A 57,671-nucleotide genomic window follows, 5' to 3' on the forward strand; every position below is an offset into this window, starting at 1 on the left:
ACAACCAGCTGCTGTTCGACGATACCGACCAGCAAGGCCGGATCCAGTTGAAAAGCAGCCAGGCGGCCAGCGAATTGAATTTGGGCCATTTGATACACAGCGCCGACAATTACCGCGGCAGCCTGCGCGGCAGCGGCGCCGAATTGCGTACCGACGCGTATGGCGCGGTGCGTGCCGGCGCCGGTTTATTAGTGTCGAGTTATGCGGTCACGCATGGCGCGGCCCGGCGCGATCCGGCCGGCGACAATACCCCCGGCATCGCGCTGCTGAAACAGGCGGTGGTGCTGGCAGAGACCTTCGGCAAGGCCGCAAAAATCCATCAGACGGTGGCCTGCAGCGAGAATGTGGCGCCGTTAAAAGCGTTGCTGGCAAGCGTATCCGGCATGCATGACATGGACGGCAGCGAAGTCCCGCACGTCAAGGACCCGATCATCGCGCTGTCGGCCAAGGCGGGATTGGGTGTGGTGGCCGGGCAAAACATCCAGATGAGCAATGGCGAGACGGTGGCCCTGATGAGCGGCTTGGACAGTCAGTTCATCGGCGGCGGCCAATGGCGGGTGCACACCGGCCAGGCGATCGGTGTGCTGGGCGGCGCGGTCCAGGCCGGCGACGACAATGTGGGCCTGCAATTGATCGCGGCCAGGAACCCGATCGAATTGCAGGCGCAAAGCGATGTGATGAATATCCAGGCGCGGAACGAAATCGATGTGATCAGCGCCAATGCCCACATCGACTGGGCGGCGGCGAAAAGCATCAGCCTGTCGACGGCGGGCGGCGCGAATATCACGATTGCAGGCGGCAATATCACGGTGCAATGTCCGGGCAAGATTACCATCCATGCTGGCAAGAAGGCTTTTACCGGACCGACGCGTGTGAATTATCCACTACCGGCACTGCCGACCAGCGTATGCAAAGCTTGCCTATTGGCCGCCTTGCGCAGTGGCAGTCCATTTGTCGCCCCAAGCGCCGCCTGAGGAAATCCCATGTACTTTGCCATTGATACTCCCGATGCAAACTGTCCGGTACTGATTGCGCAGCAATTGCAGGAAGTGCGCACCACCGATGAGACTGCTCCCCTGCACTTGTTGGCGCTGGTCGATGGCGCCTTTGATGAAGCATTTTTTACCGAGCGTTATCGGAACCGCCTGCCGCGCCAATCGCTGTATGCACAAACGTCGCTCCAAAGTTTCGGCAATGCATCACCGCATGTGCTGGCCTCACCTGTAGGTGACGAGGAACAGGCGGCCTGGCTGCAACGTTTGTTTGAGATATGCGCAGGCAAGCCGATGCTCAGCATTATCGCCAGCAGACTCGATGTCGCCGCATTGGCGCAACACCTGCGCCCCTACCTGATCGCCATCACGCCGGACACCGTCGAATGGCCGGTGCGTTGGGGCGATACGCGCATCTTGCCGGCGCTGCTGGCGGCATTGACGCAAGCCCAGCACAGCCATTTGCTTAGTCCGGTACATCGCTGGTGGTCGGTATGCCGCAAGGGCGGTTTGATCAGTTGGCAAGGAGCGGGAGACATCCAGCCGACCGATGCCGGTTTTGACAAGCTGCCGTTGAGCGACTCGGCTTTTGCAGCCTTGGTCGACGCAGCGGAAGCCGATGCCGTACTCGCCAATCTACACGACACGCAACCGGATTTGTTTCATTCCAGCAGCCCTGCCGAATGCCATGCCCGGGTAGCGCGTCACCTGACCCTGGCCAGCGCCAGCGGCATCGAAGCGGCCGGACCACGCCAGCATTTCAGCGCACTCGCCTTGATGCTGGCCGATGATTTTAGCGCTCATCCAGCGATGGCGAACCTGCTGCGGCGTACCCGCCAAGGCGCAAATTATCTGACGGAGATCGACACACTGCCAAAAGATTTTTGGCAAGCCAGGATAGTTACATGAATTCCCCCCTGTCGCGCCAGCGAATTGAGCACCCTGCGTATTGCATTCTTTGATAACTCTCCTTCATGAAAGAGAAAAATATGAAATGGCTGACTTACTTGCCCCCCCTATTACTCCTTGCCAGTTGCGCGGCTCACGGCCGGCATGAAGAAGAGAAACCAAGCGCTACCGCAACGGCACAGGTAGGCATCGTCAACCATACCGGCAATTTTATTTATTCTGCATCAGTCGATGGAGCAGGAGGGGGCAATATGGCCAGATGGGGAGCGGGCGGTGCGAATGTTTGCTGCACATCCATTCCACGAGTATGGCAGTCCGGAATGAAAGTACTAGTTCGATGGGATATGCCCGAAGGGCATACGCATAACGTTAAAGAAAAAATCATCGAAGTGGAAAAATACGATCGACCTGGAGATATTTATATGCATTTCTTTCCAAATGACGAAGTGAGAGTAGTTGTTTCTAACGCTTCCGGATATAGCAAAAAGCATCCCATCCCTCCTTCTGATCCCCCGACAAACAGTCAACCTAAAAATTGATACAACATGATTATTCCATCTCCCGAAAAGGCCCCCTTTCCTGTCGACGTTTTTTTAAAACCGTCAGTACGCGATCAATCTAAAATCGCTGAATCTGTATCAGAGTCTACGGCTACCGCGCCATGCAGCATTCCAGTGCACATAGGATTATTCTTTGATGGAACAAACAACAACTTGGACAGGGACCAAGGAGGGCAACGTACAGGAGTGATTGATCCTAAAACCAAATTACCGGGACCGATAACAAAGATCAAACTCGCACCTGAGAATGCCAGCCACAGCAACGTGGCACGCCTCTACCTGGCATTCCCCAGGACAAAGGAAAGAAGTGGTTATTTTGGCAATTACATTCCGGGTGTAGGAACCCCCTTTAAAGAAATTGGGGAAATGACCGAGTCCGATGAAGGTAAAGCTTTTGCAAAAGGTGGGCAAGCCCGCATTATATGGGGGATATTACAGGTCATTAATGCAATTCATCGGACCATTTCTGGTGGTGATGATCCACTTTATGAGCCAGATGAAGCCGGCCGCCTGGCCCGCATCTACGACAATGCCGTCGGCCGCGAACAGGTACAAGATACGCCAAGCCAGCGGCAACGTTTCATGACCCACCAGGACTGGTTTGCCCCGCATATTGAAAAACTGCGGGCCGCGATGGTCAGGCAGCCGAAGCCGCATATCCCTTCGCTGACCTTGTCGGTGTTCGGCTTTTCGCGCGGCGCAGCCGAGGCCGTGGCCTTTTGCCAGTTGTTTGCCGACTTGCTCAAACCGGCAACAGGGCAAGACCAGACATTTGCGGGTATTCCTGCAAGTATCAATTTCTTGGGCGTCTTCGATACGGTCGCGACGGTAGGCAGTTCGGCATCGGTGGCGCAGACGACCGTCATGCCAGGCGCATTCTTCGACGGCCACTGGAGTTGGGCGGGAGAATTACTGAAACCACTGGCGCCTTGCGTCAAGGCCGGCTTGCATTGCATTGCAACACATGAACAGCGCATGAATTTCCCCGTTACCCGGCTGGAAGGCAACATTACCGAGATGTATTTCCCCGGCGTCCATTCCGACGTGGGCGGAGGTTACGGCCCCGGAGAACAAGGCAAGGGACGCGGATCGCAAGCGGCGCTGCTCTCGCAAATTCCGCTGGCACACATGTTCAAAACGGCGCGCCTGCACGGCGTGCCGTTGATACCGTTCAGCGAATTGGAATCAACGATACAGGACGACTTCCAGGTCAATCAGCAACTCGCCAGTGCATGGGAGGCGTATACAGCGCAACTCGGTACGGAAGGCGGTTTGCTGAAGAAACACATGCAACTGTATTACCGCTGGCGCGCCGCCCGCCTGACGTCACTGAACACGACAGCCAGCTTCAGGGCGTCCAGCGCCCAGGAGCAGCAAGACCTGGGCGACTCCAACCGCATGCTGGCGGGCGACCTGGATGCGCTGAGGACTCGCCAGGCACGCGACAGCGGCGACGATGGACAAGCATTCCGAACCCAGGATTTGCAGCGCATCAACCACTGGCAATTTTACCGGGCCCAAAACCGCACGCCCCTGGATAGCTGGGAAAACTGGGCGCTCGTCATTTTCGACCGGCCCAGGCCGCTGCCGCCGGAAGTGATGCGTTTTTTCGACGATTATGTGCACGATTCCATCGCCGGCTTTTACATGGCCGGCGAAGTGACCGAATACGACAAGCGCGCCAGGATTGCCGCGCTCAGGCAGGAAAAACCAGAAAAGCTCAACCGGTTTTACAAGCGTGTGTATGACCTCAACCGCCAGACCGAGGCGGCACAAGCCAAACAAAACAACGGCGAGCCATTGACGCCTGAAGAAGATGCCCTGGTCAAGGAAGCCGAATCGGGTACCCCCTATCCTATCCGCACCGATGCCGACAGCGCCGACATGCGCAGCCCGATGATCACCACGCAAACAGCGACACGCCGTGAAGGCGGCGGGTATATCTTGCGCCGTGGCTATTACCCGCAAAGCGGCTTCTTTCGCAAAAGCGTGCATGAAAACGATCTGGAACGCCAGCCGCTCAGCAGGAATACCAAAAAGCAGGCCCCCGAAGAAGCGCCCTGCGAACTGGTCTGGAGCGACAATTTACGGGAAGACATTGCGCAAGCGCGGCGGGAAGAAAACATCTATCTTGTCCAGCAAGCTATAAGGGCCGACAAATCCCGGGCGGTGGCATAAGTAAAACGGTCATGAGCAATAAGAAACGCCGGCGCCGCCCACTGGGCCGCGCCGGCGTTGTCACCAGCAAGTTCGTACTGTAGTCTATCAGGCGTCCAGCAAAATCCGCAGCATGCGGCGCAGCGGTTCGGCCGCGCCCCACAGCAATTGGTCGCCGACGGTGAAGGCCGACAGGTATTCGCCGCCCATGCTCATCTTGCGCACCCGGCCGACCGGGATCGTCAGGCTGCCGGTGACGGCGGCCGGCGACAGGTCGCGCACCGACGCTTCGCGGGTGTTCGGCACCAGTTTGACCCACTGGTTGTTGCTGGCGATGATGTCGTTGATTTCATCGAGCGGCACGTCTTTTTTCAGCTTGATGGTCAGCGCCTGCGAGTGGCAGCGCATCGCGCCGATGCGCACGCACAAGCCGTCGACCGGGATGGCCTGGCTGCCGAAATCGGCGCCGCGGCCGAGAATCTTGTTGGTTTCCGCGCCGGCTTTCCATTCTTCCTTGGATTGGCCGTTGCCCAGGTCCTTGTCGATCCACGGGATCAGGTTGCCGGCCAACGGCGCACCGAATTGCTTGATTTCGTCCGGCGCGTAGCCGTGCTGGGTGGCCAGCACCTGGCGGTCGATTTCAAGAATTGCCGAAGCCGGGTTGTCGAGCAAGGCCTTGACGGAACCGTTGATGGTGCCGAACTGGGTCAGCAATTCGCGCATGTGCTGCGCGCCCCCGCCGGAGGCCGCCTGGTACGTCATCGACGTCATCCAGTCGATCAAGTCGTGCTGGAACAAGCCGCCCAGGCCCATCATCATGCACGATACGGTGCAATTGCCGCCGATGTAGTTCTTGACGCCCTTGCCCAGCGCATCCTTGATGACGTGCAGGTTGACCGGATCGAGCACGATCACGGCGTCTTTTTCCATGCGCAAGGTCGATGCCGCATCGATCCAGTAGCCGTCCCAGCCAGCCGCGCGCAATTGCGGGAAAACTTCACTGGTGTAGTCGCCGCCCTGGCAAGAAATAATGATCTCGCACTTCTTCAGCTCGGCAATATCGGTGGCGCTCTTCAAAATGGTTTCATTCTTCGCCATCGACGGTGCGGAACCGCCGGTGTTCGACGTAGTGAAAAATACCGGTTCAATGTGAGCAAAATCGCCCTCTTCCTGCATGCGTTGCATCAGGACCGAACCGACCATACCGCGCCAACCTACCAAGCCTACTAATTTCATCACTTTTCCTCAACAGAGCATTAGGCGGATACCGCCGCCATTTTCGGTCTTACAATTTATCCCAGCGCTTTCACCACGGCATCGCCCATTTCCCCGGTGCTGACGCGGGTAGTGCCGGCTTCGTAAATATCGGCCGTGCGATAGCCTTGCGACAAGACTTTCTTGACCGCCGTTTCGACCCGGTCGGCTTGCTCGGCCCGGTTCAGCGAGTAGCGCAACATCATCGCCGCCGACAAGATCGTCGCCAGCGGATTGGCGATGCCCTTGCCCGCGATATCCGGCGCCGAACCGTGCGACGGTTCGTACAAGCCCTTGTTGTTGGCGTCCAGCGACGCCGATGGCAGCATGCCGATCGAACCGGTCAGCATGGCCGCCGCATCGGACAGGATATCGCCAAACATATTGCCTGTCACCATGACATCGAATTTCTTTGGCGCCCGTACCAGTTGCATCGCGGCATTGTCGACATACATATGGTCCAGCGCCACGTCCGGATATTCCTTGTGCACGTCGATGACGATGTCTTTCCAGAACTGGAAGGTTTCCAGCACATTCGCCTTGTCGACGCTGGTCAGGCGCTTGTCGCGCTTTTGCGCGGCCTGGAACGCCACATGGGCGATGCGGCGGATTTCACCTTCCGCGTAGCGCATGGTGTCGTAACCTTCGCGCTGGCCCTTGAACGGACCGTCCGGGCACTCGCGCACGCCGCGCGGCTGGCCGAAATAAATGTCGCCGGTCAATTCACGGATGATCAGGATATCCAGACCGGAGACGACTTCCGGTTTCAGCGTCGAGGCGCCCGCCAGTTCCGGATACAGGATCGCCGGACGCAGGTTGGCGAACAGGCCCAGGTTCTTGCGCAAGCCGAGGATCGCCTGTTCCGGGCGCAAGGAGCGCTCCAGATTGTCGTACTGATAATCGCCGACGGCGCCGAACAGCACCGCGTCGGCCGCCTTGGCCAGCGCCAAGGTAGCTTCCGGCAATGGATGGCCGTGGGCCGCATAACCGGCGCCGCCGACGGGAGCGGTTTCCAGTTCAAACTGTTCGCCCAGTACATTCAATACTTTGACGGCTTGGGTGACGATTTCCGGGCCGATGCCATCACCCGGCAAGATTGCAATTTTCATGTTCTTCGATCTGGTAAATTAAATGACGTTGGCCAACCACGGTTGCGTGGCCAGATGGCGCTCTTCGAAAGCGTGGATCGCGTCGGCGTGGCGCAGCGTCAGGCCGATATCGTCCAGGCCATTCATCAGGCAATATTTGCGGAAGGCGTCAATCTCGAACGGATATGCCACTGAGCCATTGCTGGTCGCCACACGCTGTTGCTCAAGATCGACCACCAGCTTGTAACCGGGGAAGGCCTTGACTTCATTAAACAGGTGATCGATCTGGGATTCCGACAAGACGATCGGCAACAAGCCGTTTTTGTAGCAATTATTGAAGAAGATATCGGCGAAGCTCGGCGCGATGATCGCGCGGAAGCCATACTGATCCAGCGCCCACGGCGCATGTTCGCGCGACGAGCCGCAGCCGAAGTTTTTACGGGTCAGCAAGATCGACGCGCCCTGGTAACGCGCCTCGTTCAGCACGAAGTCCGGGTTCAGCGGACGGCGGCTATTGTCCTGGCCCGGTTCGCCGTGATCCAGGTAACGCCATTCGTCGAACAGGTTCGGACCGAAGCCGCTGCGGTGGATCGATTTCAGGAATTGCTTCGGGATGATGGCGTCGGTATCGACGTTGGCCCGGTCGAGCGGGGCTACCAGCCCTTCGTAAATGATAAATTTGTCCACGATAACTCTGCAATGTCGATGCGCGAACCTCAGGCTCGCCGCATCATGGGTTTATTTGCCGCCGGCGCTTTGCACCACCTGGCCGACCTTTTGAACGTCCTTGCCGATGCCGGAGACGGTGTTGCATCCGCTCAGGATCAGGGCTGCGATGCTTAGGGCTAGTATTTTTTTCATATTGTATTCTCGTTGTGTCGTATGCTTGAGGTCCGGCGTTTTCATTTGGACAAGTAACGCGCAACAATGTTGCGCCCTTGCTTTATTTTACGCCAGCAACACTCATCGCAAGCCGCGCACATCCACAAAGTGGCCGGCGATGCCCGCCGCCGCCGCCATTGCCGGCGACACCAGATGGGTGCGGCCGCCCTGCCCCTGGCGTCCTTCGAAGTTGCGGTTCGAGGTGGACGCACAGCGCTCGCCCGGTTCCAGCCGGTCGGCGTTCATCGCCAGGCACATCGAGCAGCCAGGTTCGCGCCACTCGAAACCGGCGGCCTTGAAAATCTGGTCCAGGCCTTCGCGCTCGGCCTGGTCCTTGACGAGACCGGAACCCGGCACCACCATCGCCAGCGTCACGTTGGATGCGCGGTACTTGCCGCGCACCACCGCCGCCGCCGCGCGCAAGTCTTCGATGCGCGAGTTGGTGCAGGAACCGATGAACACCTTGTCGATGCGGATGTCCTCGATCGGCGTATTCGGCTTCAAGGCCATGTAGACCAGCGCCTTTTCCATCGCATCGCGGCGCACGGCGTCCTTTTCATGGTCCGGATCGGGCACCCGGCCATTGATGCCGACCACCATTTCAGGCGACGTGCCCCACGTCACTTGCGGCTGGATCTCGGCCGCGTTCAAGGTCACCACCAGGTCGAACCGCGCGCCCGGATCGGAATGCAGCGTGCGCCAGTACGACACGGCGCGCTCCCAGTGCGGGCCGGCCGGCGAAAACGGACGACCCTTGACATAATTGATGGTGGTGTCGTCGACGGCGATCATGCCGGCGCGCGCGCCGGCCTCGATCGCCATGTTACAGACCGTCATGCGGCCTTCCATCGACAATGCGCGTATCGTCGAACCGCCGAATTCGATCGCGTAACCGGTGCCGCCGGCGGTGCCGATCTTGCCGATCACGGCCAGCACGATATCCTTGGCGGTGACGCCGGCCGGCATGGCGCCGTCGACCTGCACCAGCATCGATTTCGATTTTTTCGCCAGCAAGGTCTGGGTAGCCAGCACATGTTCCACTTCGGAGGTGCCGATGCCGTGCGCCAGGCAGCCGAACGCGCCGTGGGTCGAAGTATGCGAATCGCCGCACACCACCGTCATGCCCGGCAGCGTCGCGCCCTGCTCCGGCCCGATCACGTGCACGATGCCCTGGCGCTTGTCGTTCATGTTGAAATACGTCAAGCCGTAGTTCTTGGCGTTCTTGTCCAGCGTCTCGACCTGCAAGCGCGATACCGGATCGGCGATGCCGTCGGCGCGGCTGGTGGTCGGCACATTGTGGTCGGCCACCGCCAGGTTGGCGGAAATGCGCCACGGTTGGCGTCCCGCTTCGCGCAAGCCGTCGAACGCCTGCGGGCTGGTCACTTCATGCACCAGGTGCCGGTCGATATACAAAATTGTCGTGCCATCATCTTCGGCCCGAACAACGTGGGATTCCCAAAGTTTGTCGTAAAGCGTCTTCATCATGATTTCCGTTGCCAAAGCTTGTAATGAGTAGTCCGCAATGATTATGCCATATTTGTGCAAGGCAGAACCAAACATAGCCCCAAGTCGATGAAACAAGAGGAAATTCGGTTTTACTGCGCCATCCGGGTAAAACATTGCTAACCAGGTGATTCCGGCCGCCAACACATCGCTGGCGGCCGGGCCGAAAAAAAAGCCTGCATATACGCAGGCTTTTGGTGTGATGCCAGTGTTTCAACACTAGGCAGCCATGCGTACACTTCCCCTGCAACCATCCATCAGGAACGATAGGCCGACCACCAGCACCAGTTCGCCTTCCGCCGAACGGGCGGTACCGGTAATGCCATCGACCGCGATCGCCGTCATCGGCTTGATGACCAGGTCGGCGGTGCCGTCGACCGCTTCCACGGCGAGGATGTACGGCTGTGGCGCCGCCACGACAATACCGACCCGCTCGCTGCATGCCTCGTAGCCCAGCGCGCCGGCCAGCGACCGCACCGGCAATGGACGGCCCTGATCCTTCAAGACCGGCGCGCCGCCCACTTCCATGAAGGTTTCCGGCAATTCGACGACGCGCTGCACCACCGCCATCGGCAAGGCCAGCGCGGCGCCGGAGGTCGATACCAGCATGGTCGGCACGATCGACAATTCGATCGGCAAGCGGATCGCGAACCTGGTGCCGGAACCGAGCGCCGAATCGATGTGGATCGCGCCGCGGTTTTTCTCGACCGCGGTCTTGACCACGTCCATGCCGACTCCGCGGCCGGAGACGCTGGAGGCGACATCCTTGGTCGAAAAGCCCGGCAAGAACACCAGCTGGAAACATTCGTCGTTGCTCAATTGCGCGTTTTCGCTGATCAAGCCCTTTTCAAACGCCTTTTTGCGCAACTTGGCCGGGTCCATGCCCTTGCCATCGTCTTGCAGCACGATCATCACGCTATTGGCTTCCTGCCACGCCTTCAGCGAAATATAGGATTTGGTCGACTTGCCGGCCGCCAAACGCTCTTCCGGCGATTCGACGCCGTGATCGAGCGCGTTGCGCAACATGTGCACCAGCGGATCGTACAAGCTGTCCACCACCACGCGGTCGACTTCGGTTTCCGCGCCTTCGATGGTCAGCTCGACATCCTTGCCCAGGTCTTTCGCCAGTTCGCGCACCAGGCGCGGGAATTTCTGGAACAGGCGGCCGACCGGCTGCATCCGCGTCGCCAGCGTGGCGCGCTGCAATTCGGTCGAGTAACGCGAGGCCCGTTCCAGCGTTTCCGCCAGCGTCGCCATCAGCGTCGCGGCCTGGCCTTCGAATTTGAATTGCAGCAAGCGCTCCAGCAGCACGGCGGCCTGGTTGGCGGCCTGCACCGATTCACCGGCCACTTCCAGCAAGGCGTCCAGTTTCACCGCGTCGACGCGGATGCTGTCTTCCTTGACCGGCGCGCTGTTCGGCCGTTCTTCGCGGCGGTCGACGCCATCCCAGTTTTTGGCGGCAGGCTTGGCGGCGGCTGGCGCCGGCGCGGCGGCAACCGCAACGGCTGCAGGCGCAACTGGCGCGGCCGTTGGCGCGGCCGCCACGGCGGCCACGTGGGTGCCCGGCGGGGTCACCGCGACATACATCGCTTCCCAGTCCAGGCCATCGTCGCTGGCCAGCGGCTGGGCCGCTGCGGCGGCAACCGGCTGCGCCACCGGCGCAGCCACGGCAGGCGCGGCGGCTTCACCGGTCTTGCCTTCGATGGCGTCGGTCAGGATCACTTCGAGCTCTTCCGGCATGGCCGGCAAGCTTTCCGGCGCGGCGCCATTGGCCAGTTCGGTCAGTTGGTCGGCCACGAAGCCGGACGCCTGCAACGCCGCCTCGATCGCGATCGGCGTCACCGGCGCGGCGCCGGTACGCAAGGCGTCGAACAGGTTTTCGGTCAGATGGCAGGCCGCCACCAGGGCCGGCAAGTTCATGAAACCGGCGCCGCCCTTGATGGTGTGGAAGGAGCGGAAGACCGCGTTCAGTGTTTCTTTATTGTCCGGATCGCGCTCCAGACGTAATAAGTGTTCTTCAACATTAACCGCAAGATCCATCGCCTCGACGACAAAATCCTTGAGCATATCGTCCATTAGAATCCCAGATCGGCAAGAAGGTCGTCAACATTATCCTGGTCCAGCGCCACGGATGGCACGGATGGGCCCTGCATCAGCGGCGCCGGTTTTTGCGCCAGTTTTTCGCGTACTTCGGCCGGAGCATTGTCGCGCAGCAACTGAGCCAGCTCATTTTCAACGGTCTTGGTGATGTTCACCACCTTTTTGATCAATTGACCGGTGATGTCCTGGAAGTCTTGCGCCATCATGATTTCCAGCAAGCGGGCTTTTTCCGCTTCGGTCGCTTCGGAGACGGTTTGCGCGAACTGGCGCGAATCGCCGGCCAGCGCCTTGAATTCCTCCAGGCTCAGCTTGCCGTCGAACAGTGCGGCCCAGCGCTGATCCATGTCCTTGGCTTTTTTCGACAGCACATCTTGCGCCGGCATGCCTTCGTCCAGCGTGTTGAGCACCTTGTTGGCGGCTTGTTCGGTCAGCGAAGCGACATATTCCAGGCGGTCCTGGGCGTCGACGATTTGCGACGACGCTTCGGTCAGCGCCTTGTCGTAGCCCAGTTCGCGCAGCGAATCGTGCAGCAGGCGCACGATGCCGCCCAGGCGTTCAAACATCGGCTTGTCGGCGGGATCGATGTCGCCTTCCAGAAAGGCGGCGGTGGCTTGGTCGGCAGACTCGGCAGGCGCGGACGCGGGCGCGGATCCAGCAGCCACGGCGCCAGCCGGCGCGGCGGCGGCGGACACGGACTCGAACAAGGCGTCGAAATCATCTTCATCGGCGGCAGCCGCGGCCGCTGGCGGGGCCTTCACCGGTGCCGCCTCTGGTGCAGCGGTACGTTGCGCGGATACTTCATCGAATAATGCATCGAAATCATCAGCGGCGTTGGTCATAGTCCCTGCTTCTCCATAATTGGTCAAATTCTCGCCTCAGAATGCCGCACCCGACGTCGCTGGCGCGCTGACGCCTCGCCCACATATTGCCCGGCATTCTCAACTGTGCATGTTACAGACTGGTACCTGAAATTCTCGAATCAGAGTGATTACCAAAACGTCCACGGCATACTGGCGCCGCATTGTCTGGAACATATTGTTATAGACTCTAGTAAGATGATTTAAAGCAATACCGCTGCGATTATGCGAGTGTAGCAGGGCGTTGGCAGGTTGGTAAATCTGAAAACGCTTTTCTCCGGGCTAAGCTTGACGGTAATTTGTTTTTCCGCACAGAAATGATCTACTTTTCTGTTGTATTTCAAAATAGTAGCACCCGGCGCGCGGCCGGGATGCGGACTGGGCCGCAAATCCGGCTGCGATTTGCAACAGCGGCGGCGGCTGGCAACGGGACATGCATTTTTTCCCAACTTGTCTATACTTAAATTACGATCCTATTGATCAACATCAAGTCTTTACATCTAAACAATAGTCGTAATCACGCCTACAATGAACAGGAGACAGCGGCGACCCGCGGAGAGACGAGACGCCAAGGCGAGACGTCGAGACGGCATGCCGAGACGCAATAGCCGGCGACACTGTTCCACTGGTCACCTTGAAAAAGGAAATGCCATGTATAAGAAAATTCTGATCACCACCGATGGTTCGGCCGTTTCCAGCAAAACCGCGTGCGCCGGCGTGGCGTTCGCCGAACAGATGCACGCCGAAGTACTGGCCCTGTATGTGGCGCAGGAATATCAATATCCTGTCTACATAGAAATTATTCCCCCCAGCTATCCCAGCGAAGAGGAATACCGTATCGCCATGACCAAGGCTGGTGGCGAACACTTGCAGGCGGTACTCGACGCCTGTGCCAAACGCGGCATCAGTTGCCACGGCATCACGGCATTTTCCGACACCACCGCCTTGAAAATCGTCGACATCGCCGAACAGCAAGGCTGCGACCTGATTTTCATGGGCTCGCACGGACGCAGCGGATGGGGCCAGTTATTGCTGGGCAGCGTCACCAACAAGGTCTTGTCCCATTCGAAGATACCGGTACTGGTGCACCGCCTGATCAAGGAACCGGCTGCCTGAGCGCCGCTAGCGGCCGATGCCCCGGTCCGGCTGGCCGGGAGGGGCTCGCCTTGCCGTTAAAACGATCTCATCCATGGACAAAATGTTAAGAAAAAAGCAAAAACATGTAAAATCTATAGTAGTATGGCCGAAGCATGGCCCCAAGATTCAACTTTTCCGATAACACACCAGTACCCATTGAATACCTATGATTAGAATTGTGATTGCCGACGACCACACCATCATGCGCGAAGGCTTGAAGCGCATACTCGACGGCGCGCCGGATATCGACATCGTGGGCGAAGCGATCGACGGCTTCGAAGTGCTGACCCAGGTGCGCCAGGGCGGTTTCGACCTGCTGCTGCTCGACCTGTCGATGCCCGGCCGCAGCGGCGTCGACCTGATCCGCCAGATCAAGATCGAAGCGCCCAAACTGGCGATCCTGATCCTGACCATGCATGAAGAAGAACAATACGCGGTGCGCGCGATCCGCGCCGGCGCCCAGGGCTATCTGACCAAGGAAAGCGCCGGCACCCAGCTGGTCGGCGCGATCCGCAAAGTGGCCTCGGGCCGGCCCTACATCAGCGCCGAAGTGGCCGAGCAATTGGTGCTCAACATCATGATGCCGAATGAAAGCCTGCTCCACAAACAACTGTCCGACCGCGAATTCGAAGTATTTTCATTGCTAGTGGCCGGCAAGTCGATTACCGAAATCGCCAACAACCTGCATCTGAGCGTCAAGACCGTCAGCACGCATAAAACCCGCATCATGCAAAAGATGGGCATGAGCTCGCTATCCGAAATGGTGCAGTACGCCGTCGCGCACCGCCTGCTATCCCCCTTCAAGACTTGAAACAAGCGCCGTCCAGCGCTGCCAGTGTAGGAACAATCCTAACGTCAGCGCGCCATCTCCTACTGCCATATTCAGCGCCCGCTGATATCAATCATGCACTTCTGTTGGCATACTGAAACCAGCTAATCAAGTTGCTGGCAAGTTATATCAACCCACAGCAAGTCATCAGCGAATCGGGCCAACCCCGTAGGCAAGCCAGTGATCCGATACCCGGACGCAGGCTTGCCGGAATCAAGCCCGATCCTTTTCCAATTATCCGAACTTTGATGTACCTGTCACCAGGAGATGAGCATGCTGTCAACGCAAACGCCTGAAATCCGTCCCACATCGTCGCCAGCGGTGCCAACTTCTTCCATGGAAGCCGGCCGCCAGCGACAAGGGCGGCTCTGGTCCAACTTGAAGGAAGTCTGCGATTTGCTGCACATATCGGCCGCATGCACCATCGCCGCCGATGAATTATTGTTCCAGCATGTGCAGTTCAAGACCGGGCAGCGTGTGCACACCATCGGCCAGCCTTTCGACACCCTGTATATCGTCAACTCCGGTTTCCTGAAAACCGTGCTGATCGACGAATTCGGCAACGAACAAGTACTGAGCTTCCCGATGAAGGGCGACATGCTCGGCGTCGACGGCATCCACTCGCGCCACTACTCGTCGGAAGCGGTGGCCTTGTCCGACTGCGACCTGATCTTGCTGCCGTTCAAAAAACTGACGGCGCTGGGCCGCATCCACCTGGAACTCGAAAACATGATGTATGGCGTCATGAGCCGCGAACTGGTGCGCGAACAGGCGATGATCGGCATGCTGGGCGCGCTCAGCGCCGAAGCCCGCGTGGCGCGTTTCCTGGTGTCGCTGGCCGAGCGTTTTGCGCAAATGGGTTATTCCAGCAAATTGTTCAACCTGCGCATGACGCGCCACGAAATCGGCAGCTACCTGGGCCTGACGCTGGAAACCGTCAGCCGCACGCTGTCCGCCTTCAATGAAATTGGCCTGATCAGCGTCGACCAGCGCACCATCGGCATCAAGGATCCGGAAGCGCTGAAAACCCTGCGCCGCCTGCCGCCATCGCGTTCGCGTGCCAAGCAACTGGCCGCCGCCAAATTGAAAACCGGCGCCGAACCAGCCGTGCCGGCGCAATTGCTCGCCACCATCTAAGCCGCGTCCCCTGCATCAACCGAGTTAGTCCCAGCTTCGGCCCGGCCAGTTTTTCTGGTACGGGCCTTTTTTGTCGTTGCCGTTCTTGTCGTTCCCCTCCACGCCGCCTGGCCGCCTGGCCGCCAGCCACGCTGGCGCCTGCTTCGCTTTGCTGCATCGCGCGGGCCTGCCGCCACCACATTCCCGCACCGATAAAAAAGCATGGTTTTCATGCAAATAGGGCTTGCATTCAGCGCCGCATTCAACAATAATGCAAATACGAATCATTCTCAACTAAGACAAAAAGAAAGCGGAAATGCAAACCTCCAAGCCAACCCCGGCCAGCGACACCCTTCCCGTCCATGCGCACGCTATTGCTGCCGCGCCACAACAACCGCACCGCATCACCAGCGCGGCGCTGTTGCAGGAACGCCGTGAAGTGGAAATCGAGCATGGCGGAAAAATCTACCGTTTGCGCGTGACCCAGTTGAACAAGCTGATCTTGACCGCCTGAGAACGTCTCAGGACCACACCCGCAAGCCATCCGTCGTCTCCAGTGCACGGTAGCCAGCAACTCACCGACAGGAGCGTTTGATGGCAACCGACCGTATCGACCCGATATTTCTTTCCTCGAACCATGCCGGCAACCAGCCCGAGCTGATGCTGTCCGCCGTGTTGCACCTGATGTCGCATTACACCGCACGCAACGCCGACAGCGGCGCCTGCCTGAAACTTGCCTCGGTCATCGAGCGCCACTTGAAGGCGCTGGCCGGCCTGCCCGACCTGGGACCGGTACTGCAAGCCACTTGCCAGCAACTGTCGGAACAATGGGCCGGCATCGTCGAACGCGACATGCCGCAAGCGCCCAAAAGCTCTTTCCTCAGCCGCATCATGTCCGCCGCCAAAGCGGACAAGACCAGCGCTATCCCGGCGGCATTGTTGTAACCCTTGCTTTCATTTTCCCCAGCCCAGCCAGCGTAACTCGAACAGGAACCACGACCATGTGTGACAAAGACAAGCTTCCCGTCATCAGTAATTGCACCACCGACACCGAACCCGCCGCGCTGACCTCGCGCCGACGGCGCTTGTGGGAACTGTCGCATACCTGCCATTGCCCGCTGGTCGGTGTCGGCTTGCCGCTGGGCTACTTGCGCAAACTGGTCGGCAAGATGACCGGTGGCCGCGTGCTGGCCGACGATTACGAAGTCCACGTCGGCGCCGTCACCGAATGCGGCGTGCGCAACCGCCTGTCCGAAGCGTTGCAAAAAGAATTGGAGCGCCGTTACGCGCCGGTCATCCTGCGTTTCCGCGCAGCTAAAACCACCGCCCAGGTGGCCGAACTGTGGCACGGCGCGGTCTCCAACGGCGATGTCGCCGGCGCCTTCTGGGCCGGCTTGACCCACCCGCGCTGCGACCCCGACCTGGAAGAACAAATGTGCCGCGACCTGCACATGATCCAGCACCAGGCCGGTGCCTGCGTACGCGCCGACATGGGCAAATTTAATGCGCTGGTCGAAGAAAACGCCCATCTGAACCGCGAACTGGCCAAGCTGCAACAACGCAACAACGCGCTGCAGCTGGAAAAGGCCGCCGACACCGAACGCCAGGAAGTGTTGCTGATGCAAGCACGGTCACTGTCGATCGGCAAGGATAGCGTGATCGACGGCTTGCGCGCCGAACTGGCGCAATTGCAAGCCTCGGTGCCCGACCTGGAATCGCGCAGCCGGCTGGTCGAACGGCTGGCCCAGATGGATGAGCGCGAGCGCGAATTGCGCGCCCAGATTAGCGAATTGAAGCAGGCCCAACATCGCGCGCCGGAAACCCTGGCGCCAGTCGCGCCCGCCCCGATGGAACCGGTGCGCAGCATGAAAATGCCGATCCGCCTGGTCGACCAGAGCGTCTTGTGCGTCGGCGGACGCAGCGGCAACGTCGCCACCTACCGCGCGCTGATCGAACGGGTCGGCGCCCAGTTCGCCCATCACGACGGCGGCCTGGAAGACAATGCCAACAAGCTCGATTCCAGCCTGGCGGCAGCCGACCTGGTGATTTGCCAGACCGGCTGCATCAGCCACAGCGCGTATTGGCGGGTCAAGGATTATTGCAAGCGCACCGGCAAGCGTTGCGTGTTCATTGACAACCCGAGCATTTCCAGCCTGGAGCGCGGCTTGCAGGAAGTGACTGGCGAGCTGGAAACAGGCGTCGAAAGTTTGCCATAAAGTCAAGCTGTCGCTGATATCGCGACAGTGGCCTGCGCCGACAAAAAGATGTTGACATTCACCATGCACGCCATATAATTGATTAATTACTCAATTATATGGCGTGCATCACGTATGGCACTGCCTTTGGAGTTCGTCATCCTGCCGTGCATCTGTCGATCTACGGCACTTTTTTTAAATCATTAAATGCGTGATTACTCACGCAATTGGAAACTCATGAAAAAAGGTATTGCTTTAGTCACTGGCGCCTCCGCAGGTATCGGTGCGGAAACGGCGCGTCGTCTGGCGGCGGCAGGTTTTACGACGTATGCGGCGGCGCGCAGGGTCGACAAAATGGACAACTTGACAGCGCTTGGTATCAAGGTGCTGCCGCTCGACATCACCGATACCGGCTCGATTGCCGCCTGCCTGGCCGCCATCCGCTCCGAGAGCGGCGACATCGACGTGCTGGTCAACAACGCCGGCTACGGCTCCTACGGCGCGGTCGAGGAAGTGCCGATGGCGGAAGCGCGGCGCCAGTTCGAGGTCAACCTGTTCGGCCTGGCGGCGCTGACGCAGCAAGTGATCGCGCCGATGCGCCGCAAGCGCTGGGGCCGCATCATCAATATCTCGTCCACCGGCGGCGTCGCCGCGACGCCGTACGGCGCCTGGTATTACTCAAGCAAGTTTGCGCTGGAAGGCTATTCCGCCGCGCTGCGCCAGGAATTGGCGCCGTTCGGCGTCGATGTCAGCGTCATCCGTCCCAGCGGCACCAAGAGCGAATGGGGCGCCATCGCGACGCAAAGCCTGCTGGCCAACTCGGCGCATGGCCCGTATGCCGAGGCGGTCAAACCGATGGTGGCACTCTTCGACAAATCCGCCGCCCTGGAAGGAAACAGTGCGCTGCAAATACCGGCCAGCGTGATTGCCGACATGATCGTCAAAGCGGCGCTGGCAAAACGCGCCAACAGCGCCTACAACGCGCCGGGCGCCGGCAAGATCAGCATCTTCCTGCGCTGGCTGTTAAGCGACCGGCTGCACGACGCGATGGTGCGGACCGCGTTTGGCATGCCCAAAAGCATGGCTTGAAAATTGATGCCAGGCATAGCGTCAACTCGCGGCGGCTTGTCCAAATCCCGGGCAAGCCGCATAATTGAGCATTCAGTCACTCACCAATCACCCATGTCATGGCACGTCCTAAAAGCGAAGAAAAACGCCACGCCATCCTCGATGCGGCCACCAATGTGTTCGCGGAACAAGGGATAGGCGCGCCGACCTCCCGCATTGCCAAGGAAGCCGGCATCGCCGAAGGTTCGCTGTTCACCTATTTTGCCACCAAGGATGTCTTGCTCAATGAGTTGTACCTGGTCTTGAAGGCAGAGTTGCGTGACGTCATGATGCCCGGCTACCCTTTGACGGAATCGCCGCGCAACCGCGCCTGGCATACCTGGCAGGCGCTGGTGGACTGGGGCGTCGTCCATCCGCGCAAACGCCAGGTAATGGACATCCTCGGCCTGTCGGACCGGCTGACGGATCACAGCAAGACCGCCGGCGCACTGGCGTTTGCCCCTGCCGGCGCGATGCTGACGGAAATCGTTGAAAACGGTCCCATGCGGGCATTGCCGACTGCCTTCGTCGGCGCGCTGCTCGCTTCGATGGCGGAAGCGACGATGGACTGCATGGCCCGCGACCACAGCCGCCACGAGCAATTCCGGCTCGCCGGCTTCGAGGCGTTCTGGCGCGCCGTCGGCCAGGGCAATTAAGCGCCGATTCTAATATACGTCGCGCCGGTAACGCCCCGCCACTGCCAGCGCATCGAGTCCGGCGCGGCCGATGATCTGCTGCAGCGCCAGGTCGACGCCGCCGGCCATGCCGTCCAGGCTGCCGCAAATATACAGCGCGGCGCCCTGCTCCAGCCACTGTCTCAATTCGTCGGCGTTGCCCAGCAAACGGTCTTGCACATACAGCCGCTGCGGCTGGTCGCGTGAAAACACCATGTCCAGCCGCGGCAGCCAGCCATCGGCCTGCCATTGTCCGATTTCTGCGCGGTAGTGGTAATCGAACGCGGCATTGCGCTCGCCAAAGATCAGCCAATTGGACCGCTGGCCGGCCAGCACGCGGCTTTTCAGGTGGCCGCGCAAGCCGGCGATGCCACTGCCATTGCCGATCAATATCAAGGGCCGCTGTTCATTGCCATCCAGCCGGAAACGCTTATGCTGGCGCAAGCGCAACTGGATCAGATCGCCGACCACGGCTTGCGCCGTCAGCCAGCCCGAGACCAGACCCAGGCTGCCATCGGCATGGCGATGCTGGCGCACCAGCAACTGCACCCGGCCATCTTGCGGTATCGAGGCGATCGAATACTCGCGCGGCTGTCCAGGCTCCGACGGCGCGGCCACTTGCACCAGGTCGCCCGATTGCCAGGCCGGCAACGCACCGGCGGCAGGCTCCAGTTCGAGGTGATACAGCGGCCGACCGGCGCTGCCTGGATTCAATAAATCCCGCTTGAGCAAGCGCCAGTCGCCGAACGCCGGCGCGCTCCAGTCCGGCGCATCGCTGGTGCCGGCCAGATGGCTCAGTTGCTGCCGCCACTGCGAAATCGCGTCCGGCGCGCTGCGGTTCACTTCGATGCGCTCGAACAGGCGCGATGCGCCCTGCCCAGCCAGCCATTGGTCCAGCGCGCGGCCGAAACCGCAGAATTGCGCATACGCACTGTCGCCCAGCGCCAGCACCGCGTAATGCAATTGCGTCAAAGGCAGTCCGCGCGCCATCAGACGTCCGGAAAAAGCGGCCGCATTATCCGGCGCATCGCCTTCGCCATAGGTGCTGACCAGGAACAGGATGCGCTCGGCGGACTGCAAGTCAGCATCAATCAGTTCCGACAAATCGCTCAGGCGCACCGGAATGCCGGCCAGCCGCAGCGTGGCCGCGGTTTGCCCGGCCAATTCCTCGGCGTTGCCGGTCTGGCTGGCGTAGGCGACGATCCAGGCCGGCACATTGGCCAGCGCCGCCTGGGCCTGCTGCGCGGCAAGCCGCTTGCGCCGGACCCGCAAGTACGGCGCCAGGCAAACCAGCAAATATGACAGCAACAAGACCAGCAGCAACGCTTGCCGGCTCGGGTCGGAAGTAAAGATCATTGGTCCAGCATGCCCTGTAAATGGCTGCTCAAGTATTCTGTGAGGCGGCTGCCGTCGCGCACCACAAACCGCGCCGCCAGGCCATGCTGTTCGGCCAGCGCCAGACCGGCCTCGATACCGAGCACGGTCAACGCGGTCGACCAGGCGTCGGCGGCCATGCATGCGGCGTGCACCACCGTCACCGAGGCCAGCTCGTTGGCGATCGGCGTACCGCAACGCGGGTCGATGGTATGCGAATAACGCTGGCCGCCGTCTTCAAAAAAGCGCCGGTAATCGCCCGAGGTGGCGACCGCCAAGCCGTGCAGCGCCAGCACCATCCCGTCTTGCTGTTCGGTGGCGCCATCGACTTGCTCCAGCGCCACCCACCACGGCTGGCCATCCGGCCGGGTGCCGGCGCCGCGCAATTCGCCGCCGACTTCCACCAGGTAATGTTTAATGCCCTGGCTTTCCAGGTAGCTCGCCAAACGGTCGACGCCGTAGCCCTTGGCCACCGCCGACAAGTCGAGCAGCAAGCCGCCCGGCTGGCGCGCGCGCCGCGCCGCCACGTCGAATTCCAGACGCCGGTCGCGCCGCTGCCGCACCGCGCAATCCACCGATGCCGCCGACGGCGGCACAAATCCGGGCTGGTCGTAGCGCTGCGTGGCGCCGAAGCCCCACAGCTTGACCAGCGCGCCGGCGCAAGGATCATAGGCTCCGCCACTGGCGTGCGACACCTCCATAGCGAACGACAATACCTCGCAAAACGCGGCCGGCAAACAATGCCAGCTGCCGGCCGGCGCCAGGTTGAAGCGGCCCAGCGCGGAGGTATCGCTCCAGTGGCTCATCTGGGCCACCACGCTATCGAGCTGTTGTTGCAGGGCCAGTTGCAAATGATGGGTGGCACCGCGCTCGACCACCTTCACCGACCAGCTGGTGCCCATGCTCAAGCCGTGGAAATCGCGCACCGGCGCATGGGCTGGCGCCGGCTGCCCGGAAAAATGGTGAGGCAGGAGTACCCGGCGCATCGTCAGACTTTATAAAAACAATTATTGAGGAAGGATTTCCACCGTCGCCGCATACGTCAAGCGGCGTTCCGGCATCGCTTGCGGCTGCCCCGCCACTGCTGGCGCGGCGGCCGGCCAGCTGGTGCTGAGGAAATACATGCCCGGCGCCGGTATCGTGAACGTGATGTCGCCGTTGGCGTCGGTGGTCTGGCGAATCTCTCCCAGCACGCCGCGGTAGCGCACGCCGCCGGCCGCCAGGCTGAACGACTGCCTGGCCGCCGGCTTGCCGTCGATCAAGAAACGCCAGGTGGCTTTTTCGCCGGTGCGCATATCGTTCGGATGGGTCACCGGCACGAATTCCAGCCCCACGCCGGTCGGCTTGAACACGTCAAAGCTGGTGTTCGATGCGCTAAAGAACGTTTCCAGGCGGCTGGTGGTGCGCGTGACTTTCAAGTCTTGCGCATCGGCCGGCACTTCTTTCTTGAATGCATCCTCAGTACCGCGCCAGCGTTTGGTTTCGCCATTCACCTTGTAGCTGGCGAACACGGTTTGCGACACCAGCGCCGCCTTGTAGGTACCCGGCTTGGCCATCTTGACGTCGAACACGCTGCGCAAACGGCCGGTGATCGCATTATCGGGCGACACCAGCGCGCCATCCGGACCGGTGATTTTCAGCGCTTCCAGGCGCAGCGGCTGATGGTCGATATCGAACAGGTCTTCGGAAATCGCCGCATCGACGGTGACCCACGGATCTTTCGATTCGACCAGCGAGCTCGACGGCACCATCCATGGCCGGTGCGCCTGCGCGCTCAGGGACAAGCCGGCCAGGGCCAGCGCCAGCAGCGGTTTATTCAGTTTGATCATCAACATGACGGCCCTTCGCTTATGGTTTGAGTTGGACGACGACAGCGCCGAGTTCTTCCTTGCCTTTTGCCGGGATGGCCTGCGCCGCTTTCGGCGGCCACTGGAATGGCACGCGCACCAGTTCGCGGCCGCCCGATTCGCGCGCCGCCTCGACCACCACCTGGTATTCGCCGGCCGGCAATTTATTCAATTCCGCCTTGGCCGCCGGGAACGACATGCTGTGCTCGCCCGGCGCGCGGGTCGCGCCGCTGATGCCGTCCAGCGGCATGGTCAGGTCGCGGCCGCTCTTGCGCCACCACTGGCGCATGTCCTTGAGCCACTTGGTGCCGCCGTTTTCCTTCTTTTGCAAGTCATACATGACCGACAGGTTGGTCACCACTTTCTGGTCCGGCGTTTCGATCCAGGCGGCAATGTAGGGACGGTGGTATTCGGCCACGTTCAATTGCGGGATTTCAAGCTTCAAGGCCAGGTCGGCGGCCATCGCCGAACTGCCCACCAGCGGAAGGCTGAGCGCGATGGAATAGCGTAATTTCATGGGAGTACCTGTCAAAAGAGATTAATGAATAAACAGTAAGGCGATGGCGCAAGGAATCACGATCCCCAGGCCCACCATCGGCCAGGTCAGCGCACGCTTGGCCGCGTGGAATTTCAAGATCAACAAACCGGTCAGGCAAAACACCAGGCAGGCGACGGCGAAAAAGTCGATGAACCAATTCCAGGCCGGACCGGTATTGCGGCCCTTGTGCACATCGTTGAGCCACGAAATCCAGCCGCGGTCGGTCAACTCGTATTCCGCCGCGCCATCGTCGAGGCCGACGCGCACCCAGGCGTCGCCGCCCGCTTTCGGCAACGGCAGATAGACTTCATCGAGCGACCACTCGGCCAGGCGTCCGCCGGCATTGAGCGACCAGGTATCCTTCAGCCAGCGTTCGGCGTCGGCCGGCAACGGCTGCTTGGCGCCGTCATGGCTTGCGGCAAATTTGCGCAACTCGGCTTGCAGCGATGCCGGCACAGTTGCCTTCTTGCTGGTGACGACAGGCTTGGCCTCGATCTGGGCCGCGTGGTTCAGCGTGATGCCGGTGGCGCTGAACAAGATCATCGCCAGCAGGCAGAGCGCCGAGCTGATCCAGTGCCATTGATGCAGATTCTTCAACCAGACCGCGCGGCTGGCGTTGCGTCTGGCGCTGTCGTCGAGATCCCGGGTATGCTGCGATGTGCTCATCGCCCGCCCCGGCGCTGCTGTTCCATGGCCGGCTTGCCCGGCGCGGATCGCGGACGGGCCAGGTGAAAGCGGTTCATGCACATCCTTCAAGAAAAATTAGTTCGCCGACAAAGATGGCTGGCTGCGCTATGCATGGAGGCAAAAGCAAAAGCTGGCGTCATCACAGATGATAATGATTATCATTTAATAAGTCAACCAGGGAAGCCCGTCCAGGGCAGAGAGTTTTGTAACAGCGCTGAAACAAAGTAAAAACCTGCTGCTGTTTATTCTAAATCAAGCCCGCCTCGATCGTCCCGGATGTTTAAGGAACAATACAATACCTTGCTACATTTTATCCGGGTAAAATATCCTCATCATTGATGAAGGAGACGACCATGTCATCCAACAAGCTGAGCGCCTTTGCCGGACATGACAAAGTGGCGAGCGGCGACTTGCGCAGCATCGCCGTCGATTTGAAAGCCATAATCGAGCACGATCCACTGGCGCAAATCCTGATTTTCGACGATATGACGGGCGCCCAGCTCGATTTGAACTTGCATGGCACGCTGGAACAAGTGTTGCAGCGCCTGCCGAGACCGCCTGTTGAGATGGCAACGCCGCGCACGGCGGGCCGCCCCAGGCTGGGCGTGGTGGCACGCGAAGTCACCCTGCTGCCGCGCCACTGGGAGTGGCTGGCCGGACAGCCGGGCGGCGCGTCGGTGGCACTGCGCAAACTGGTCGAACACGCACAGCGCGACAACAGGGAAGCCGACCAGCAACGCCAGGCGCGCGATGCCGCCTATCGCTTCATCAGTGCGATGGCGGGAAATCAAGCGGGGTTTGAAGAAGCATGCCGGGCGCTGTTTGCCGCCAAGCGGGAACAGTTTGCAGCTTGCATCGCCAACTGGCCGAGCGATATACGGCAGCAGGCATTGCGGATGGCGGCGCCCAGCTTCGGCGCCGCCGGGTGATTCGCCGAGTAGTTCGGCTAATAATTGCTACACGCCAGTACTGCCGGAGGTGTCCGGCCCGGCCTGCTGCTGGCTTTGCCCTGCGGAACCGCCCTGCCGGTGCGGCACCCGGTCGGCGCGGCGTACTTCGCCGATGGCAAACTGATCGTCGCCGATGTCGAGTCCCTGCTCGGAATCGACCAGCACGAAATTCTCCCCGGCCCGGGATAATGAACCTTGCTGCTGACTGGCCTGGCTTGGCGGATGATCCGGCGTTGCCTGGCCACCTTGTTGATTCCCTTGATTCGGCGTAGTCATATGCATCTCCTTGATGATCTGGACAGGCCCGCTGCGAACGCGGACAACCATCATGGTAGTCTACGCATCGCATGACCGGCATAGGACTACATTAGGGATCAATGTAGGATTTATCCGATAAAAGTGCAAACGAGAAGCAAGTTCCCGTTTGCATTCAGTTTTACTCAACAGTATCAAACTTCAAAAACTCACGTGGTGCGCGCACCGGAGCCGCCGCTTTTTTGACTGGAACCGCCCTGGTTTTGATCACGATCCCTATCCTCGTCGCGATCCAGATTGGGATTGTCGCGCGCGCCGGCGGCATTGCCGGCGTTGGCATTGGCGCTTTGGCGGTTGCCATCGTTTTTATGGCTTTGACTGCCGGCGCGGCGTGCTTCTTCAGAAGTGAATTCGTGCGCCGTGCCTTTTTCATGGGCGGCGCGTCCGCCTTCGCTGGCGATTTCACGCTGTTGTTCAGGGTCCATTGAGGCAAACCCCCGTTTGCTGGTGTCGCTCTGCTTGTTTTCGCTGGTCCGGCTGCCGCTTTGCTGGCTACCCTGGCTGCCGCCCTGCTTGACGTCCTGTTTGCTGTCCTGTTTGGTGTCTGGTTTATTATCTTGCCTGCTGCCTGATTTGTTGTCCGTGGCCATGATTATCTCCTTTAGAAATAGTTTGCTTACCTCGCACTCCGATCGGAGTAAAGCGGTAAGGAGTCGTCATGGTAGTGCGCTCCCGGGCGCTACAGAATAGGAGAACGGCACGGCCGTACGTAGGATGATTCCCGCCTGCGGTGGCATGGTCAAAAGCTGTTTTTGATCGCCGGTATCGCTGTGGATGCAAGCGTATCTGGAAGAATCAGGCGGCTTCAAACACCATATTATCCGCCGTCAAAAAAATCCGTTCTCCCGCTTGCGGTTTCACAAGATAACCACCGGTAAATGCGCCAAACGATGGCAAGACTGCCCGCGTCCGACCGATCAAGAAACATGGCAGGCGCAAGGCATCGCGGCGCGACGACAAGCGATACACCGGATGGACATGGCCCGCCAGTACATACAGCGGCGATTCCAGTTGCGGATGATGGCACAACGCGAACGGGACTACCTGATACGGTTCATCGGCCATGTCGATATTCAAGCCGGCCGCAGGATCGCCGGCGTGCACGTCATGATTGCCGCGCACCACGGTCAGGCGCAATCCCGCATGCTTGTGACGCCAGGCCAGCATCGCAGCCAGCGTGGCCGGCGCATGCGCGGCGCGGGAATGCAAAAAATCGCCAAGGAACACGATGTGCTCGACCTCATGCGCGGCCAGCAACACATCGAGCCCGGCCAGGTTGTCCGACGTCGTGCCATGCGGTACCGGCACGCCCAAGGCACGGAACGCGCTCGCCTTGCCGAAATGAATGTCGGCAACAATCAGCATCTTGCGGCGCGGCCAGTACAGTGCCTTTTGCGCCAGCAGCAACATGGTTTCGCCTGCCAACAGGATCTGCTTCATGCGGTGTCCTTCATCCGGCAGCCTGTTCCAGTTCGCGCAGCAAACGGGCTACGCGATCCGATAATTTCTCGGTCGTCAATTTTTCGCGGAAACGTTCGACCATCAAGCCGAAGCCGAACGGCGTGGCCCGTTTGACTTCCTTGAACACCATCTGGCGCGCATGCAATTGCAGCAAGGTATCGCGTAAGCGCGTCAATTCCAGTTCTTGCTCCAGCACTTCGCGTTGCGCCTGTATCAGCAATAAATTGCCGGCGTCGTGCTTGCGAAACACTTCAAAAAACAGCGACGACGACGCCTGCAACTGGCGCGCGCTTTTCGGCTGGCCCGGATAGCCCTGGAATACCAGCCCGGCGATGCGCGCGATTTCGCGGAAGCGGCGCTGCGACAACTCGGTCGCGTTCAAGCTGCACAGCACGTCTTCCAGCAAATGATCGATGCTCAGCAAGGCGACCCCGGCGCCGGTCGCCCCATCAAACAAGGATGTTACTTCCAGCGACGCCGGCGCCAGCAGCTCAATCCCGTAATCGTTGACGGCGATTGAAAACGTGGCCGGCTGCACACGGCCGATGCGGTAAGCCAGCAAGCTTGCCAGCCCGATATGCACCGGGCGTCCGGCAAACGGGTACAAAAACAGGTGCCGCCCTTCGCGGCTGGACATGCTTTCGATGAGCAACGAGGCGGCGCCCGGCAAGGCCGACCAGCGCTGCTGTATTTCCAGCAAGGGCCGCAGCGCCTGCATTTCCGGCCCGTCGTAGCGGCCCAGCGCGGCCAGTCTTAATTGCTCCAGTGCCGCATGCGCCAATTCCGACGACATCGGCATCTTGCCGCCTTGCCAGCGCGGCACGGCGCCCTTGCTGCCGGTGGCCCGTTTGACATAGGCCGTCATGTCATGCACCCGCACAAACTCCAAAATACGCCCGCCAAACAAAAAATGATCGCCCCGCTTCAAGCGCGAAATAAACGATTCCTCGATGCTGCCGATCTTGCCGCCGCGCAGATATTTCACCTGGATAGACGCTTCCGACACGATGGTGCCGATGCCTAAACGGTGACGCCGCCCCAGCGCCAGGTCCGGCACGCGGTACACGCCTTGTTCATCCGGCAAGACACGGCGGTATTCCGGATACACCGTCAGACTCTGGCCGCCGCGCGCGACAAAATCCAGCGCCCATTGCCATTCGTCCAGGCCCAGGTGGCGGTAAGACCACGCGCCCCGCACTTCCGCATATAAATCGTCGGAACGGAAACCGCCGCCCAGCGCCACCGTCACCAGATGCTGCACCAGCACGTCGAGCGGCTGCTCCGGCGCCAGCCGCGACTCGACCTGGCGGCTGGCCAGCGCCTGTTTTGCGCCGGCCGCTTCCAGCAATTCCAGGCTATGGGTCGGCACCAGCGTGATGCGCGACATGCGTCCCGGCGCATGGCCGCTGCGCCCAGCCCGCTGCAACAAGCGCGCAATGCCCTTGGCGCTGCCGATCTGCAAGACCCGCTCGACCGGCAAAAAATCGACGCCCAGGTCCAGGCTGGAGGTGCACACCACCGCTTTCAGCACACCGGCCTTTACACTTTTTTCGACCCATTCGCGCACCGTCTTGTCCAGCGAGCCGTGGTGCAGCGCGATCAAGCCGGCCCAATCGGGCCGCGCGTCCAGCAGATTCTGGTACCAGATTTCCGCCTGCGAGCGGGTATTGGTAAACACCAGCGTACTGGCGCTCGCTTCGATCTCGGCCAGTACCAGCGGCAACATCTGCATGCCCAGATGGCCACCCCACGGAAAACGAGACGGATGCAGCGGGATCAGGCTGTCGACCACGATTTCCTTGCCGGTATTGCCCTCGACAATTACACCATTCCCGGCGCCGAGCAGCACATCTTTCGCCTGCGCCAAATTCCCCAGCGTGGCCGACAGCCCCCACACCGGCAAGCCGGGATTCCAGCGCCGCAAACGGGCCAGCGCCAGCTGCGTTTGCACCCCGCGCTTGCTGCCCATCAATTCATGCCACTCATCGACGATGACCATCTCCAGCGCCGCAAAACGGCTGGCAGCATCAGGCTGGCTCAACATCAGCGTCAGGCTTTCCGGTGTGGTGATCAACACTTGCGGCAAGGACCTGGCTTGCCGCGCCCGCTGCGCCGATGTGGTGTCGCCGGTGCGCGCGGCGATGCTCCAGCCGGGCGCCAGTTCGGCGGCCGATTCTTGCAAGGCGCGCAGCGTGTCGGCTGCCAGCGCGCGCATCGGCGTCAGCCACAACACCCGCAAGCCAGCTTTTTTTCGTGTGACCTTTTCAGCGCGCAACAAGGCGCCAAACCATACCGCATAGGTCTTGCCGGAACCGGTGCTCGCATGCAGCAAGCCGGACTGGCCGGCGCCGGCAGCGCGCCACACCGCGCGCTGGAACGGAAACACGCTCCAGCCGCGCTGGACAAACCATTGCCCGATCTGTTGCGCCAGCATGGTTTGACTGGTCTCGCTCATGACGGCACGGCCAGCAAACCCTTCAATGCGGACAAGGTATCGGCGTCGGCGATGGTTTTGTCTTGACGGCGCCGCAAGATGCGCGGAAAACGCACCGCGATGCCCGCCTTGTGGCGGCTCGACAGGGCAATCCCTTCAAAGCCGATTTCAAACACCATGCTCGGCTTGACGCTGCGTACCGGGCCGAATTTTTCGATCGTGGTCTTGCGGATCACACTGTCGACCTGGGCGATTTCGGCGTCGCTCAAACCGGAGTACGCCTTGGCGAACGGCACCAGTTTGCGTTCCTCGCCCGCCGCATCGTCCCACACCGCGAAGGTGTAATCGGTGTACAGCGACGCGCGCCGGCCATGGCCGCTTTGCGCATAGATCAGGACCGCATCGATGGTGTACGGGTCGATCTTCCATTTCCACCAGGTACCGACATCCTTGGTGCGGCCGACGCCATAGGCCGCGTCGACGGCTTTCAGCATCAAGCCTTCGACACCGCGCACCCGCGATTCCGAACGCATCAAGGCCAGCGCATCCCAGCTGGCGGCCGTCACCAGCGGCGACAGTTTAAGCTGCGGCACATGCAATGCCGCCACCAGTTTTTCCAGCAAGACACGGCGCTCATGCTGCGGCAAGCCGCGGATATCGACGCCATCCAGTTCCAGCACATCGTAGGCCACCAGCACCACGGGAAATTCGGCCAGCAGCTTGGCCGACACCGTCTTGCGGCCTATGCGTTTTTGCAGGTCGGCAAATGGCGCGGGCATATCCCCAACACGCCACACCAGGATTTCGCCATCGATAACCGTGCCGTCCGGCAAGCACAGCGCCGTCAATTCTGGAAAACGCTCGGAAATCAACTCTTCGCCGCGCGACCACAGCCAACTGCTACCATCGCGCCGCAACAGTTGCGCGCGCATGCCATCGTATTTCCATTCGACCAGCCAGCGGCCCAGCTCGCCCAGGGTCGCCACGTCGCTTTGCAAGGGATGGGCCAGGAAAAACGGATAGGGCTGGCCGCCGCGCAAGGCGTGTTCCCGCTCCGATGGCGCGGCGATCAATTGCAAAAAACCGGCGGCGGTCGGGCTGACGCTGCCATCGGTCCAGCCCATCAGGCGCTGCGCGATCAGCTTGCCGTCCACCGCCGCGATGGCGCCCAGCGCCCGCGTCACCAGCAATTTCGATACGCCGACGCGAAAGCCGCCGGCGATCAGCTTCACCAGCAAAAACCGTTCGCGGCTCTCCAGCTGATCCCAAAAATCGAACAGCGCCGTCCGTATGGTGCCCGGCGCCGCGCCGCGCAACGGTGCGATGCGCTGCGTGATCCAGTCGGCCAGGCCGATATCGCTGTGGCGCGATGGCGCGGGCAAGATCAGCGCGATGGTTTCGGCCAGGTCGCCGACCGCGTGATAACACTCGTCGAACAGCCAGGTGTCGAGCATCGCGCATTCGGTGGCGTAGTCGCGCAGCAATTTGCTCGGCACCGCCTGGCGCGGCTTGCCGCCGGCCAGGAAATACACGGCCCACGCGGCGTTTTCCGGCGCGGCATGGCTGAAGTAATGTTTCAGCGCGTCGAGCTTGCGATTGGTGGCGGTGCTGTCGTCGAGTTCGGCGTACAGGCGTGCGAATTCACGCATGGCCGGCCTCTGCCTGCGCCGCCTCGGCGCTGTCGGCCGCCTCGTCGTCGCCATATTCGGTGTCGAAGGCGCCGGCTTGCAAGCCATTCTGTTGCAGCCAGCGCACCATCACCGCTATGGCACCGTGCGTGACGATGATGCGCGACGCTTCGGTGGCCTGGATCGCCTGCATCAATCCGGGCCAGTCGGCGTGGTCCGACAAGACAAAACCCCGGTCGATACCACGCCGCCGGCGCGCGCCGCGCAACAGCATCCAGCCGCTGGCGAAGGCGTCGCTGTAATCGCCGAAGCGCTTGAGCCACGGCGAGCCGGCCGCCGAGGGCGGCGCCAGCACGATGGTTTTTTTCAGGTCGGCTTTATCGGCGATATCGTTGACCATGATTGTCGGCGGCAACAACAGACCGCTATCGCGGTACACCTGGGTCAGCGCCTGCGCCGCGCCGTGGCAAATAATCGGGCCGATGCTGGCATCGAGGCCGCTCAATATGCGTTGCGCCTTGCCGAAGGCATAGCAAAACAAGACGCTGGCCCTGCCCTCGGCCTGGTTGTTACGCCACCACGCGTTGATGTCGTCGTAGATATCCTGCGGCGGCAGCCAGCGGTAGATGGGCAAGCCGAACGTCGATTCGCTAATAAAAGTGTGACAGCGCACCGGCTCGAACGGCGCGCACGTGGCGTCAGGCTGCAGCTTATAGTCGCCGGAGGCGACCCACACTTCGCCCCGGTATTCCAGCCGCACTTGCGCCGAACCGAGCACATGGCCGGCCGGATGCAGCGAAATCGTCACGCCATGGTGCTCGATGCTGGCCCCATAGTCGAGGCCATCAATTGTTATCGAACCCAGGCGCGCCTTCAGCAAGTTGACGCTGGCGGCGGTACTCAGATAATGGCGATGGCCGGCCCGTGCATGGTCGGCATGGGCGTGGGTAATGATGGCGCGCTCGACCGGGCGCCACGGATCGATGTAGAACTGGCCGGGCACACAATACAAACCTTCCTTGCGCACTATCACCAAATCACTCATGGGTCCCCGCTGTGGAGTGGTCGCGACAAGACTATTTTACCCAAAAGAAGCATCCGCACTGTCCGCTAACGCACACTGGCACACTGGCACGCTGCCGCGTTGGCGCTTACACCTGTGTCAGGAATTCCGCCATGAAAGTCTTGCTGCTATTTTCAGGGAATTCAATGATGATCTTGTCGCCCGCCAGCGACAGCAGCGTGCCGATGTCGAACTGCGGCGCGTGGACTGTCCGGGCTGCCTTGGTTTTGGCTTTCACCTGGCTGCCGGCCGCGCTTGCCGGCGCTTCGCTTCCCATCGCTTTGGCGGGCGGCGGAACATCGGCGATCTTGATGCCTTGCAGCATCGCCAGAAATTCCGGCGATATCAGTTGGCTACGCCCCCTCATCGTCTTGCCTGCACTCTTCTTCATATGCTTGTCGCTCCAGTCAGCCGGCATCAACATACTGCCCTTGACCGATGACTGTACCGTTGCGGCAACAGGGTCGCCATAGGACGCCGCCTAGCTGTCTCGTAGGAGGCCGGCGCGAGCTCAGGCGGGTACCAGGATAGCCCACAACAACATCAGCAAACCGGCGATCGACACCATCCATGCCAGCGTGCGCAGCACCGGAATGCCCAGCGCATACAGCGGAAGGTAGACGATGCGGGCCGCCAGGAACAGGCTGGCGCCCCACAAGGTCAGCGTGCTTTCGCGCGCGGTGACGTGGATAATCAGCAGCGCGGCTATGAAGAGCGGCAAGGTTTCAAACAGATTGGCCTGCGCCCGCCGCAGCCGCGCCGTGACCTTGCCGACCGGCGGCCCCGGCTCGTCGCGCGCACCGACATTGTAGGCGGCGCCGGTTTCCTGGTAACGAAAAGCCGACGGCAACAGGATCTGTACCAGCGCCAGCACCAGGGTCCAGCCCAGTATCATCATTTCGGTCGTCATGGTTTATCGCCTTTCGTGAGTGGAAGCAAGGATATCAATGATTATCGAGTGCCGTTTTCAACTCTGCCAGATCATACGGCTTGCGCAACACGCTGGCGGAAAAGCCCAGCTCATCCATGGCCTCCCTGCCATAACCGGTCGAAAAAATAATCCGCGTGGCCGGCTTGTCGCGCAGCACCAGCCGGGCCAGCGCGATGCCGGACATGCCGGGCAAGCTGACATCGGTAAACAATACGTCGAAATGCTGCTGGTTCATCAAATCCCAGGCCGCCTCGCCGTCGGCGACGCCGGTCACCGCATGGCCCAGCATGCCGACCAGTTCGCACACCATCATTTGCGAATCGAGATTGTCTTCGACCACCAGGATTTTCAGCGAGGCCGGCGTGGCGCCGGCTGGCGATCCGGCCGCCGCCTCGCCGGTCAAATCGACACTGGCGACGCTGTCCGGTCCCGCCAGCCGCGCTCCGCTCGATGAGGCGGCCAACTGGCGCGCATACCTTTGCTGCTGGCGGCTGGCCAGCACCAGCCGCAGTTTGTGCGCCAATTCTTCGCGCCGATAAGGCTTGCTGAGCAATTCCACTCCTTCGTCGAGCCGGCCGCCATGCACGATGGCGTTTTGCGGATAGCCGGAAGTAAATAACACCGCGATATCGGGCTGCAATTCGCGCGCGCGGCGCGCCATGTCGGGACTGCGCACCTGGCCCGGCATGATCACATCGGTAAACAACACATCGATCTCGACGCCGCTCTGCAGCACCACCAGCGCGCTTTCGCCATCTTCCGCCTTCAGCACCCTGTAACCGAGCGCGGTCAGCATGTCGACCACGGTCGAACGCACGCCCGGGTCATCCTCGACCACCAGGATGGTTTCGCTGCCGCCGGTCACCAGGCTGCTCGATGGCGCCTGGTCTTCGACTTCCGCCATCAACGAACGGGGCAAATAAATTTTGACACCGGTGCCCAGCCCCGGTTCACTGTAGATGCGGATATGGCCGCGGCTTTGCGTGACAAAACCATAGGCCATCGACAAGCCCAGCCCAGTGCCCTCGCCTTCCGGCTTGGTGGTAAAAAACGGCTCGAAGGCGCGCTGCAACACCTCGCCCGACATGCCGCGCCCGGTATCGGTGACCGACAGCATCACATATTGCCCTGACGGCACATCGACCAGGTTCATCACATATTGCTCGTCCAGCAGCACGTTGCCCAGTTCGATGGTCAGCTTGCCGGCCCCATCCATCGCATCGCGCGCATTGATGGCCAGGTTCAGGATCACATTTTCAATCTGGCTGCGGTCGACCAGCGTATTCCACAACCCGCCGCCGCCGATGATGGCGATCTCGATCGCCTCGCCCAAGGCGCGGCGCAGCAAGGCATCCATGTTGCGCACGATGCGGCCCAGGTCGGAGACCACCGGCTGCAACGGCTGGCGCCGCGCGAACGCCAGCAAATGCGACGACAGCTTGGCGCCCCGTTCGACCGCCGCGATCGCCGTTTCCAGGCGCTGGCGGGTGATGCTGTCCTGCATCGCCAATTGGTACAGCAAGTGCAAATTACCGGAAATAATTTGTAGCACATTATTAAAATCGTGCGCGATACCGCCAGTCAATTGCCCTACCGCCTCCATCTTTTGCGCCTGGCGCAACGCGTCTTCGGCCTTGGTACGCTCGCTGACCTCCTGCTCGACGCGGTGCTCCAGCGTATCGTTCAATTCATGCAGCGCGCGCTCGATGCGGCGCCGCTCGGTGATATCGGTCTTGACCGCAATAAACGCTTGCGGCTGGCCCGCTTCATCGACCAGGCGGCTGACATTGCTCGACACCCACACATACGAACCATCCGGTTTCAGGTAGCGTTTTTCCAGCGTGAACGAGGCGCCGGTATCGGCCAGGCGCTGGAACATCAGCTTGTTGCCGTCGACATCGGCCGGATGCAAGATATCGTTCATATTCAGTTGCAGCAACTGTTCCGGCGCCCTGCCCAGCATCGCGCACAAGGCCCCGTTGACGCGCTGGAAACGGCCATCGAGGCTCAGCTCCGACAAGCCGACCGAGGCCTGGCCGAAAATCGCCGCCAGCCGCTCCTGGCTTTCATGCAACGCCTGCTCGATCAATTTGCGCTCGGTAATGTCGAACGATACGCCGACATAGCGCCGCTGGCCCGGCGTCAAGCCTTCCACTACCTCGCCCTGGCGCGCGATCCAGCGCAATTGACCAGTGTCCGGACGGCGGATGCGGTATTCGACATAGGCCAGCGGATTGTGTTTTTGCTCCAGCAAGACCGGGCCGACATTGGGCCGGTCGCGTTCATCGACCATCCCGACCAGCACGCTGGAATTGATCGGCTGTCCGTCTTGCAAGCCCCAGATGCGGCGGAAGGTGCTCGACACCACCAGCTCGCCGGTTTCCGGAAACCATTCAAAACTGCCGATGCCGCCCGCTTGCTGCGCGATGCGCAAGCGCTCTTCGGCATCCATCCGTTCAGTGACGTCGACCCCCTCGACAAACACGCCCGACACTTGCCCATGCTCGTCGCGGATCGGCTGGTACACAAAATCGATGTGGCGCGGCACCAGCTCGCCGCTCCCATTGCGCAACAATTCGACCCGCAACTGGCGGCCGACGAACGCCTCGCCGCCGTGATACACGCTGTCGAGCAAATCGATGAAACCTTGCTGTTTCACTTCCGGCAAGGCTTGCTCGATCGGCTTGTCGATAATGTCGCGCTCGCCGATCAATTGCAGATACGGCTGATTGGCCAGTTCGAATACATGTTGCGGGCCACGCAACACCGCCATGAAACTCGGCGATTGTTCGAACAGTGCGCGCAGCAACGCCCCCTCCCGGCTCAGACGCCGATTGGCGGCCAGCACCGCTTGCGCCTCATGCGACAAACTGCTGTTCAAGAACGCCAGCTCTTGCGTCGCCGCCTGCAATTTGCGGTTCTGTAGCACCCTGGCCGTGACTTCTATCACCGTGCACAGCACGCCGGCCACCAGACCGCGTTCATCGTAGACCGGCGTATAAAACAAGTCCAGCCATACCGTCTCCGGCACGCCATGGCGCGACAGCAGGAACATGTTTTCATGATGAACCTGGGATTCGCCGCGAAATCCCGTTTCCAGGATATTCCGGTTCCAGGCCCAGACTTCCGGCCAGATTTCCTCCACCGTGCCGCCCATCGCCGCCGGATGCTTGGCGCCGGCAATGACGGCATATTCATCGTTGTACAGCATCACATGTTGCGGCCCCCACATCAGCACCATCGCGATCGGTGAATTAAGCACGATCTCGGTACTGGTGCGCAGCGATTGCGGCCACTGCCCGATCGGCCCCAGGCTGGTGGCCGACCAGTCCAGACTGCGCAGCAAGTCGCCGCTGGCGCCGCCGCCGGGCGGCAGGTAAGCGGTACGATCGACGCTCATAGGCTGACCTTTCGCGGCAAAACGATGGTAAACACGGTGCCTTGCGGTTCGGCCGAGGTCACGGCCACCGTGCCGCCATGGGCCTTGACGAACATGCTGACGGTGTACAAGCCCAGTCCCAGCCCCTGCGACGATTTGCGGCTGTCGTCGCCCTGGTGGAACGGCTCGAAAATAAACGGCAACACTGCTGGCGGAATCACGCCAAGATTGCGGACGGTTACTGCGATGTTGTCGGCCGCGCTGCCGTTGAGGTTCAATTGCACCGGCGCACCGGGCTGGCCATGGCTCAAGGCATTGCACAGCAAGTTCGACACCACCTGCGAAAACAGGCCGGCGTCGACTTCTCCGCCGACATCGCCGCTGACAGACAAGGCAATCAGCGACGGCTTGCCGGCCTGCTCGAACTCTTCGGCGGCGGCGCGGCACAGCGCGGCATAATCATGCTGCGCGACATTCAGCTGCATGGTGCCGTAACGAATCCGCGCCAGGTCCAGCAATTGATTGACCATGCGCGCCATGCGCCTGGCGCTGGCTTCGATACGCGCCGCCGTGGCCACCACTTTCGGCTGGTCCGTCATCATCGGCAACAGCGTCGCGCCATTCATCACCACCGACAGCGGGGTGCGCAAATCGTGGCCCAGCACGGCGGTAAACATTTCATTCAAATGCAGGGCGTGTTTCAGTTCCGCTAGTTGTTGCGACAACAGTTTCTTTTGCTGGTAGAGCTCGACAAATACATGGACCTTGCTGATCAACGCTTTGCCATCGACCGGCTTGAACAGGAAATCGACGGCGCCCGCCTCATAACCGCGAAAGCTGAAAGCCGCTTCGCGGGTGGCGGCGGTCAGGAAAATCAGCGGGATCGTACGGGTGCGTTCGCTGCCGCGTATCAGCTCGGCCAGTTCAAAACCGTCCATGCCCGGCATTTGCACATCGATCAGCGCCAGCGCGACCTCATGCACCAGCAGCATTTCCAGCGCCGCCGCGCCGGATGACGCTTTCAGCACGACGATGCCGGGCCGCAGCAGCAGCGCTTCGGCCGCCGTCAGATTTTGCTCGACGTCATCGACGACAAGAATATGGATGGGAGAAGATGTAAGTGAGGTCACGACTCGGTCATTTATTCCGGTGAAATACTGCCAACGCCTGTAAAACCGGCCAAAGCCGCTGCCATTTGATGTACATCCCATACCCTGTCGGCGCCCGCCAGCTTCAACGCGGCGGCCGGCATGATGCCGGCCAGCGCCTGCGCCGGATCCTGCACCCAGGCGTGTCCGCCGCATTGCCGCACCGTCGCCAGGCCCGCCGCGCCATCGGCGGAAGCACCGGTTAATATGATGCCCAGCATTTCCTTGCCGTAAGTATAAGCTGCCGATTCAAATAAAACATCAATTGCCGGACGAGAATAATTTACAGCCGCGTCGAGCGAGAGTGAAAAGGTCCGCTCCGGCTCGATCTGCAAATGATAGTCGGCCACCGCGAAATACACCGTGCCGGCCAGTACCGCCTCCTTGTCTTCCGCTTCTTTCAGGCGCAACTGGCAGCGCTGCGCATACAGCTGCGGCAAGCGGCTGGAACGGTCCGGCGCCATATGCAGCACCACCACAAATGCGGCTGGACAATTAGCGGGTATCGCGCGCAGCAAGATGCCCAGCGCCTCGACGCCGCCAGCCGACGCGCCGATCGCGACCAGGCGGATGGTCCCGGTCAGTCTGTCGGCGCGCGGCGGCAAGATGGTCTGCATGCTGGCCCTTCATACTCGCTGGTAAATTTTTTCCGGAATGGCAAACTCGTGGAACGCTTCGGCATGGCTGGTGAAACGCAAACTCTCGCGCAAGCCCAGGCCGAGGAAACCCCGATTCACCAGCGCCTCATGGAACAAGCCGGTGGCGCGGTCTTGCAATTCACGGTTGAAATAAATCATGACGTTGCGGCAAGACACCAGGTGCACTTCGGAAAATACACTGTCGGTCGCCAGGCTGTGGTCGGCGAACACGAACTGGCGCCGCAAACGGCGCTCGAAGATCGCATTGCTGTAGGCGGCGGTGTAGTAGTCGGACAGCGATTTCCGGCCGCCCGCCAACTGGTAATTATTGCTGAACTGGGCAATCCGTTCGATCGGGTAGATGCCGGCTTCGGCGATTGCCAGCGCTTCCGGGTTGATGTCGGTCGCATAGATCATGCTGCGCTCCAGCAGTCCCTCTTCTTCCAGCATGATCGCCAGCGACCAGACTTCTTCGCCGCTGCTGCAACCGGCGACCCAGATCTTGATCGACGGATAGGTATACAAGACCGGTACGACCTTGTCGCGCAAGGCGCGGAAATAGGCCGGGTCGCGGAACATTTCGCTGACTTGCACGGTGAAATATTGCAGCATCTGCGCAAATACGGCCGGTTCATGCAAAATGCGGTCCTGCAACTGCGACACGCTGGCGCAGGAAAACTTTTCCATCGCCTGGCGTATCCGGCGGCGCAGCGAAGCGATGGAATAATTGCGGAAGTCATGCTGGTATCTCAGCAATATCCCTTCCAGCAATAGCTTCAATTCGATATCGAAAACATTGTCCACTAGCACTTCCGACACGCTCCCTCACATGAAACAACCTCGCTTGCGCCCATGCACAAGGCAGGTTCGTATCAATCATGCATCGATGCTACCAGCTTTAATGCTGTGTTCCGCGCACGCTAGAAAGAGTGACTCCCGATGGAAACTATTGTCATTGGACATACATCCGCTGCATGCCTTCTGCAGTGTAGCGCCGGCCCGCCGCGATTCCCAATGGAAAAGCACTATCGATGGCGTGCCGCTGCGCCGGGCCTTCATCGACATGCGCCACCGATTACCCCGATGAGCCGGCTGTGCGCGATTGGTCCAGACGCGCTACCATAGCGGCTTACCGATTTTAAGCAGACTGCCGCCATGACCTTTACCATCAGCGATACCGCCTACCGCACCGACACTGCACAAGCCAAACTGGCCATGTACGCCGACCTGCGTTCGCAATTACAAGGCTTGCTGGCCGGCGAAAGCGATTTCATCGCCAATACCGCCAACTTCAGCTCGCTGGTCTTCCATACCATGCCGGGTTTGAACTGGGCCGGGTTTTACTTCTTGAAGGGCGATGAACTGGTGCTCGGACCGTTCCAGGGCAAGCCGGCTTGCATCCGCATCAAGAAAGGCCGCGGCGTGTGCGGCACCACCGTGGTCGAAGGCCAGTCGATTGTCGTGCAGGACGTGCACGCCTTCCCCGGCCACATCGCCTGCGACGTCAACTCGCGCTCGGAGCTGGTGGTACCGGTATTTTGCAACGGCCAGATCGTCGGCGTGTTCGACCTGGACAGCCCATTGATCAGCCGTTTCGACGAATCCGACCGGGAAGGCGTCGAATCGCTGGTCAAGGTGCTGGAACAAAGCATCGGTGTACAAGCGTGATTAACGGTTCTTGACCGCAATAAACCAGCCCTTGCCGACCGCAACCAGGCAACTGGTGAGGCCGGCTGGGACACCGCTGTTTTGCGCGTGCGTTCCGTCTGTTTACATTTGCCTGCCGGCGACTGGTGCACGCCGCAACGGCTGCTTCAAATACTGTACCAGCACCACGCCCAGCAAGGTCACCCCGCCGCCGATCAGATGGTAGGCGTGCAACGGTTCGCCAAGGAACAGCACGGCGATGATCACCGTAAATACTGGCAGCAAGTTCATCAGCGTGGTGGTCTTGCTCGGCCCCAGCTTGCCGACCCCATGCATCCATAAAAACGGCGCAATGAAGGATGCCGGTATGCCGGCAAACAAGACCAGCGGCAAGCCGCCCGCCGTCAGCGGCGGCGCCGACTGGCTCATATAATAAATGAATAAGACCGGCACCGCGCTCCACACCTGGATCAGCAGCGAATGCCAGTTATTGAGCGGAATTTTCCAGCGTTTCAGCAACACGCCATATGCCGCGTACGACAAACAAGCCAGCAGCATCAGGCCGTCGCCGGCCGCCATGCCATGCGACAGCAGCGTCGCCGGATGGCCGTGACTGAGCAGGTAAGCCAAGCCCAGCAGCGACAACATGCCGCCGAACACAGCGCCCTGGGTGGCCGCCTCGCCCAGCAAGATCACACTCAGGCCAACCGCCAGCAGCGGCATCAACGACACCAGGATGCCCATATTGGTGGCGCTGGTGGTTTGCGCAGCGATATACGCCAGGCATTGGTACATGACCATGCCCAGCATGCCGAGCACAAACAGCTTCGGCAAATACACGCGGATCACGGTCCGCTGTTGCCACGCCGACTTGCCAAAAATGGCGGCCAGCAAACAGCCGGCCAGCAGCCAGCGGTAAAAGGCAATCGCCGCCGGCTCGATGATACCGACCGCCATCTTGTTGACGATGGTATTGATGGCCCAGATCAGGACCGCGACCACCGGGAAGATATAGTGTTTGAGTGAGGGGGAAGATGCGTTGCTGGTCATGACGGCCTTTGCGACTGGAATGACAGCATTGTCCCATGGTCTGTTTGTATGGATATAATCCAAAACAGACATAACATGCGCGTTCCAGGACAATATGGCGACCAAACTGCATCCCCCGCAATTTTCCGAACTTCCCTACGAAGTCTACTTCCGCATCGAAGATTATGCCCCCGACCAGCAATACATCACCCATCGCCATCAGTGGGGCCAACTGAACTATTGCGCGACTGGCGTGATGGAAATCACGGTGGCCGGGCAGCGCTACCTGTCGCCGCCGCAATATGCGCTGTGGATACCGCCCGATACGCCGCACGACGGCCACATCCGCCAGCCGGTGATTTACCACTCGGCTTACATCGCCACGGCGCTGTGCCGCGACTTGCCGGCCGAACCCTGCGCGCTGGTGATGAGCCCCCTGCTGAAGGCGATACTGGCCGATTTCGCCGAACGCCATGTGATGACGCCGGCAACCCCGGCCGACAAGCGCCTGGCGCAAGTACTGGTCGACCAGTTGATCATCGCCCCGCACAGCAGTAATTACTTGCCGGGCACGCAAGACCCAGTGCTGTCGAACTTGCTGACTTATCTACAGCAAGACTTGAGCGACAACCGTCCGCTGGCCGACTGGGCGCATTTATTGCACATCACCGAACGCACGCTGGCGCGCCGTTGCCAGCGCGAATTAGGCATCAGTTTTGGCGAATGGCGCCAGCGCCAGCGTTTCCTGGCGGCGCTGCCCTTGCTGGAACAGGGCCAGCCGGTGCACAGCATCGCGCTCGACCTCGGCTACAGCACCTCGTCGGCCTTCATCGCCATGTTCCGGCGCCAGAGCGGCAGCACGCCGGACCAGTTCCGGCGCGGCTTGCGCTAGCACAAAAATGCCAAGGAATCCTCACTGAAACGGCAAATAAATATTTCATTTTGGTAATTTTTTAGCGCATTCCCGGTGATAAAATTATTGCTGAAGCCGCCTTCCGCGCTGGTGCCGTCCGTATTCCGCCGTCGTCCTTAATCGTCTGTCATCGTCCATAACGTCCTGGGAAACAAGCATGAATCAACTGCCGCTGCTCGACATCGATGCCACCAGCACGCCCGCCTTGCCTGGACTCGACGCCACGGGACCGGCGGCGCCCGCCGTGAACCCGGACCAGCCGCGCGCCATTGCGGTGCTCGACAAGGTCCGCAAACTGGTGCAGGACAAGACCCGTTTCGCGCCGGAAGATATCCAGGCGATCGCGGAAACCGATACGCTTCAAGACTACACCTTGCTGGCCAGCTACAGCCTGGAAGCGCATTTCGAAAGCCGCGTCATCAATGGTTTTTTCGACCGTGGCGCGGCCGACCGATCCTGCGATTACGCCGAGGAAGTCGAGGCGGCGGCCCGGGCCTTGAGCAAGCCGCGCCTGTTATTGGCCGCCAACAGCATGGAAAGCCATTTGCGTGCGCTGGACACCCCGCACGATGAAATCCAGGCCGGCCTGTACTTGCCGCACGCCGGCAAGCACTGGCACCTGGACACTTGCGGCGGCTGCGGCGGCGACGGCAGCAGCACTTGCCACCACTGCCGCGGCCGCAAATCCGAAACCTGCGACGCCTGCCAGGGCGGGCGCAGCGTCCTATGCAGCGCCTACAATTGTTGCGGCACCGGCAAGATCAATTGCCCGGCCTGCGGCGGCAGCGGCCAGGCACACGAATCGGCCAGCGAATACGTGACCGAACAAGTGCCGGTGGTGACCTACCAAAACGGCAGCGCGCACACGACTTACCGCAAGGAATCGCGGATGGTCCATGGCACCCGGCAAGTCCATTGCCATTCCTGCTCCCATGGCAAGATCACTTGTCATACTTGCTCAGGCTCCGGCAACATCCATTGCGTCACTTGCAATGCATCCGGCAATATCACATGCCGCACTTGCAGCGGCCGCGGCGATATCACCTGCGGCCCGTGCAAAGGTTCCGGCAAACGCGGCACGGCCGCCTGGGTCGATGTCTACGCCACGCCGGCCTACAGCGTGGCATTGCCGGAACAGGCCGATGACGACAGCCGCGCAATTGTCGACAAGCACGATCCGCATGCCATCGCCGCGCTGTCCCAGTCACTCACGCTCGGCAAGATCGCGCTGGACGATCCCGCCTTCCCGCAGCGCATCGATGCGCGCTACCAGGGCAAGCTGCGCATCGTGCGGCTGCAGGCATCGTGCAATGGCGCCAGCCACCACATCGTCGCGTATGGCGCGGACCTGCGCTGGCTGAGCTTGGACGATATCGTCGAAAAGCTGCTGCAGGGAGACTTGCAAGCGCTCGGCAATGCGCTGAACCATAGCGCCGACGGCGGTTTTTTTGCCTCCGACATCGACCGCCTGCTGCTGCCGCTGCGCGACGTCGCCGCGTCCGAACTGAATGGCGAGGTGATCGAATCGGTGCTCGACGGCGTAGCGGCGCACGCCCATCCCGACGTGGTGTCGCCGGAATACGCGCAGCAGTTGCGCAGCTGCATGCTGGGCGCGCTGCGCCACATCTACACCCGGCTGGCCAAGCAGTTCTGGTGGAAGAATGCACTGGCCGCGCTGGCCGTGGCGCTGCTCGCCTTCCTGTTCAGCGGCGCGCTGCCGGCGGCCGTGGCCGGCGTGCTGGCGGCCGGCGCCGGCTTGCCGGTATTCGGCAGACGGGTGCGCGGCGTGCTGACCGGCGCGCTCGGCAGCCGGCGCCAGGTCGACCGCGCCATCGCGATTGCCGGCAAGGGAAAACGCAACCGCCTGGCCCACGCGCTGGTGCTGGGACCGGCGATTGCCGCCGTGCTGGCGGCCGGCCACCTGCTGCCCGAGCGCGGCCCGTTCGCGCCGGCCAAGGCGGCGACAAACATCATCCGCTAAGCGCGCCGGCCGGCGCGCCAACATCAACGCGCCAATGGATTCGGCGTCGGTGCGGCGATCCTGGTCAACAGATTACGGTCGATATGGTGAAACGGCTCATCCTTGCCGCGAATTTGCATCACCGTATCTTCTTCATATTGCCAGGTGCCATCGGCGTGGATATCGACCTTGATGCGGTATTCGGTGGTGGTGAACGCATGTTCCAGGAACGGGTTCGAGCAAATGCCGTAACTGGTCGATTCGCGTTGTGCCACCAGCTCGAAACTGGTCGCGTCCGGCGCCGCGATGCAGGACGCCATGGCGATCTGGCCGCGCGGTATCGCCAGCGTCTGGATGATGGCGCCGGTGGCCGGCTCCCACAGCCAGTAGCCGACTTGTTCATGGTAAGTCTTGAGCTGGTCCGGCTTGGTGATGTGTATGTAATAGCGCAAGCCGTAAAACAGTTGCGGGCCATTGGTCACCGGATCGATCGGCTGCAATTCGATGCGTTCGACAAACGCCTGCTTGCGCGGGCCGTCGGCTTTCGGCTTGACGTCGAGGCCGCGCGTGCCGGTCCAGATGCCGGCCATGCCGGTCAGCGGGCCAAGGTTGGCCAGGGTATCGACATCGACTGACGGTTCGGTATAAATATCTTCGGAAAATTCGCTCATGCGGGGCTCAGGGTGGTGGGAAGCAAAGGTGCTCCCCGAATTGTAGAACCTCAGCCCGCTTTGCGGAAAGTGAAATTGATGCGGCTGTCGCCGGTCAGCGCATGCCTCTCTTCCTTAATCGGCAAGATGCCGTGATAACGCAGGCGGTCCGGGCCGCCCCACACCACCACGTCGCCATGGAACAGCGGCACCTTGAGCGTCTTGTCGCTGCGCGCGAAACCGCCGAACAGGAACATTGCCGGGATGCCGAGCGACACCGAGACGATCGGTGCGTTGAAATCGTGTTCGTCCTTGTCCTGGTGCAGCGTCATTTTGGCGCCCGCTCCGTAGCGGTTGATCAGGCAGGCGTCCGGCGTGAAAGCGGCGAAACCGGCCTCCGCCGCCGCCGCTTGCGCCAGTTCCAGGAACAGCGCCGGCATGGCCGGCCACGGCTGGCCGGATGCGGGATCGGTGCTGCTGTAGCGGTAGCCGCGCCGGTCGCTGGTCCAGCCCAGCGCACCGCAATTGGTCAGCGCCACCGACATGCGGAAACCGCCCGGCGTGACCATGTGGCGCAACGGCGCCGCCGCGACGATCTCGTCGATGGCCGGCATCAGCCGCGCCGCATACGGCGCCGCGAAAGCGCGCAGCACGTACGCCGCCTCGCTCAGCGGCTCACGCGCGGGCGGCGCCGCTTCCTCGGAAAAATCGAACAAGTCGTAATTCATCGGCCTGGCAGGCAGAACAAACCAATCAGGCGGCGACGGCTTGCGGCAAGGCCGACAAGGTGAAAATCTCGAAGCCCGTTTCGGTCACCGCGATCGAGTGCTCGAATTGCGCCGACAGCGAGCGGTCCTTGGTCACCGTGGTCCATTTGTCGGGCAGGACCTTGACCTGGAAACTGCCGGCGTTCAGCATCGGCTCGATGGTGAAGATCATGCCCGGTTCCAGCACGATGCCGGTGCCGGCGCGGCCGTAATGCAGCACTTGCGGCGCGTCGTGGAACACCTTGCCCAGGCCGTGGCCGCAAAAATCGCGCACCGATGAAAAACCCTGCGCGCGCGCCACCGCCTCGATCGCCGCGCCGACGTCGCCCAGCGTGGCGCCGGGACGCACCGTGTTAATCCCGGTCATCATCGCTTGATAGGCGGTCCTGACCAGCCGCGCGGCCAGGATCGAGACCTCGCCCACTTGAAAGGTGCGGCTGGTGTCGCCGTGCCAGTCATTGAATTTCGGCGTCACGTCGATGTTGACGATGTCACCGTTTTTCAGGATCTTGGTATCGGACGGAATGCCATGCGTGACCACGTGATTGACCGAGATGCAGCTGGCGTGCTTGTAGCCGTGGTAGTCGATGGTGGCCGGGATGCTGCCGGCGGCGCGCATGAATTCTTCGCACAGCTGGTCCAGCCTGGCGGTCGAGACGCCGGCCTTGACGTACGGCGTGATGTAGTCGAGCGTGTCAGCGGCGATGCGGCCGGCGGCGCGCATGCCGATAAAACCTTCTTCATCGTGCAGCGGGATTTTCTTGCCGTGGTCGAGCTGGGTGGAATAGCGCATAGATATATTTTCAGTGAGAAATTCAGTGAGGAGTTCGGGTGGCCCAGCCGCATACCGCGTCGTGCGAGGCGCGCAGCATGGCGTCGGCGCTGGCCGGTATCGGCTGGTTCTGGGTCAGGTAAGGCTTGACGATGGCCACCGGCGCGTCGACCAATACAAAGCGCAGCATGCTGCCGGTGTGCGCGGCCTGGCCCGGCATCGCGGCCACGCAGCGCTCGAAACAGGCGTCGAGTTCGGCCTGCTCGGCTTCCAGCGCGGCCGTCAATTCGGCGCTCAGCGCGCCGTTGAAATCGGGGCTGTCTTCGCATTGCAGCAGGAAGCGCGCATACACCGGCTTGCGCCGGCACCAGTCCAGCAAGCCATGCACGCCGGCCCAGGTATCGCCGTCGCCGCGCGCCCACAGGCTGGCCACTTCGCTGCGGAAGTCGGCCTTGACGCGCAGCCACGCGCGCGCCAGGATCGCGCCGCGCGAATCGAAGCGGTGATACACCGAACCGATCGGCGCGCCGGCCTTGACCGCGATGGCGGACATCGACACCGCCGCGAAACCGCACTGGGCGGCGATCTCGATGGCGCTGTCGATAAAGTTGTTTTCGTTGAATTTGGCAAGTCTGACCATGCAAATAGAATACAGATTCTATTTGCATCCGTCAAGCAGCTACAAGCGGCATGGCGACTTCGCGGCGATGCGGCCCACAAAACCCTTGGCTGCCTTACAATGACATGCACGAACCCTCACAGGAGTTATCGATTGCATACGCCACCTTTCATCGCCTCCACCCGTTACGACGATCCGCGCCTCGCGCTTGAACAGGTACAAGCAATCTACCGGAGCAGCATCGACCACCTGCGCGACGCCTTGCAGCGTTTTGTCGGCGGCGAAAATCCGAACGGCCGGGTACGCGCCTGCTACCCCTTCGTGCGGATCCAGACCGACACCGTGGCGCGCGCCGATTCGCCGCTGGCTTACGGCTTCGTGGCCGGCCCCGGCGTGTTTGAAACCACGCTGACCCGGCCCGACCTGTTCGCCGATTATTATCTCGAACAATTCACGCTGCTGCTGAAGAACCACAACCGCGAACAAAAAGTAATGCTGGAAATCGGCGTCAGCGCGCAGCCGATTCCGGTGCATTTTTCATTCGCCGAACACGACCATATCGAAGGCAGCATGACGGCCGAGCGGCGCATGGCGATGCGCGACATGTTCGACTTGCCGGACCTGTCGGCGATGGACGACGGCATCGCCAACGGCACCCACGAACTGGCGGCCGGCGAAGCGCAGCCGCTGGCGTTGTTCACCGGCCCGCGCGTCGATTACTCGCTGCAGCGGCTGCGCCATTACAGCGGCACCGGGCCGCGGCACTTCCAGAACTTCGTGCTGTTCACCAACTACCAGTTCTACATCGATGAATTCGTGCGCCTCGGCCATGAAATGATGAACCGTCCGGCCGATCCGCTGGCGGCCAGCGAAGACGACGACTATATCGCCTTCATCGAACCGGGCAACGTCGTCACGCGGCGCATCGGCCACACCGCCGAAGCCGACGACGCGCTGGGCGTGGCGCCGCCGCGGCTGCCGCAAATGCCGGCCTACCACCTGGTGCGCGCCAACGGCAGCGGCATCACCATGGTCAATATCGGCGTCGGTCCCGCCAACGCCAAGACCATCACCGACCACATCGCCGTGCTGCGTCCGCACGCCTGGCTGATGCTGGGCCATTGCGCCGGGCTGCGCACCACCCAGAGCCTGGGCGACTACGTGCTGGCGCATGCGTATGTGCGCGAAGACCATGTGCTGGACGAAGACTTGCCGCTGTGGGTGCCGATCCCGCCGCTGGCCGAAGTGCAGCTGGCGCTGGAAGCGGCGGTGGCCGAAATCACCCAGCTGACCGGCTACGACCTGAAGCACATCATGCGTACCGGCACCGTGGCCAGCACCGACAACCGCAACTGGGAATTGCTGCCGCAGCGCACGCCGGAACGCCGCTTCAGCCAAAGCCGCGCGATCGCGCTGGACATGGAAAGCGCGACCATCGCCGCCAACGGCTTCCGCTTCCGCGTGCCGTACGGCACCTTGCTGTGCGTCAGCGACAAACCGCTGCATGGCGAAATCAAGCTGCCGGGCATGGCCAATCACTTTTACCGCGAACGGGTCGACCAGCATCTGCGGATCGGCATCCGCGCGGTGGAACTGCTGCGCCGCCAGGGAGTCGACAAGCTGCACAGCCGCAAACTGCGCAGTTTCGCCGAAGTCGCGTTCCAATAAGAAAAACCGGAGACAGGTCACGTTTTCCGGGCAATATTGCCCGGAAAACGTGGCCTGTCCCCGGTATCAGCCTGGGCTGCCAGCTATTACAAGAAACGGTCGAGTATCTTGCGGCTGTGCTTGTCGATGCCGAACATGTCGCGCACCAGGAAGTGGATGCCATGGCTGTCGGCCACCAGCAGCGACGCCGCGCCGATGCGGCGGATGTCCTCTTCGCCCTTCAGCACGAATCCGGTGTCGCCACGGTCGGTCCTGACCTGCCAGGTGCACGGCGTCGCATAGCTGCTGACGCTCGCGATATGCAGGATCTCGGGCATGAATTCGCGCCCTTCCAATTCTTCCGTCACCAAGCTCCGTATCGCTTCCGGCAAGTCGGCGATGTCGTCGATCCACGCCACTTCGCGGCCGTCTTGCAGCACCAGCGAAATGCCCTGGTCCGGCGCCTGGATCGGGAAGGCACGCACCGGCGCCACGCCTTCATGCAGCTGGCCGTCTTCGGCCGTCAAGATCAGTTTGCCGTAGCTGTTGCGGGTCAGTTGAAACAATGTCGTCGCCATCTTTAGTCGTCCTTGTCGTCCGGGTCCACGTCGACGTTGCGCGCCTGCGCTTCGTAGAGGCGGAAGTAGGCGCCTTCGCGCGCCATCAATTCATCGTGGCTGCCCACCTCGACCACTTCGCCGCGGTCCAGCACCACCAGCCGGTCGGCGCGGTGCAAGGTGGACAGGCGGTGCGCGATGGCGATGGTGGTGCGGCCCTGCACCAGGTTGTCCAGCGCTTTCTGGATTTCCTTCTCGGTTTCCGAGTCGACCGACGATGTCGCTTCGTCCATGATCAGGATGCGCGGGTCGATCAGCAAGGCGCGCGCGATCGAGATCCGTTGGCGCTCGCCGCCCGACAAGCCCTGGCCGCGTTCGCCGACCATCGAATCGTAGCCTTGCGGCAGGCGCAGGATGAATTCGTGGGCGTGCGCGGCGCGCGCCGAGGCGATGATTTCTTCGCGCGTCGCATGCGGTTTGCCGTAGGCGATGTTTTCGGCGATGGTGCCGAAGAACAGGAACGGCTCTTGCAGCACCAGGCCGATATTGCGCCGGTAATCGGACACCGCGAACGCGCGGATGTCGACGCCGTCGAGCAGGATCGCGCCTTCCGACACGTCGTAGAAACGGCAGATCAGGTTGACCAGCGTGCTCTTGCCGGAACCGCTGTGGCCGACCAGGCCGATCATCTCGCCCGCCTTGATGTTCAGCGAAATGCCGCGGTTGACGGCCCGGTTGCCGTAACGGAAACCGACTTCGCGCAAGTCGATCCGGCCTTCGACCTGGTCCAGCCTGACCGGCTGCGCCGGTTCCGGCACGCTCGATACGTGGTCCAGTATGTCGAAGATGCGCTTGGCGGCCGAGGCCGATTTCTGGGTCACCGAAACGATGCGGCTCATCGAATCGAGGCGGCCATAAAAACGGCTGCTGTAGGCGATGAAGGCGGTCAGCACGCCGACGGTGATGTCGCCGTTCGACACTTGCCAGATGCCGAAGCACCAGATCACCAGCAAGCCCAGTTCGGTCAGGAAGGTGACCGTCGGCGAAAACAGCGACCACACTTTATTGAGTTTGTCGTTGACCGCCAGGTTGTGCGCGTTGGCGTCGCGAAAGCGCACGGCTTCGCGTTTTTCCTGCGCAAACGCTTTTACCACGCGGATGCCGGGGATGGTATCGGCCAGCACGTTGGTCACTTCGCTCCAGACCCGGTCGATCTTTTCAAAGCCGGTGCGCAGGCGGTCGCGCACCAGGTGGATCATCCACGCGATGAACGGCAGCGGCACCAGCGTCATCACCGCCAGCCATGGGTTCATGCTCCACAAGATCACGCCGGTCATGATGATCATCAGCACGTCGGAGGCGAAGTCGAGCAAATGCAGCGACAGGAACACGCAGATGCGGTCGCTGCCGCTGCCGATGCGCGACATCAGGTCGCCGGTGCGTTTGCCGCCAAAGAATTCCAGCGACAGTTTCAGCAAGTGCTCATAGGTCGCCGAACGCAGATCGGCGCCCATGCGTTCCGACACGATCGCCAGGATATAGGTTTTCCACCAGCCCAGCAGCCAGGCCAGCATTGCCGAACCAAGCAGGCCGCCCATATACATCACCACCAGCCATGGATCGATTTTCTGGCCGTTTTGATACGGAATCAGCACATTGTCCATCAACGGCTTGGTCAGGTAGGGCGGAATCAGGTGCGCGGCGGTGCTCAGCAGCATCAGCGTGAAACCCAGCGCCAGCTGCAGCCGGTACGGATGGGCGAAGCGCCACAGGCGGAACAGCGTCCACGTCGATGGCGGCGTATGCAGCACCTTGGTGCAAATCGGGCATTCTTCCTGGTCCGGGGCCAACGGCGCCTTGCAACTTGGACAAACTTCCTGCTCAGCAACGAATACTGGCTTGCCAGTCAGATGGCTGGTCAGCCGCTCCTGGAATTGCTCCAGCACCCGGATTGCGTGCAGGTTCTGGCCCAGCGTGAAGCGCCAGGACGCCAGCCGGCCTTGCTCATCGAGCAACTCCAGATGGCCGACGCCGGCGTGATCGTGGTGTTTTAGCGACAGTCCAGGCCGGTAAGACCAGTCCTTCCAGGTCGTTTCACCCGGCGCGCGCGATAGCAAACGGCGCTCGGTGACCACGATTAATCCTTTTGTGAAACGTAATCGCGCATCGAGGTCAACCTCAACGCTAGTTAAAACGTTCTCCCCTGAGGCCAGCTTTTTTTCGACCTCGGCCCGCCAGCTTTCAGGCAAGGTCAACGCCGCAGGCGGCAGGGTGGTTGTGGGAACGAGTTGTTCAGTTGTCATCGTAAAAGCATACTCCGGCTCAAGGCCACGCCCTTTACGGGCAGGGATTCTGGGAAAAAAGGGGAAAGCAAATTCCATGCTGAGCGTGAAACCGGGACAGTGCCCGGGCTCGCCACCATGTCATGGTAGTGGCAATTACTGTATTGTATCGAATGGATTCAAACCGGTAATCAGCGGATCGGCAAGATACTCTGCGCTTGTGCAAGTATACAACATGATACGCTGCAAAAAACCGGCCTTTCCAGCATTTTTAGCGGCGTACAGCCGCTTTGGCCGCCGCATGGCAGGGTTACGCGCAATCGTTAAAAAATGCTGAAAAGTTGCGGTAGAGATAAGAATATCGCCGGCTTGCCATGGCAATATGGCAAACGGCTGCTATGCATTACAGCAAGGCATGTGCGCCTTGCAAAAAAGTCATTATAGAAAATCTGGCTGATCAAGAAACCACTTACATGAACAACAAGAAGAACATCGATATCCTCCACGTCAGCCATTTGCGCGGACCGAACATCTGGACTTATCGCCCGGTGATCGAAGCCCGGCTGGACATCGGCTTGCTGGAGGATTTCCCGTCCGACACCCTGCCCGGCCTGTATGAACGGCTGACGGCGTGGTTGCCGGGCTTGATCGAGCACCGCTGCGGCGTCGGCGAGCGCGGCGGCTTCCTGGAGCGCCTGCGCGAAGGCACCTGGTCCGGCCACATCCTGGAACACGTGGTGCTGGAATTGCAAAACCTGGCCGGCATGCGCACCGGCTTCGGCCAGACCCGCTCGACCAGCGTGCGCGGGGTCTACAAGATGGCCTTCCGCACACGCCAGGAACAGGTCGGGCGCGCCGCGCTGGCCGCCGGCCGCGACTTGCTGATGGCGGCCATCGACGACCAGCCATACGACCTGGAAGCGGCGCTGACCGTGCTGCGCGACCTGGTCGATGAACATTGCCTCGGCCCGAGCACGGCGAACATCGTCGACGCGGCCACCGAACGAAAAATTCCCTCGGTGCGCCTGACCGACGGCAACCTGGTGCAACTGGGCCACGGCGCCAGCCAGCGCCGCATCTGGACCGCCGAAACCGACCGCACCAGCGCAATCGCCGAGAGCATCGCCAGCGACAAGGACTTGACCAAGTTCCTGCTGAAATCGTGCGGCGTGCCGGTGCCGGAAGGCAGCCTGGTGCGCAGCGCCGCCGAAGCGTGGGAAGAAGCGCAGGATATCGGCGTGCCGGTGGTGGTCAAGCCGTATGACGGCAACCATGGCCGCGGCGTGTCGCTGAACCTGATGACCGAAGCCGACGTCAGCGCCGCCTATCAGCTTGCCAGCCGCAAGGGCGACAGTTCGGCGGTGCTGGTCGAGCGTTTCATCCCCGGCGACGAACACCGCCTGCTGGTGGTCGGCAACAAGCTGGTCGCCGCCGCCAAGGGCGAATCGCTGTGGGTCACCGGCGACGGCCGGTCCGACATCCTGGCGCTGGTCAACAGCCAGATCAATACCGACCCGCGGCGCGGCTCCGGCGAAGATTTCCCGCTCAATATCGTGGAGCCGGACAGCGGCGCCGAAGTCATCCTCGAATTGCAGCGCCAGGGCATGAGCGCCAGTTCGGTGCCGCTGGAGGGGCAGCAAGTGCTGATCCAGCCGAACGGCAACGTCGCCATCGACGTCACCGACGAGGTTCACCCATCGGTGGCCCAGGCGGCGCTGCTGGCCGCGCGGGTGGTCGGCCTCGACATCGCCGGGGTCGACCTGGTGACCCAGGATATCACCCGTCCGTTCGACGAACAGCGCGGCGCCATCATCGAAGTCAACGCCAGCCCGGGCCTGCTGGCCCATTTGAAACCGGCCGTCGGCCAGCCGCGTCCGGTCGGCACGGCCATCATCGAACACCTGTTTGCCGACGACGACACCGGCCGCATCCCGGTGGTCGGCGTCACCGGCACCCGCGGCACCAGCCTGATCGCGCGGCTGGTCGGCGCGCTGGTCAACGTCAGCGGCAAGCAGACCGGCGTGGTCTGCGCCGACGGTTTGTACCTGAACCAGCGCAAGGTCAACGGCAATGACAACATCAGCTGGGACGCCGGCCAGCGCCTGCTGCTGAACCGCTCGGTGCAAACCGCCGTCTTCGAAAGCAATCCGCGCCTGATCCTGGCCGAAGGCCTGGCCTACGACAAGTGCGCGGTCGGCATCGTCACCGACATGCACAGCCAGCACGACCTGGCCGCATTCGACTACATGCCCGGCGCCGACTTGTACAAGGTGGTGCGCACCCAGATCGACGTGGTCTTGCCGGGCGGCGCGGCGGTGCTCAACGCGGCCGACCAGGAAGTCGCCGGACTGGCCGAACTGTCCGACGGCGCGGTGATTTTCTACGGTCTCGATCCGCGACTGGAAGCCATCGCGACCCAGCTGGCGGACGGCGGGCGCGCGGTATTCCTGCGCGACGGCCATATCGTGCTGGCCCACGGCGCCAATCAGACGGCGCTGCCGGGCCTGGCCCAGTTGAAGCCGGCCATCGCGGCCGATCCGGAAAGCGTGCTGGCGGCGGTTGCCGCGGCGTGGGCGCTGGACGTGGCGCCGGAATTGATCGGCGCCGGCTTGCGCTCCTTCGATTTGAATTAATGATCTAATCTACACTAATGACAACGTCCGGCCAGGAACGCCGGACGCAGCGCGCCGCCACTTGCGCAGACTTGCGCGCGGCGGCGCGACAACCATCGAAATAGGACTAACGGTTTATGGAAGTATCTCGCGTCAGGGCCTTGCGCGGCCCCAACCTCTGGAGCCACCACACCGCGGTGGAAGCGATCGTCGCCTGCAGCGCCGACGAATTGCACATCGGCGGCATCGCCGGTTTCGAGGCGCGCCTGCGGGTCCGCTTCCCGCAACTGGGCCCGCTGCAATCGACCGGCAACGACCACGCGATCCCGATGTCGTGCGTGCTGGAGCTGGCGGCGCTGGGCTTGCAGGCGCAAGCCGGCTGCCCGGTCACGTTCAGCCGCACCACCCCGACGCTGGAACTGGGTATCTTCCAGGTAGTCGTCGAGTACTCCGAGGAAGCGGTCGGCCGCCTGGCGCTGGACCTGGCGCAGCAACTGTGCCGCGCCGCGCTGGACGACCAGCCGTTCGACCTGGCCGCCGCGCTGGCCCAGTTGCGCGACCTGGATGAAGACGTGCGCCTGGGACCGAGCACCGGTTCGATCGTGCAGGCGGCGCTGGCGCGCAACATCCCGTTCCGCCGCCTGACCGACGGCAGCCTGGTCACGTTCGGCTGGGGCAGCCGCCAGCGCAAGATCCAGGCGGCGGAAATGGACGGCACCAGTGCGATCGCCGAAGCCATCGCGCAAGACAAGGAATTGACCAAGAAGCTGCTCGACGCGGCCGGCGTGCCGGTGCCGATGGGCCGCGTGGTCAGCGACCCGGACGATGCGTGGGCCGCGGCCAATGAAATCGGCTTGCCGGTGGTGATCAAGCCGAAGGACGGCAACCAGGGCAAGGGCGTGACGGTCAACATCACCACCCGCGACCAACTGACGGCCGGCTTCCACGCCGCGTCCGAATTCCGCGACGACATCCTGGTCGAACGCTACCTGCCGGGCAACGACTTCCGCCTGCTGGTGATCGGCAACAAGCTGGTCGCCGCGGCGCGCCGCGATCCGCCGCAAGTGGTCGGCGACGGTATCCATTCGGTGCGTCAACTGGTCGACACCGTCAACCTCGACCCGCGCCGCGGCAGCGGCCACGCGACCTCGCTGACCAAGATCCGCTTCGACGACATCGCGCTGGCCAGCCTGGCGGTGCAGGGCTATGTGGCCGAATCGGTGCCGCCGCAAGGCCAGCGCGTCATCCTGCGCAATAACGCCAACCTGTCGACCGGCGGCGCGGCCACCGACGTCACCGACGACGTGCACCCGGACGTCGCCGCCAGCGCCATCGCCGCCGCCCACATGATCGGCCTCGACATCTGCGGCGTCGACGTGGTCTGCGACAGCGTGCTGAAGCCGCTGGAAGAACAAAACGGCGGCATCGTCGAAGTCAACGCCGCGCCGGGCTTGCGGATGCACTTGTCGCCGTCGTTCGGCAAGGGCCGCGCGGTCGGCGAAGCGATCGTCTCGGCCATGTTCGAAGACGGCGACGACGGCCGCATTCCGGTGGTGGCGGTGACCGGCACCAACGGCAAGACCACCACCGTGCGCCTGATCGCCCACCTGCTGACGACCAGCGGCCTGCGCACCGGCATGACCAATACCGACGGCGTGTATATCGAAGGCCGCCAGATCGACAGCGGCGATTGCAGCGGCCCGCGCAGCGCGCGCAACGTGCTGCTGCACCCGGACGTCGACGCGGCGGTGTTTGAAACCGCGCGCGGCGGCATGCTGCGCGAGGGCCTCGCCTTCGACCGCTGCCAGGTCGCGGTGGTGACCAATATCGGCGCCGGCGACCACCTCGGCCTGAACTACATCACCACGGTGGAAGACCTGGCCGTGCTGAAACGGGTGATCGTGCAAAACATCGCCGACCATGGCGTGGCGGTGCTCAACGCGGCCGACCCGGCGGTGGTCAAGATGGCGGCCGCCGCCAACAAGCGCGGTTCGGTGACCTTCTTTGCGCAAGACCCGGAATTGCCGGTGATGGCGGCGCACCGCGCCAACGGCTTGCGGGTGGTGTTCGTCGAAGACGGCAAGCTGGTCGCCGCCGAAGGCAAGCAGCGCCATGAAATCGCGCTGTCGGCGGTGCCGATCACGCGCAACGGCGGCATCGGCTTCCAGGTCGAGAACGTGATGGCGTCGGTGGCGGCGGCATGGGCGGTCGGACTGGAATGGGATGTGATCCGCGCCGGCCTGAAATCGTTCGCCAACGAGAGCGACAACGCGCCGGGGCGCTTCAATGTGTTCCACTACCGCGGCGCGACGCTGATCGCCGACTACGGCCACAATCCGGACGCCATCCTGGCGCTGGTGCGGGCGGTCGAAAGCATGCCGGCCAAGCGCCGCTCGGTGGTCATCAGCGGCGCCGGCGACCGGCGCGACGAAGACATCCGCCAGCAAACCGAAATCCTCGGCGCGGCCTTCGACGACGTGCTGCTGTACCAGGACCAGTGCCAGCGCGGCCGCGCCGACGGCGAAGTGGTCGCCTTGCTGCGCCAGGGCTTGCAGGGCGCCAGCCGCACCGCCTATATCGATGAAATCAACGGCGAATTCGTCGCCATCGACAAGGCGCTGGCGCGCCTGTCGGAAGGCGACCTGTGCCTGATCCTGATCGACCAGGTGGAGGACGCGCTGGCGCATATCGCGGCGCGCGTCGCGCAAGGCTGAGCTTGACCATCCGGGGCGGCGCGCGTTTCCAGCGCCGCCCTTTCTGTTGTCCCGTTCTACACTCCCCCTTTATCCCCGGTTTTGCGGCGGAATATGCTCGCCCGCCTCGACCACCAGCTGTTCGCGCAGCCAGCGGTGGCCGGGGTCGTTGTCGCTGCGCGGATGCCAGGCCAGCGACAGCGTGAAATCCAGGTCGGCCAGCGGCAGCGGAAACACGTCCAGCGTGTCGCTGAAGCGGCGCAGCAGGCATTGCGGCAAGGCGCACACATAATCGGTCCGGGCCAGTATCAGCGGCACCAGGTTGTAGTTCGACACCGACAGCGCCACCCTGCGCCGCATGCCCAGCAAGGCCAGCCGCTCATCGATGAGGCCATGGAAGCCGCCGCTGTTCGACACGATCACATGCTGCAAATCGCAGTAGGCCGCCAGGTCCGGCGCTCCAGCGCCGCGCGGATGGCCCTTGCGCTGCGCCAGCATGAAGACATCGTTGAGCAGCGTGCGCGTCTTCAGCGCGTCCGGCAGGAAGCGCGAGCCGGCCAGTATCACATCGACCTCGCCGCGCTCCATCTGGCCCACCACCTGCTGCGGATCGGCGCTGCGGAACGCCAGCCGCAAGCCGGCGCTGTTGACCGCCTCGAACCTGCGCGCCAGGCCCAGGCCCAGCACCACGGTGGCGTTATCGTTGGCCGCCACGCTGAAAGTGCGCTGGGCGCTGGCCGGATCGAATACCGGCGGTTCGCGCACGGTCTTTTCCAGGCCGCGCAGCGCGTCATGCAGCGGCGTCCGCAACAGTTCGGCGCGCGCGGTCGGCACCATGCCGCGCCCGCTTTCGGACGGCACCAGCAGCGGATCGCCGAGCAGTTCGCGCAAGCGCGCCAGTTGCGCCGACAGCGCCGGCTGGCTGATATTCAGGCGCAGCGCCGCCTTGGTCACGTTGGCTTCTTCCAGCAACACGTCGAGCGACACCAGCAAGGCCAGGTCCGCCCCTTTCATATCGATCATGGTTATACCTCGAATACAAACAATCGATTTCCAATATACCATTAAAGACCGCATCATGCGGGCATCCTTATTCTGCCGAGATCATCATGCCGGACCGCGCCACCTCCATCACCCTCAGGACGCTGAGTTTTTCGTTTTTCGCCACCGGCACCGCCTCGCTGTCGGTGATCGGCGCGCTGCAGGAAATCGCCAGCGCGCTGGCCATATCGCGCGGCGCGGTGGCGATGCTGGCGGCGGTGTTCGCCATCACCTTCGCCGTCAGCGCGCCTCTGATACAGGTGTTCGCCGGCCATTTGCCGCGCCGCACGCTGCTGCTGGCCGGACTGGCCACGGTGGCGCTGGGCGCGGCCGGCTGCGCGCTGGCGCCGAATTACGCGGTGCTGATCGCGGCGCGCATCGTCACCGGCCTCGGCATGGCGGCGGTGACCCCGGTCGGTTCGTCGCTCGCTTCGACCATGGTGCCGCCGGAACGCCAGGGCCAGGCGCTGGCGATCGTATTTACCGGCATGACGGTGGCCTCGGTGGTCGGCGTGCCGCTGTCGTCGTGGATCGCGCATGCGCTGGGCTGGCGCTGGATGTTCGGCTTGATCGCGCTGCTGTCGGTGCTGTCCGGCGTGTTGCTGGCGGCCCTGCTGAAAGACCGCTCGCCGGGCCGGCAAGTGCGCTTGCGCGACTTGCTGGCGGTGCTGCGCCGGCGCGACCTGAGCAGCGCGCTGGCGGTGATGGTGCTGGGCCTCGGCGGCCTGT

51 protein-coding genes and 1 pseudogene (2 of these 52 cut by a window edge) are annotated in these 57,671 nt (G+C 61.8%); 20 read left to right on the forward strand and 32 right to left on the reverse strand.

The window, feature by feature from the left end:
- The 4 genes and pseudogenes from GJA_RS28725 to GJA_RS16785 all read left to right on the forward strand — a co-directional run.
- Positions 1–974 (forward strand): annotated as a pseudogene (locus GJA_RS28725) (contractile injection system protein, VgrG/Pvc8 family) (it extends 661 nt beyond the left edge of the window).
- Between the two features lie 9 nt (positions 975–983).
- Positions 984–1,901 (forward strand): DUF4123 domain-containing protein, encoded by a 918-nt coding sequence (locus GJA_RS16780; RefSeq protein WP_038494353.1) that lies wholly within the window; start codon positions 984–986, stop codon positions 1,899–1,901.
- An 80-nt stretch (positions 1,902–1,981) separates the two neighbouring features.
- On the forward strand, positions 1,982–2,440 hold the full coding sequence (locus GJA_RS26840; protein ID WP_167541129.1) for a DUF3304 domain-containing protein: 459 nt from the start codon (positions 1,982–1,984) through the stop codon (positions 2,438–2,440).
- 6 nt (positions 2,441–2,446) lie between these two features.
- The gene (locus tag GJA_RS16785; RefSeq protein WP_081905460.1) at positions 2,447–4,639 is read left to right on the forward strand and encodes a phospholipase effector Tle1 domain-containing protein; all 2,193 of its coding nucleotides are present in this window, start codon (positions 2,447–2,449) and stop codon (positions 4,637–4,639) included.
- An 87-nt stretch (positions 4,640–4,726) separates the two neighbouring features.
- On the opposite strand, the gene asd is transcribed toward GJA_RS16785, so the two are convergent.
- The 7 genes from asd to GJA_RS16815 form a co-directional block, all read right to left on the reverse strand.
- On the reverse strand, positions 4,727–5,854 hold the full coding sequence (gene asd / locus GJA_RS16790) for an aspartate-semialdehyde dehydrogenase (RefSeq protein WP_081905461.1): 1,128 nt from the start codon (positions 5,852–5,854) through the stop codon (positions 4,727–4,729).
- 56 nt (positions 5,855–5,910) lie between these two features.
- Positions 5,911–6,981 (reverse strand): 3-isopropylmalate dehydrogenase, encoded by a 1,071-nt coding sequence (gene leuB / locus GJA_RS16795; protein ID WP_038494359.1) that lies wholly within the window; start codon positions 6,979–6,981, stop codon positions 5,911–5,913.
- An 18-nt stretch (positions 6,982–6,999) separates the two neighbouring features.
- Positions 7,000–7,647, reverse strand: coding sequence for a 3-isopropylmalate dehydratase small subunit (gene leuD / locus GJA_RS16800; protein ID WP_038494362.1), 648 nt, complete (start codon positions 7,645–7,647; stop codon positions 7,000–7,002).
- 51 nt (positions 7,648–7,698) lie between these two features.
- The gene (locus GJA_RS26845; protein ID WP_081905644.1) at positions 7,699–7,821 is read right to left on the reverse strand and encodes an entericidin A/B family lipoprotein; all 123 of its coding nucleotides are present in this window, start codon (positions 7,819–7,821) and stop codon (positions 7,699–7,701) included.
- A gap of 102 nt (positions 7,822–7,923) precedes the next feature.
- On the reverse strand, positions 7,924–9,327 hold the full coding sequence (leuC, locus tag GJA_RS16805; protein WP_038500173.1) for a 3-isopropylmalate dehydratase large subunit: 1,404 nt from the start codon (positions 9,325–9,327) through the stop codon (positions 7,924–7,926).
- Positions 9,328–9,564: 237 nt separating this feature from the next.
- Entirely contained in the window at positions 9,565–11,421 is a 1,857-nt protein-coding gene (locus tag GJA_RS16810) for a chemotaxis protein CheA (protein WP_038494365.1), read from the reverse strand.
- On the reverse strand, positions 11,421–12,284 hold the full coding sequence (locus GJA_RS16815; RefSeq protein ID WP_038494368.1) for a protein phosphatase CheZ: 864 nt from the start codon (positions 12,282–12,284) through the stop codon (positions 11,421–11,423). Before GJA_RS16815 ends, GJA_RS16810 begins: the two co-directional genes overlap by 1 nt.
- A gap of 669 nt (positions 12,285–12,953) precedes the next feature.
- Here GJA_RS16815 and GJA_RS16820 point away from each other — a divergent pair.
- The 8 genes from GJA_RS16820 (at position 12,954) to GJA_RS16855 (ending at position 19,342) form a co-directional block, all read left to right on the forward strand.
- On the forward strand, positions 12,954–13,418 hold the full coding sequence (locus tag GJA_RS16820) for a universal stress protein (protein ID WP_038494371.1): 465 nt from the start codon (positions 12,954–12,956) through the stop codon (positions 13,416–13,418).
- 187 nt (positions 13,419–13,605) lie between these two features.
- Positions 13,606–14,250: a response regulator gene (locus GJA_RS16825; RefSeq protein ID WP_038494374.1), complete on the forward strand. Its 645-nt coding sequence runs from the start codon at positions 13,606–13,608 to the stop codon at positions 14,248–14,250.
- A 354-nt stretch (positions 14,251–14,604) separates the two neighbouring features.
- Positions 14,605–15,405 carry a Crp/Fnr family transcriptional regulator gene (locus tag GJA_RS16830; protein WP_038494377.1) on the forward strand — a complete coding sequence of 267 codons (801 nt, stop codon included), beginning with the start codon at positions 14,605–14,607 and terminating at the stop codon, positions 15,403–15,405.
- 295 nt (positions 15,406–15,700) lie between these two features.
- Positions 15,701–15,898 carry a hemin uptake protein HemP gene (gene hemP / locus GJA_RS16835; protein WP_038494379.1) on the forward strand — a complete coding sequence of 66 codons (198 nt, stop codon included), beginning with the start codon at positions 15,701–15,703 and terminating at the stop codon, positions 15,896–15,898.
- Between the two features lie 80 nt (positions 15,899–15,978).
- Positions 15,979–16,329 (forward strand): hypothetical protein, encoded by a 351-nt coding sequence (locus tag GJA_RS16840; protein ID WP_038494381.1) that lies wholly within the window; start codon positions 15,979–15,981, stop codon positions 16,327–16,329.
- 56 nt (positions 16,330–16,385) lie between these two features.
- Entirely contained in the window at positions 16,386–17,600 is a 1,215-nt protein-coding gene (locus GJA_RS16845) for a DUF2325 domain-containing protein (RefSeq protein WP_038494385.1), read from the forward strand.
- 216 nt (positions 17,601–17,816) lie between these two features.
- The gene (locus GJA_RS16850) at positions 17,817–18,668 is read left to right on the forward strand and encodes an oxidoreductase (RefSeq protein WP_038494388.1); all 852 of its coding nucleotides are present in this window, start codon (positions 17,817–17,819) and stop codon (positions 18,666–18,668) included.
- A 98-nt stretch (positions 18,669–18,766) separates the two neighbouring features.
- Positions 18,767–19,342, forward strand: coding sequence for a TetR/AcrR family transcriptional regulator (locus GJA_RS16855; protein WP_038494391.1), 576 nt, complete (start codon positions 18,767–18,769; stop codon positions 19,340–19,342).
- Positions 19,343–19,351: 9 nt separating this feature from the next.
- Here the strand turns inward: GJA_RS16855 and GJA_RS16860 are convergent, their stop codons facing one another.
- From GJA_RS16860 to GJA_RS16880, 5 genes are read right to left on the reverse strand one after another with little or no spacing between them, the layout of a single operon-like run.
- Positions 19,352–20,716, reverse strand: a complete 1,365-nt coding sequence (locus GJA_RS16860; protein WP_038494394.1) for a sulfite reductase subunit alpha — start codon at positions 20,714–20,716, stop codon at positions 19,352–19,354.
- Positions 20,713–21,720 (reverse strand): FAD:protein FMN transferase, encoded by a 1,008-nt coding sequence (locus tag GJA_RS16865; protein WP_038494397.1) that lies wholly within the window; start codon positions 21,718–21,720, stop codon positions 20,713–20,715. Before GJA_RS16865 ends, GJA_RS16860 begins: the two co-directional genes overlap by 4 nt.
- A gap of 21 nt (positions 21,721–21,741) precedes the next feature.
- A complete protein-coding gene (locus GJA_RS16870; protein WP_038500176.1) occupies positions 21,742–22,563 on the reverse strand; it encodes a DUF4198 domain-containing protein in 822 nt (273 codons plus the stop codon).
- Positions 22,564–22,582: 19 nt separating this feature from the next.
- A complete protein-coding gene (locus tag GJA_RS16875; RefSeq protein WP_038494400.1) occupies positions 22,583–23,098 on the reverse strand; it encodes a DUF2271 domain-containing protein in 516 nt (171 codons plus the stop codon).
- A 21-nt stretch (positions 23,099–23,119) separates the two neighbouring features.
- Positions 23,120–23,785 (reverse strand): PepSY-associated TM helix domain-containing protein, encoded by a 666-nt coding sequence (locus GJA_RS16880; RefSeq protein ID WP_051781003.1) that lies wholly within the window; start codon positions 23,783–23,785, stop codon positions 23,120–23,122.
- 374 nt (positions 23,786–24,159) lie between these two features.
- Here GJA_RS16880 and GJA_RS16885 point away from each other — a divergent pair, with 374 nt between their 5' ends.
- Positions 24,160–24,735, forward strand: coding sequence for a DUF2239 family protein (locus tag GJA_RS16885; protein WP_038494404.1), 576 nt, complete (start codon positions 24,160–24,162; stop codon positions 24,733–24,735).
- A 27-nt stretch (positions 24,736–24,762) separates the two neighbouring features.
- Here GJA_RS16885 and GJA_RS16890 read toward each other — a convergent pair whose 3' ends face one another.
- The 12 genes from GJA_RS16890 to GJA_RS16945 form a co-directional block, all read right to left on the reverse strand.
- On the reverse strand, positions 24,763–25,032 hold the full coding sequence (locus GJA_RS16890; RefSeq protein WP_144241576.1) for a hypothetical protein: 270 nt from the start codon (positions 25,030–25,032) through the stop codon (positions 24,763–24,765).
- Between the two features lie 188 nt (positions 25,033–25,220).
- On the reverse strand, positions 25,221–25,661 hold the full coding sequence (locus GJA_RS16895) for a KGG domain-containing protein (RefSeq protein WP_051781005.1): 441 nt from the start codon (positions 25,659–25,661) through the stop codon (positions 25,221–25,223).
- A 205-nt stretch (positions 25,662–25,866) separates the two neighbouring features.
- Positions 25,867–26,511, reverse strand: coding sequence for a ligase-associated DNA damage response endonuclease PdeM (pdeM, locus tag GJA_RS16900; RefSeq protein ID WP_038494410.1), 645 nt, complete (start codon positions 26,509–26,511; stop codon positions 25,867–25,869).
- 10 nt (positions 26,512–26,521) lie between these two features.
- Positions 26,522–28,987: a ligase-associated DNA damage response DEXH box helicase gene (locus GJA_RS16905; protein ID WP_038494413.1), complete on the reverse strand. Its 2,466-nt coding sequence runs from the start codon at positions 28,985–28,987 to the stop codon at positions 26,522–26,524.
- Positions 28,984–30,615, reverse strand: a complete 1,632-nt coding sequence (locus GJA_RS16910; RefSeq protein WP_051781008.1) for an ATP-dependent DNA ligase — start codon at positions 30,613–30,615, stop codon at positions 28,984–28,986. Before GJA_RS16910 ends, GJA_RS16905 begins: the two co-directional genes overlap by 4 nt.
- Positions 30,608–31,639 carry a ligase-associated DNA damage response exonuclease gene (locus GJA_RS16915; protein ID WP_038494419.1) on the reverse strand — a complete coding sequence of 344 codons (1,032 nt, stop codon included), beginning with the start codon at positions 31,637–31,639 and terminating at the stop codon, positions 30,608–30,610. The genes GJA_RS16910 and GJA_RS16915 overlap by 8 nt, the downstream gene beginning before the upstream one ends.
- 106 nt (positions 31,640–31,745) lie before the next feature.
- A complete protein-coding gene (locus GJA_RS16920) occupies positions 31,746–32,075 on the reverse strand; it encodes a hypothetical protein (protein WP_144241577.1) in 330 nt (109 codons plus the stop codon).
- A gap of 93 nt (positions 32,076–32,168) precedes the next feature.
- Complete coding sequence (locus GJA_RS16925) at positions 32,169–32,567, reverse strand: MAPEG family protein (protein WP_038494425.1); 399 nt, start codon at positions 32,565–32,567, stop codon at positions 32,169–32,171.
- A 34-nt stretch (positions 32,568–32,601) separates the two neighbouring features.
- Positions 32,602–35,988 carry a hybrid sensor histidine kinase/response regulator gene (locus GJA_RS16930; protein WP_038494428.1) on the reverse strand — a complete coding sequence of 1,129 codons (3,387 nt, stop codon included), beginning with the start codon at positions 35,986–35,988 and terminating at the stop codon, positions 32,602–32,604.
- Positions 35,985–37,097: a hybrid sensor histidine kinase/response regulator gene (locus GJA_RS16935; protein ID WP_038494429.1), complete on the reverse strand. Its 1,113-nt coding sequence runs from the start codon at positions 37,095–37,097 to the stop codon at positions 35,985–35,987. Before GJA_RS16935 ends, GJA_RS16930 begins: the two co-directional genes overlap by 4 nt.
- 11 nt (positions 37,098–37,108) lie before the next feature.
- Positions 37,109–37,732, reverse strand: coding sequence for a chemotaxis protein CheB (locus GJA_RS16940; RefSeq protein ID WP_051781010.1), 624 nt, complete (start codon positions 37,730–37,732; stop codon positions 37,109–37,111).
- A gap of 9 nt (positions 37,733–37,741) precedes the next feature.
- Positions 37,742–38,563, reverse strand: a complete 822-nt coding sequence (locus tag GJA_RS16945) for a CheR family methyltransferase (RefSeq protein ID WP_144241709.1) — start codon at positions 38,561–38,563, stop codon at positions 37,742–37,744.
- A gap of 345 nt (positions 38,564–38,908) precedes the next feature.
- Here GJA_RS16945 and GJA_RS16950 point away from each other — a divergent pair, with 345 nt between their 5' ends.
- Positions 38,909–39,421, forward strand: coding sequence for a GAF domain-containing protein (locus tag GJA_RS16950; protein ID WP_038494435.1), 513 nt, complete (start codon positions 38,909–38,911; stop codon positions 39,419–39,421).
- Between the two features lie 102 nt (positions 39,422–39,523).
- Here GJA_RS16950 and GJA_RS16955 read toward each other — a convergent pair whose 3' ends face one another.
- Positions 39,524–40,450, reverse strand: a complete 927-nt coding sequence (locus tag GJA_RS16955; RefSeq protein ID WP_051781012.1) for a DMT family transporter — start codon at positions 40,448–40,450, stop codon at positions 39,524–39,526.
- Between the two features lie 94 nt (positions 40,451–40,544).
- Here GJA_RS16955 and GJA_RS16960 point away from each other — a divergent pair, with 94 nt between their 5' ends.
- On the forward strand, positions 40,545–41,321 hold the full coding sequence (locus GJA_RS16960) for an AraC family transcriptional regulator (protein ID WP_038494437.1): 777 nt from the start codon (positions 40,545–40,547) through the stop codon (positions 41,319–41,321).
- Positions 41,322–41,499: 178 nt separating this feature from the next.
- Positions 41,500–43,323 carry a hypothetical protein gene (locus GJA_RS16965; protein ID WP_038494440.1) on the forward strand — a complete coding sequence of 608 codons (1,824 nt, stop codon included), beginning with the start codon at positions 41,500–41,502 and terminating at the stop codon, positions 43,321–43,323.
- Positions 43,324–43,346: 23 nt separating this feature from the next.
- Here GJA_RS16965 and GJA_RS16970 read toward each other — a convergent pair whose 3' ends face one another.
- The 4 genes from GJA_RS16970 to GJA_RS16985 are packed head-to-tail and all read right to left on the reverse strand — an operon-like array spanning position 43,347 to position 46,131.
- Positions 43,347–43,973, reverse strand: a complete 627-nt coding sequence (locus GJA_RS16970) for an FABP family protein (RefSeq protein WP_038494443.1) — start codon at positions 43,971–43,973, stop codon at positions 43,347–43,349.
- 50 nt (positions 43,974–44,023) lie between these two features.
- On the reverse strand, positions 44,024–44,680 hold the full coding sequence (gene alkB, locus GJA_RS16975) for a DNA oxidative demethylase AlkB (RefSeq protein WP_038494446.1): 657 nt from the start codon (positions 44,678–44,680) through the stop codon (positions 44,024–44,026).
- A 25-nt stretch (positions 44,681–44,705) separates the two neighbouring features.
- Positions 44,706–45,512, reverse strand: a complete 807-nt coding sequence (gene map / locus GJA_RS16980; protein WP_038494449.1) for a type I methionyl aminopeptidase — start codon at positions 45,510–45,512, stop codon at positions 44,706–44,708.
- 22 nt (positions 45,513–45,534) lie between these two features.
- A complete protein-coding gene (locus GJA_RS16985; RefSeq protein WP_038494451.1) occupies positions 45,535–46,131 on the reverse strand; it encodes a TetR/AcrR family transcriptional regulator in 597 nt (198 codons plus the stop codon).
- 99 nt (positions 46,132–46,230) lie between these two features.
- On the opposite strand from GJA_RS16985, the gene GJA_RS16990 reads away from it, so the two are divergent.
- Positions 46,231–47,778 carry an AMP nucleosidase gene (locus tag GJA_RS16990; protein WP_051781014.1) on the forward strand — a complete coding sequence of 516 codons (1,548 nt, stop codon included), beginning with the start codon at positions 46,231–46,233 and terminating at the stop codon, positions 47,776–47,778.
- 86 nt (positions 47,779–47,864) lie between these two features.
- On the opposite strand, the gene GJA_RS16995 is transcribed toward GJA_RS16990, so the two are convergent.
- Both GJA_RS16995 and GJA_RS17000 read right to left on the reverse strand, forming a co-directional pair.
- Positions 47,865–48,335, reverse strand: coding sequence for a cyanophycin metabolism-associated DUF1854 family protein (locus GJA_RS16995; RefSeq protein WP_038494457.1), 471 nt, complete (start codon positions 48,333–48,335; stop codon positions 47,865–47,867).
- Positions 48,336–48,337: 2 nt separating this feature from the next.
- The gene (locus GJA_RS17000; RefSeq protein WP_081905463.1) at positions 48,338–50,617 is read right to left on the reverse strand and encodes a cyanophycin metabolism-associated ABC transporter; all 2,280 of its coding nucleotides are present in this window, start codon (positions 50,615–50,617) and stop codon (positions 48,338–48,340) included.
- A gap of 452 nt (positions 50,618–51,069) precedes the next feature.
- Between GJA_RS17000 and GJA_RS17005 the strand changes: the two genes are divergently transcribed.
- Together GJA_RS17005 and cphA are read left to right on the forward strand one after the other, a co-directional pair.
- Positions 51,070–53,229 (forward strand): cyanophycin synthetase, encoded by a 2,160-nt coding sequence (locus GJA_RS17005; RefSeq protein ID WP_038500194.1) that lies wholly within the window; start codon positions 51,070–51,072, stop codon positions 53,227–53,229.
- Between the two features lie 116 nt (positions 53,230–53,345).
- Positions 53,346–55,922 carry a cyanophycin synthetase gene (gene cphA / locus GJA_RS17010; protein ID WP_038494460.1) on the forward strand — a complete coding sequence of 859 codons (2,577 nt, stop codon included), beginning with the start codon at positions 53,346–53,348 and terminating at the stop codon, positions 55,920–55,922.
- 69 nt (positions 55,923–55,991) lie between these two features.
- On the opposite strand, the gene GJA_RS17015 is transcribed toward cphA, so the two are convergent.
- Positions 55,992–56,924 (reverse strand): LysR family transcriptional regulator, encoded by a 933-nt coding sequence (locus GJA_RS17015; RefSeq protein WP_038494463.1) that lies wholly within the window; start codon positions 56,922–56,924, stop codon positions 55,992–55,994.
- An 86-nt stretch (positions 56,925–57,010) separates the two neighbouring features.
- Between GJA_RS17015 and GJA_RS17020 the strand changes: the two genes are divergently transcribed.
- A protein-coding gene (locus GJA_RS17020) for an MFS transporter (RefSeq protein ID WP_038494466.1) crosses the window boundary here: on the forward strand, positions 57,011–57,671 show its 5' portion. It continues 515 nt past the right edge of the window; the window shows 661 of its 1,176 coding nt (coding positions 1–661); it begins with the start codon at positions 57,011–57,013; its stop codon lies off the right edge, out of view.

Origin of the sequence: Janthinobacterium agaricidamnosum NBRC 102515 = DSM 9628, from assembly GCF_000723165.1 — a bacterium.
In the GTDB taxonomy this organism is placed as follows: domain Bacteria; phylum Pseudomonadota; class Gammaproteobacteria; order Burkholderiales; family Burkholderiaceae_D; genus Janthinobacterium; species Janthinobacterium agaricidamnosum.

What these genes read in the sequence shown, in the direction of transcription:
- GJA_RS16780 (WP_038494353.1), top strand. Translation starts at nt 984, where the DNA reads ATGTACTTTGCCATTGATACTCCCGATGCAAACTGTCCGGTACTGATT.
- GJA_RS26840 (WP_167541129.1), top strand. Translation starts at nt 1,982, where the DNA reads ATGAAATGGCTGACTTACTTGCCCCCCCTATTACTCCTTGCCAGTTGC.
- GJA_RS16785 (WP_081905460.1), top strand. Translation starts at nt 2,447, where the DNA reads ATGATTATTCCATCTCCCGAAAAGGCCCCCTTTCCTGTCGACGTTTTT.
- asd (WP_081905461.1), bottom strand. Translation starts at nt 5,854, where the DNA reads ATGAAATTAGTAGGCTTGGTAGGTTGGCGCGGTATGGTCGGTTCGGTC.
- leuB (WP_038494359.1), bottom strand. Translation starts at nt 6,981, where the DNA reads ATGAAAATTGCAATCTTGCCGGGTGATGGCATCGGCCCGGAAATCGTC.
- GJA_RS26845 (WP_081905644.1), bottom strand. Translation starts at nt 7,821, where the DNA reads ATGAAAAAAATACTAGCCCTAAGCATCGCAGCCCTGATCCTGAGCGGA.
- leuC (WP_038500173.1), bottom strand. Translation starts at nt 9,327, where the DNA reads ATGATGAAGACGCTTTACGACAAACTTTGGGAATCCCACGTTGTTCGG.
- GJA_RS16810 (WP_038494365.1), bottom strand. Translation starts at nt 11,421, where the DNA reads ATGGACGATATGCTCAAGGATTTTGTCGTCGAGGCGATGGATCTTGCG.
- GJA_RS16815 (WP_038494368.1), bottom strand. Translation starts at nt 12,284, where the DNA reads ATGACCAACGCCGCTGATGATTTCGATGCATTATTCGATGAAGTATCC.
- GJA_RS16820 (WP_038494371.1), top strand. Translation starts at nt 12,954, where the DNA reads ATGTATAAGAAAATTCTGATCACCACCGATGGTTCGGCCGTTTCCAGC.
- GJA_RS16825 (WP_038494374.1), top strand. Translation starts at nt 13,606, where the DNA reads ATGATTAGAATTGTGATTGCCGACGACCACACCATCATGCGCGAAGGC.
- GJA_RS16830 (WP_038494377.1), top strand. Translation starts at nt 14,605, where the DNA reads ATGGAAGCCGGCCGCCAGCGACAAGGGCGGCTCTGGTCCAACTTGAAG.
- hemP (WP_038494379.1), top strand. Translation starts at nt 15,701, where the DNA reads ATGCAAACCTCCAAGCCAACCCCGGCCAGCGACACCCTTCCCGTCCAT.
- GJA_RS16840 (WP_038494381.1), top strand. Translation starts at nt 15,979, where the DNA reads ATGGCAACCGACCGTATCGACCCGATATTTCTTTCCTCGAACCATGCC.
- GJA_RS16845 (WP_038494385.1), top strand. Translation starts at nt 16,386, where the DNA reads ATGTGTGACAAAGACAAGCTTCCCGTCATCAGTAATTGCACCACCGAC.
- GJA_RS16850 (WP_038494388.1), top strand. Translation starts at nt 17,817, where the DNA reads ATGAAAAAAGGTATTGCTTTAGTCACTGGCGCCTCCGCAGGTATCGGT.
- GJA_RS16855 (WP_038494391.1), top strand. Translation starts at nt 18,767, where the DNA reads ATGGCACGTCCTAAAAGCGAAGAAAAACGCCACGCCATCCTCGATGCG.
- GJA_RS16860 (WP_038494394.1), bottom strand. Translation starts at nt 20,716, where the DNA reads ATGATCTTTACTTCCGACCCGAGCCGGCAAGCGTTGCTGCTGGTCTTG.
- GJA_RS16865 (WP_038494397.1), bottom strand. Translation starts at nt 21,720, where the DNA reads ATGCGCCGGGTACTCCTGCCTCACCATTTTTCCGGGCAGCCGGCGCCA.
- GJA_RS16870 (WP_038500176.1), bottom strand. Translation starts at nt 22,563, where the DNA reads ATGATCAAACTGAATAAACCGCTGCTGGCGCTGGCCCTGGCCGGCTTG.
- GJA_RS16875 (WP_038494400.1), bottom strand. Translation starts at nt 23,098, where the DNA reads ATGAAATTACGCTATTCCATCGCGCTCAGCCTTCCGCTGGTGGGCAGT.
- GJA_RS16880 (WP_051781003.1), bottom strand. Translation starts at nt 23,785, where the DNA reads ATGAGCACATCGCAGCATACCCGGGATCTCGACGACAGCGCCAGACGC.
- GJA_RS16885 (WP_038494404.1), top strand. Translation starts at nt 24,160, where the DNA reads ATGTCATCCAACAAGCTGAGCGCCTTTGCCGGACATGACAAAGTGGCG.
- GJA_RS16890 (WP_144241576.1), bottom strand. Translation starts at nt 25,032, where the DNA reads ATGACTACGCCGAATCAAGGGAATCAACAAGGTGGCCAGGCAACGCCG.
- GJA_RS16895 (WP_051781005.1), bottom strand. Translation starts at nt 25,661, where the DNA reads ATGGCCACGGACAACAAATCAGGCAGCAGGCAAGATAATAAACCAGAC.
- pdeM (WP_038494410.1), bottom strand. Translation starts at nt 26,511, where the DNA reads ATGAAGCAGATCCTGTTGGCAGGCGAAACCATGTTGCTGCTGGCGCAA.
- GJA_RS16905 (WP_038494413.1), bottom strand. Translation starts at nt 28,987, where the DNA reads ATGAGCGAGACCAGTCAAACCATGCTGGCGCAACAGATCGGGCAATGG.
- GJA_RS16910 (WP_051781008.1), bottom strand. Translation starts at nt 30,615, where the DNA reads ATGCGTGAATTCGCACGCCTGTACGCCGAACTCGACGACAGCACCGCC.
- GJA_RS16915 (WP_038494419.1), bottom strand. Translation starts at nt 31,639, where the DNA reads ATGAGTGATTTGGTGATAGTGCGCAAGGAAGGTTTGTATTGTGTGCCC.
- GJA_RS16920 (WP_144241577.1), bottom strand. Translation starts at nt 32,075, where the DNA reads ATGCCGGCTGACTGGAGCGACAAGCATATGAAGAAGAGTGCAGGCAAG.
- GJA_RS16925 (WP_038494425.1), bottom strand. Translation starts at nt 32,567, where the DNA reads ATGACGACCGAAATGATGATACTGGGCTGGACCCTGGTGCTGGCGCTG.
- GJA_RS16930 (WP_038494428.1), bottom strand. Translation starts at nt 35,988, where the DNA reads ATGAGCGTCGATCGTACCGCTTACCTGCCGCCCGGCGGCGGCGCCAGC.
- GJA_RS16940 (WP_051781010.1), bottom strand. Translation starts at nt 37,732, where the DNA reads ATGCAGACCATCTTGCCGCCGCGCGCCGACAGACTGACCGGGACCATC.
- GJA_RS16950 (WP_038494435.1), top strand. Translation starts at nt 38,909, where the DNA reads ATGACCTTTACCATCAGCGATACCGCCTACCGCACCGACACTGCACAA.
- GJA_RS16955 (WP_051781012.1), bottom strand. Translation starts at nt 40,450, where the DNA reads ATGACCAGCAACGCATCTTCCCCCTCACTCAAACACTATATCTTCCCG.
- GJA_RS16960 (WP_038494437.1), top strand. Translation starts at nt 40,545, where the DNA reads ATGGCGACCAAACTGCATCCCCCGCAATTTTCCGAACTTCCCTACGAA.
- GJA_RS16965 (WP_038494440.1), top strand. Translation starts at nt 41,500, where the DNA reads ATGAATCAACTGCCGCTGCTCGACATCGATGCCACCAGCACGCCCGCC.
- GJA_RS16970 (WP_038494443.1), bottom strand. Translation starts at nt 43,973, where the DNA reads ATGAGCGAATTTTCCGAAGATATTTATACCGAACCGTCAGTCGATGTC.
- alkB (WP_038494446.1), bottom strand. Translation starts at nt 44,680, where the DNA reads ATGAATTACGACTTGTTCGATTTTTCCGAGGAAGCGGCGCCGCCCGCG.
- map (WP_038494449.1), bottom strand. Translation starts at nt 45,512, where the DNA reads ATGCGCTATTCCACCCAGCTCGACCACGGCAAGAAAATCCCGCTGCAC.
- GJA_RS16985 (WP_038494451.1), bottom strand. Translation starts at nt 46,131, where the DNA reads ATGGTCAGACTTGCCAAATTCAACGAAAACAACTTTATCGACAGCGCC.
- GJA_RS16990 (WP_051781014.1), top strand. Translation starts at nt 46,231, where the DNA reads ATGACATGCACGAACCCTCACAGGAGTTATCGATTGCATACGCCACCT.
- GJA_RS16995 (WP_038494457.1), bottom strand. Translation starts at nt 48,335, where the DNA reads ATGGCGACGACATTGTTTCAACTGACCCGCAACAGCTACGGCAAACTG.
- GJA_RS17000 (WP_081905463.1), bottom strand. Translation starts at nt 50,617, where the DNA reads ATGACAACTGAACAACTCGTTCCCACAACCACCCTGCCGCCTGCGGCG.
- GJA_RS17005 (WP_038500194.1), top strand. Translation starts at nt 51,070, where the DNA reads ATGAACAACAAGAAGAACATCGATATCCTCCACGTCAGCCATTTGCGC.
- cphA (WP_038494460.1), top strand. Translation starts at nt 53,346, where the DNA reads ATGGAAGTATCTCGCGTCAGGGCCTTGCGCGGCCCCAACCTCTGGAGC.
- GJA_RS17015 (WP_038494463.1), bottom strand. Translation starts at nt 56,924, where the DNA reads ATGATCGATATGAAAGGGGCGGACCTGGCCTTGCTGGTGTCGCTCGAC.